Annotated in this window: 40 protein-coding genes (1 of these 40 running past the window's edge); 9 read left to right on the top strand and 31 right to left on the bottom strand. The window is 43.6% G+C overall.

The features are described from left to right. Positions 1–473: the 5' portion of an acyl carrier protein gene (locus PSI23_RS05655; protein WP_273554172.1), read on the bottom strand. The gene continues 4 nt to the left of window position 1, outside the view; 473 of the gene's 477 nt are visible here — the first part of the coding sequence; it begins with the start codon at positions 471–473; its stop codon lies off the left edge, out of view. 920 nt (positions 474–1393) lie between these two features. On the opposite strand from PSI23_RS05655, the gene PSI23_RS05650 reads away from it, so the two are divergent. Further along, entirely contained in the window at positions 1394–13147 is an 11754-nt protein-coding gene (locus tag PSI23_RS05650) for a non-ribosomal peptide synthetase (protein ID WP_373567284.1), read from the top strand. Positions 13148–13246: 99 nt separating this feature from the next. On the opposite strand, the gene budC is transcribed toward PSI23_RS05650, so the two are convergent. Beyond that, complete coding sequence (gene budC, locus PSI23_RS05645) at positions 13247–14005, bottom strand: meso-2,3-butanediol dehydrogenase (protein WP_273554170.1); 759 nt, start codon at positions 14003–14005, stop codon at positions 13247–13249. Beyond that, positions 14002–14493 carry a DUF1349 domain-containing protein gene (locus tag PSI23_RS05640; RefSeq protein ID WP_273554169.1) on the bottom strand — a complete coding sequence of 164 codons (492 nt, stop codon included), beginning with the start codon at positions 14491–14493 and terminating at the stop codon, positions 14002–14004. Before PSI23_RS05640 ends, budC begins: the two co-directional genes overlap by 4 nt. Before the next feature lie 972 nt (positions 14494–15465). On the opposite strand from PSI23_RS05640, the gene PSI23_RS05635 reads away from it, so the two are divergent. After that, on the top strand, positions 15466–16392 hold the full coding sequence (locus PSI23_RS05635) for a hypothetical protein (protein WP_273554168.1): 927 nt from the start codon (positions 15466–15468) through the stop codon (positions 16390–16392). 79 nt (positions 16393–16471) lie between these two features. Here PSI23_RS05635 and PSI23_RS05630 read toward each other — a convergent pair whose 3' ends face one another. The 13 genes from PSI23_RS05630 to flgB form a co-directional block, all read right to left on the bottom strand. Beyond that, complete coding sequence (locus PSI23_RS05630; RefSeq protein ID WP_273554167.1) at positions 16472–21457, bottom strand: RHS repeat domain-containing protein; 4986 nt, start codon at positions 21455–21457, stop codon at positions 16472–16474. A gap of 181 nt (positions 21458–21638) precedes the next feature. Next, positions 21639–22715 (bottom strand): hypothetical protein, encoded by a 1077-nt coding sequence (locus PSI23_RS05625; protein ID WP_273554166.1) that lies wholly within the window; start codon positions 22713–22715, stop codon positions 21639–21641. A gap of 622 nt (positions 22716–23337) precedes the next feature. Continuing rightward, positions 23338–24303 carry a flagellar hook-associated protein FlgL gene (gene flgL / locus PSI23_RS05620; protein WP_273554165.1) on the bottom strand — a complete coding sequence of 322 codons (966 nt, stop codon included), beginning with the start codon at positions 24301–24303 and terminating at the stop codon, positions 23338–23340. A gap of 35 nt (positions 24304–24338) precedes the next feature. Then, on the bottom strand, positions 24339–25979 hold the full coding sequence (gene flgK, locus PSI23_RS05615) for a flagellar hook-associated protein FlgK (RefSeq protein WP_273554164.1): 1641 nt from the start codon (positions 25977–25979) through the stop codon (positions 24339–24341). Between the two features lie 139 nt (positions 25980–26118). Continuing rightward, positions 26119–27087: a flagellar assembly peptidoglycan hydrolase FlgJ gene (gene flgJ, locus PSI23_RS05610; RefSeq protein ID WP_273554220.1), complete on the bottom strand. Its 969-nt coding sequence runs from the start codon at positions 27085–27087 to the stop codon at positions 26119–26121. After that, on the bottom strand, positions 27084–28202 hold the full coding sequence (locus PSI23_RS05605; protein WP_273554163.1) for a flagellar basal body P-ring protein FlgI: 1119 nt from the start codon (positions 28200–28202) through the stop codon (positions 27084–27086). The genes flgJ and PSI23_RS05605 overlap by 4 nt, the downstream gene beginning before the upstream one ends. A gap of 15 nt (positions 28203–28217) precedes the next feature. Beyond that, complete coding sequence (locus PSI23_RS05600) at positions 28218–28997, bottom strand: flagellar basal body L-ring protein FlgH (RefSeq protein ID WP_273554162.1); 780 nt, start codon at positions 28995–28997, stop codon at positions 28218–28220. Between the two features lie 70 nt (positions 28998–29067). Next, on the bottom strand, positions 29068–29850 hold the full coding sequence (flgG, locus tag PSI23_RS05595) for a flagellar basal-body rod protein FlgG (RefSeq protein ID WP_273554161.1): 783 nt from the start codon (positions 29848–29850) through the stop codon (positions 29068–29070). A gap of 22 nt (positions 29851–29872) precedes the next feature. Further along, positions 29873–30628 carry a flagellar basal body rod protein FlgF gene (locus tag PSI23_RS05590; protein ID WP_273554160.1) on the bottom strand — a complete coding sequence of 252 codons (756 nt, stop codon included), beginning with the start codon at positions 30626–30628 and terminating at the stop codon, positions 29873–29875. 21 nt (positions 30629–30649) lie between these two features. Continuing rightward, positions 30650–31855 (bottom strand): flagellar hook protein FlgE, encoded by a 1206-nt coding sequence (gene flgE, locus PSI23_RS05585; RefSeq protein ID WP_273554159.1) that lies wholly within the window; start codon positions 31853–31855, stop codon positions 30650–30652. A gap of 15 nt (positions 31856–31870) precedes the next feature. Next, positions 31871–32566: a flagellar hook assembly protein FlgD gene (gene flgD / locus PSI23_RS05580; protein WP_273554158.1), complete on the bottom strand. Its 696-nt coding sequence runs from the start codon at positions 32564–32566 to the stop codon at positions 31871–31873. 13 nt (positions 32567–32579) lie between these two features. Next, a complete protein-coding gene (flgC, locus tag PSI23_RS05575) occupies positions 32580–32984 on the bottom strand; it encodes a flagellar basal body rod protein FlgC (RefSeq protein ID WP_273554157.1) in 405 nt (134 codons plus the stop codon). A 5-nt stretch (positions 32985–32989) separates the two neighbouring features. Further along, entirely contained in the window at positions 32990–33406 is a 417-nt protein-coding gene (gene flgB, locus PSI23_RS05570; protein ID WP_273554156.1) for a flagellar basal body rod protein FlgB, read from the bottom strand. A 313-nt stretch (positions 33407–33719) separates the two neighbouring features. Here flgB and flgA point away from each other — a divergent pair, with 313 nt between their 5' ends. From flgA to PSI23_RS05555, 3 genes are all read left to right on the top strand, one after another. Further along, positions 33720–34391, top strand: coding sequence for a flagellar basal body P-ring formation chaperone FlgA (gene flgA, locus PSI23_RS05565; RefSeq protein WP_273554155.1), 672 nt, complete (start codon positions 33720–33722; stop codon positions 34389–34391). 122 nt (positions 34392–34513) lie between these two features. Then, on the top strand, positions 34514–34813 hold the full coding sequence (gene flgM / locus PSI23_RS05560) for a flagellar biosynthesis anti-sigma factor FlgM (protein ID WP_273554154.1): 300 nt from the start codon (positions 34514–34516) through the stop codon (positions 34811–34813). Positions 34814–34839: 26 nt separating this feature from the next. Then, complete coding sequence (locus PSI23_RS05555; RefSeq protein ID WP_273554153.1) at positions 34840–35280, top strand: flagella synthesis protein FlgN; 441 nt, start codon at positions 34840–34842, stop codon at positions 35278–35280. Between the two features lie 331 nt (positions 35281–35611). Here PSI23_RS05555 and PSI23_RS05550 read toward each other — a convergent pair whose 3' ends face one another. From PSI23_RS05550 to PSI23_RS05530, 5 genes are all read right to left on the bottom strand, one after another. Continuing rightward, entirely contained in the window at positions 35612–36631 is a 1020-nt protein-coding gene (locus PSI23_RS05550) for a fimbrial protein (protein WP_273554152.1), read from the bottom strand. A 63-nt stretch (positions 36632–36694) separates the two neighbouring features. Further along, the gene (locus PSI23_RS05545) at positions 36695–39208 is read right to left on the bottom strand and encodes a fimbria/pilus outer membrane usher protein (RefSeq protein WP_273554151.1); all 2514 of its coding nucleotides are present in this window, start codon (positions 39206–39208) and stop codon (positions 36695–36697) included. A gap of 27 nt (positions 39209–39235) precedes the next feature. Beyond that, a complete protein-coding gene (locus PSI23_RS05540) occupies positions 39236–39943 on the bottom strand; it encodes a fimbrial biogenesis chaperone (protein ID WP_273554150.1) in 708 nt (235 codons plus the stop codon). Between the two features lie 104 nt (positions 39944–40047). Further along, positions 40048–40602 carry a fimbrial protein gene (locus tag PSI23_RS05535; protein ID WP_273554149.1) on the bottom strand — a complete coding sequence of 185 codons (555 nt, stop codon included), beginning with the start codon at positions 40600–40602 and terminating at the stop codon, positions 40048–40050. A 1173-nt stretch (positions 40603–41775) separates the two neighbouring features. Next, the gene (locus tag PSI23_RS05530) at positions 41776–42357 is read right to left on the bottom strand and encodes a DUF4291 domain-containing protein (protein ID WP_273554148.1); all 582 of its coding nucleotides are present in this window, start codon (positions 42355–42357) and stop codon (positions 41776–41778) included. Positions 42358–42501: 144 nt separating this feature from the next. Here PSI23_RS05530 and PSI23_RS05525 point away from each other — a divergent pair, with 144 nt between their 5' ends. Beyond that, complete coding sequence (locus PSI23_RS05525; RefSeq protein WP_273554147.1) at positions 42502–42759, top strand: zinc ABC transporter substrate-binding protein; 258 nt, start codon at positions 42502–42504, stop codon at positions 42757–42759. Between the two features lie 91 nt (positions 42760–42850). Here PSI23_RS05525 and flhA read toward each other — a convergent pair whose 3' ends face one another. Then, entirely contained in the window at positions 42851–44953 is a 2103-nt protein-coding gene (gene flhA / locus PSI23_RS05520) for a flagellar biosynthesis protein FlhA (RefSeq protein ID WP_273554146.1), read from the bottom strand. Further along, entirely contained in the window at positions 44946–46097 is a 1152-nt protein-coding gene (gene flhB / locus PSI23_RS05515; protein WP_273554145.1) for a flagellar biosynthesis protein FlhB, read from the bottom strand. Before flhB ends, flhA begins: the two co-directional genes overlap by 8 nt. A 68-nt stretch (positions 46098–46165) precedes the next feature. Here flhB and PSI23_RS05510 point away from each other — a divergent pair, with 68 nt between their 5' ends. Together PSI23_RS05510 and PSI23_RS05505 are read left to right on the top strand one after the other, a co-directional pair. Beyond that, positions 46166–46357 (top strand): hypothetical protein, encoded by a 192-nt coding sequence (locus tag PSI23_RS05510; RefSeq protein WP_273554144.1) that lies wholly within the window; start codon positions 46166–46168, stop codon positions 46355–46357. Positions 46358–46457: 100 nt separating this feature from the next. Then, complete coding sequence (locus tag PSI23_RS05505; protein WP_273554143.1) at positions 46458–47279, top strand: intradiol ring-cleavage dioxygenase; 822 nt, start codon at positions 46458–46460, stop codon at positions 47277–47279. Between the two features lie 385 nt (positions 47280–47664). On the opposite strand, the gene PSI23_RS05500 is transcribed toward PSI23_RS05505, so the two are convergent. Beyond that, complete coding sequence (locus PSI23_RS05500) at positions 47665–49041, bottom strand: alanine/glycine:cation symporter family protein (protein ID WP_273554142.1); 1377 nt, start codon at positions 49039–49041, stop codon at positions 47665–47667. A gap of 314 nt (positions 49042–49355) precedes the next feature. Between PSI23_RS05500 and PSI23_RS05495 the strand changes: the two genes are divergently transcribed. Then, positions 49356–49934: a recombinase family protein gene (locus PSI23_RS05495; RefSeq protein ID WP_273554141.1), complete on the top strand. Its 579-nt coding sequence runs from the start codon at positions 49356–49358 to the stop codon at positions 49932–49934. A gap of 4 nt (positions 49935–49938) precedes the next feature. Here the strand turns inward: PSI23_RS05495 and PSI23_RS05490 are convergent, their stop codons facing one another. The 7 genes from PSI23_RS05490 to PSI23_RS05460 all read right to left on the bottom strand — a co-directional run bounded on the left by PSI23_RS05490 (position 49939) and on the right by PSI23_RS05460 (position 57450). Further along, a complete protein-coding gene (locus tag PSI23_RS05490; RefSeq protein ID WP_273554140.1) occupies positions 49939–50763 on the bottom strand; it encodes an alpha/beta fold hydrolase in 825 nt (274 codons plus the stop codon). Between the two features lie 219 nt (positions 50764–50982). Next, positions 50983–51639, bottom strand: a complete 657-nt coding sequence (cheZ, locus tag PSI23_RS05485; protein WP_273554139.1) for a protein phosphatase CheZ — start codon at positions 51637–51639, stop codon at positions 50983–50985. Positions 51640–51648: 9 nt separating this feature from the next. Beyond that, positions 51649–52038, bottom strand: coding sequence for a chemotaxis response regulator CheY (gene cheY / locus PSI23_RS05480; protein WP_092518981.1), 390 nt, complete (start codon positions 52036–52038; stop codon positions 51649–51651). 80 nt (positions 52039–52118) lie between these two features. Further along, positions 52119–53171 (bottom strand): protein-glutamate methylesterase/protein-glutamine glutaminase, encoded by a 1053-nt coding sequence (locus tag PSI23_RS05475; protein WP_273554138.1) that lies wholly within the window; start codon positions 53169–53171, stop codon positions 52119–52121. Continuing rightward, entirely contained in the window at positions 53168–54052 is an 885-nt protein-coding gene (gene cheR / locus PSI23_RS05470; RefSeq protein WP_273554137.1) for a protein-glutamate O-methyltransferase CheR, read from the bottom strand. The genes PSI23_RS05475 and cheR overlap by 4 nt, the downstream gene beginning before the upstream one ends. A gap of 6 nt (positions 54053–54058) precedes the next feature. Continuing rightward, positions 54059–55690 (bottom strand): methyl-accepting chemotaxis protein, encoded by a 1632-nt coding sequence (locus PSI23_RS05465; RefSeq protein ID WP_273554136.1) that lies wholly within the window; start codon positions 55688–55690, stop codon positions 54059–54061. A 56-nt stretch (positions 55691–55746) separates the two neighbouring features. After that, positions 55747–57450, bottom strand: coding sequence for a methyl-accepting chemotaxis protein (locus tag PSI23_RS05460; RefSeq protein ID WP_273554135.1), 1704 nt, complete (start codon positions 57448–57450; stop codon positions 55747–55749). Positions 57451–57671 lie beyond the last annotated feature (221 nt).

Below are 57671 nucleotides of genomic sequence, written 5' to 3'. Positions count from 1 at the left end.
GATATACGTCCTGATTCATTAAGAATATCTGAGCAATATTTTTCTATTTCGCCAATAATGATTTCATCAGCACTTTTCCCATTGGATTCACAAACTTTCTGACATAATGAAGCCCAATTATGTACATTAGTTTCACCAAACACATCCCCCAAAGTATTAATAGAATTCAGCTGTACTTCTGTATAATTGTAACAACTATGAATCAGCAATCTCTTACCTTCTTGCGTTAGAACATTCTCATTCAATAACTTCGCCAGAACGCTTTCAGAAAGAATTTCATTGGCATGAGCAAAAACACTTTTTGTCGGCATTGTTATTCCGAATTTTTTGCCTAAATTAAACGATAAATCAATGACATCTAAAGAATCAGCCCCCAATTCATTAATTAATGAAGAATTTTCTTTAATGTCATTTTTTTCTATAAAAAGAATAGAGGATAACTCCTCATATACGACAGAGATATATTTATTCATACAGCCCTCATTTGCAATTAAATACGCGAAAATTAACCACACAAACAATAGCAATAAATTCTCACAGGTTCATTTATTTCTGTCAATTAATAAAGATTCATTGCAACAATAAAAATAATTATACCCAGAATTAATTACATAACACTTTATTCAATGAATACAATATACCATTTAAAGAATACCATTAGCCCAACCCAACTTTTTGTTTTTAATAGAAAACAATATTAAAAATACCACTTCAGTAAAAAATCATTAATAACAAACATCAAAACAAATTTATTTATAACTGACAATGAAGATAAATTAGAAACTCTATTCATCACACAAAATGAAAATAATTCAAGTTCTCAAAATAAAATAAAAATCAAAAAAGTCTATTCTCAAGAAATATAAAAACAATTAAACACAATAAGATAATTCCCATAAAATAATGCAAATTGATTTCTTATAAAAAGCCGTCAATATTAAAATGGATAGCATGATGGAGAGTACTATAGATAGTGCTATATTATTTTAGCTTTATTAGGATTAACCAGTGATTTAGTCTTTAATTATAGACACTGACATACGTTAAAAACCACTTCTACCCACATAGCTTATTCCCCCGCCTGCACTTAGATAGACTGCCACAAAAGCCCAACAATATGACGGCTATGACAATTATCACTGTCTTGCCCCCTGATTGACTAAAAACCTTAGTTCAACAAAAAGTATCGACATTGAAAATTATCTCAGTTAATTTAACTTTGTTATCTCTCAAATACCTACATAGACAGTATAAAAATCCAACTTTGTCATCCACAATCCGTTCATTTTTTTGCCATAGTTTTTGCCATAGATAGATCTGATTAACCAGAGTAATAATTTCCTTATCTTCTAATAAATAAACTAAATCAAACTATTACAAAGGAGATATGAATATGATATGCAGCCATAATCACTTCCAAAATACTTCCTTATCAATTGATGATGACGGTTCTCTCGTCTCTCATGCACACCCTCTTAGCTCACCTCAGCAAGCCGTCTGGTTTGATCAGGCAATTCATCCCAGTTCTTCCAACTACAATCTCTACTTTTTTATCTGCGTCGAAGGAGAGTTGAATGAAAAATTATTTACCCGTGCCTTTGAAGCCGTTGTTTATTGTCATGATGCTCTACGTTTGCGCCTTATCAACACCCATGCTTTACCCGTCCAAAAGGTTGTTAATTCTCTCCCTGTGACCGTGGATATACATGATTTTTCATCGTATTCAGATGCTGAAATCAGAGTAAAAAAATACATGAATACCGAGTTCATGCGCCCATTTCACTTGAATGAGGTGCTGTGGCGTTCCAAATTATTGCGAGTAAACAACAACTGTCAGTACTGGCAGTTTTGCTGTCATCATTTGATCATTGATGGCACTGGTCTGTTCATACTGGTTAACAAGGTTATCGATGCCTATAACCGCCTGATGAAAGGAGAAACACTGAATAACTCAGCTCACTCTTATCTGGATTTTATTGCAGATAACCTCGATTATCTTGCTTCTGAACACTACTCACACGATATGCAATTTTGGATGAGGCGTTATGATAATCTGCCTCCCCCTTTGCTCCAGCCTGTCCATTCCAATAACACTATAAGCCATAAACAAGCCAAAGACGTTGTTTTTCAGCCTATTGTTTGGTCAATAGATCAGGTGCTTTTTAAACGTATCGAAAAAACCGTTGGTGGTCAGGGATTGCCCCTCCTGCATTTCATGTATGCCGTTCTGGCTTGCTATTTCGCACGGACGGCGAATGTGAATGAGATTGTTATTGGTATTCCCGTACACAACCGCAAAAATACGCGACAAAAGCACACGATGGGAATGTTCGCATCCGTGCTCCCCATCGGCGTAACCATTTCACCGGAGGATACACTCCGTGATGTCATGCAAAAAGCCGCGACCGAAATGAGTCTTTGCTATGAGCACCAACGCTTTCCCATTGTAGATCTCAACCGACAAACACATATCCAGCAGAAAGTCGGGAATGCTCGATTATTTGATGTCACTTTATCTCTCGAGCCGTTTAAAGCTAATCTGCACATGGAAGGAGAGGGCACCAACGTTAAACTTTTTGACCTGCATTCTGGTGCCCCTTATCCTCTTTCTGTCAGAGTCAAGCAATACACAAATACCGCTCATCCTGAAGATTATTCCCCGCTTTCCATTGAGTTCTATTTTTCTCCTGATTATATGAGTATCACAGAGGTTATGGCGCTCCAGTCCCGTCTTGCTGTCTTGCTTGATTCCGCTCTTACTTCTCTGGAGATGCCATCCCTTACGAATACAAAAATAGCCAATCTGTCGATTCTGCCCGACACTGAGCGCCAGCAGATATTGGTGGATTTCAACGCTACCCAAACCGAATTCCCGCAGGATATGTTGGTTCATCAACTGTTCGAAGCACAAGTGCAACGCACACCGGATGCCATTGCCGTGGTCTTTGAAAAGCAATCGCTGAGCTACGATGAACTGAACAAACGAGCCAACCGTCTGGCACATCATCTGATTACTCTCGGTGTGCGCCCTGATGATCGGGTGGCGATTTGTATTGAACGCAGTCTGGAAATGATGATCGGTTTATTGGGTATCCTCAAGGCTGGTGGTGCTTTTGTGCCTCTCGATCCGACTTACCCGACCGAACGGCTGACGTATATGCTCAATGATTCAGCTCCCGTGGCCCTGATTACTCAGACGATGATGGTAGAAACGTGGAACAATAACCTGCCAACCATACTACTTGATACTCAAGAATGTTCTGTTTTGGGTGCAAAATCAGAAGAAAACCCCATAATTCAGGCAATGGGACTGACTTCACACCATCTGGCCTATGTCATTTACACCTCAGGCTCCACGGGACACCCCAAAGGGGTCATGATCGAACATCACAGTTTGTGTAATTTGATTACTACTCAGCAAGACACACTGGCCATCACTCCAGACAGCCGAATTTTGCAGTTTGCCTCAAACAGTTTCGATGCCTGTATTTGGGAATGTTGTATGGCACTATTGGCGGGTTCTGGCCTTTACCTTGCCAAACGAGATAATCTTCTGCCGGGAACAACGCTGTCCCACTATTTAGAGACTCATGCCATCACTCACGCGCTCTTGTCCCCTACCATCCTGGCAACAATGGATACCATTCCGGCAACACTGCAAACCTTACTCGTAGGAGGAGAAGCGTGTCCGCCTACGCTGGTCAAACGCTGGGCGCAAGGACGACAGATGATCAATGCGTATGGCCCGACGGAAGCCACTGTTTGTGCCACGATTTACCTATGCAAAAGCTGCCGGAGTGAAAGTCAGGAAGACAGTGATAATCGGGAAAACCATGCACCGCCGATTGGTCATCCCATCCCCAATACCCAAATCTATATCCTCGACATTTACGGTCAGCCCGTTCCGCTGGGGGTAGCGGGAGAAATTTATATCGCTGGCGTCAGCGTTGCCCGCGGCTACCTGAATCGTCCCGAACTCACCGCCAAATGTTTCCTCACCGATCCCTTCTCTTCTGCGCATAGCGCACGTATGTACAAAACGGGCGATCTGGGGCGTTGGCTACCCGATGGCAATATTGAATATCTCGGCCGTAATGATTTTCAGGTTAAATTACGTGGTTTCCGCATTGAGCCGGGCGAGATCGAGGCAAGACTGCGGCAATGCCACGGCGTACGTGAAGCTGTGGTGCTGCCTTGCGAAAACCTTTCCGGTGAAAGCCTTTCCCATGAAAACCTTTCGGCTCAAAAGCATCTGGTTGCCTACCTGCTGCCTGAGGCAGATGTTGAACTGGAGCCAATGGCATTGCGGCAACAGCTTTCGCAGCATCTTGCAGAATACATGATACCCAGTGCCTTTGTGACACTCAATGCCTTCCCTCTGACACCCAATGGCAAACTCGATCGTCAGGCGCTCCCTAAACCAGATCATACTGCAATCGTCACACGTAGTTACCAAGCGCCTATAGGAGAAGCAGAAACCACCCTGAGCCAAATTTGGCAAATGTTACTTGGAGTGAAATGTGTCAGCCGCTATGACCACTTTTTTGAGCTTGGCGGGCATTCGCTGATAGCCGTTAGTCTGATCGAAAAACTGCGCGATCTGGGGTGGACTCTTGACATACGAAATGTATTCACCAAGCCTGTACTGAGCGAGATGGCAAAAGCGATACTGTCGGCTCAGAAGGATACAGATCAAGGAAATATGGAGCAAGAACATGCAGTTATGTTCACAATGCCGCCCAATCTCATCCCTGACGGCTGTACTGCTATTACACCCGACATGTTGACTTTAGTTTCTCTATCCCAGCATGAAATTAATGCCATCGTCGCCACTATTCCTGATGGTGCTGCCAATATCCAGGACATCTATCCGCTCTCGCCACTACAGGAAGGAATTTTGTTCCATTATCTGTTACAGAAACAGGGAGATACTTATCTGTTACGCAATTTGCTTGCCTTCGATACCCGCGAACAGCTCGATACCTTTCTGGCTGCCTTACAACTGATCATTAACCGTCACGATATTCTGCACACTTCAATCTACTGGCAGGGACTGGCACAGCCGATGCAAGTCGTCTGGCGGCAAGCATCTTTGAACATTAATACATTTTTACCGAATAGCGAGCAGGATATTCCTTCTCAATTACTATCACACACTGATCCCCATCAGTACCGTCTTGATGTGAGTCAGGCGCCGCTATTCTCTGCCGACATTGTCTATCATCCACATCAGGGTGAGTGGTTGCTGGCTTTGTGTCTCCATCATTTAATCTGTGATCATATGACACTGGAACGTATCATTGATGAAATCGATGTATTATTACGTAGCCATACCGAAAGTGGGCATCTTGACAACCTCCCTGCTGAAAAGTTACCCCCAGTATTACCTTACCGTAACTTTGTCGCCCAATCTCTGTATGTGCCTGCTTCAGATCACGAAGCCTATTTCCGTAAAGAGTTCTCTGATATAGATGTACCAACGGCTCCTTTCGGGATACTGGATATTCACAGTGGAGATAGGCAGATATCGGAGACCAAACAACCACTTGATACCGCACTGTCCAAAGCTATCCGCACACAAGCCCGGCGTCAGGGTGTCAGCTCCAGTATATTGTTTCATGTTGCTTTGGCTCTGGTGCTGGCAAAAACCAGTGGGCGTGATGATGTGGTCTTCGGTACGGTCCTGCTGGGACGTATGCAAGGTAGTGCTGGCATCGATCAAGTTATGGGGCTGCTTATTAATACCTTGCCCATTCGGATCAGGCTTACGGGTAATAGTACACAGACAACCGTTCAAGAGACTTACCTCAGTTTGATGAGGCTACTGGAGCACGAACAGGCGACACTGACACAGGCCCAGCATTGTAGTAGCGTGATACCACCTTTGCCGCTCTTCAATACACTACTCAATTATCGTCATAGTCAATCGGATACCACCTTGGCTAAATGGAAAGGCATACGCCTGCTGATGCAAGAAGAGAGAAGTAATTATCCCATCGGTTTGTTTGTAGATGATTGGGGAGATGGATTTAGTTTGGTTGCTCAAACCGTATCAGACATAGAGCCGATTCGTCTTATCAACTATATGACCACTGCCCTGACGGGATTGGTCGAAGCGCTGGGAACCTCACCCCACCAGCCAATTCTGGATATTTCTATTTTGCCTGTCAGGGAGCGTCAACAGTTGCTGGTGGATTTCAACACAGCTCAATCTTCTCAAGACTTTTCATCCTCTCAAAATACAGCGGCAAATTTCCCGCAAAATGCGTTGATTCACCAAGTATTTGAAAAGCAAGTACAGCACAATCCCGATGCGATTGCTGTCGTCTTTGAAGAGCAATCACTGAGTTACGATGAACTGAACCAGCGAGCCAATCGTTTAGCGCATTATCTGATTGCCTTAGGTGTCTGCCCGGATGATCGGGTAGCGATTTGTTCTGAACGTAGTCCTGTCATGGTGGTGGGATTACTCGCTATCCTTAAGGCCGGCGGTGCCTATGTTCCGCTCGATCCAAGCTATCCAGCCGAACGGCTGGCCTATATACTTGAAGATGCCGCTCCGGTTGCCTTGCTTACCCAAACAACGTTACTCAAGCCGCCGACCAGCACCGTACCTATTGTAGATCTCAACAATCTTGCCTCCCTTACTGCGGACATGCCAACCAATAACCCAGCCCCCCAGACTCTTGGCCTGATCTCACGCCATTTGGCTTATGTGATGTATACCTCTGGTTCGACAGGTTTGCCCAAAGGGGTAATGAATGAGCACCGCAGTGTCGTGAATTGTTTACTCTGGGCACAGGAGACTTATCAATTAACCCCGCAGGATCGTGTTTTGCAGAAAACACCGTTCAGTTTTGATGTTTCCGTTTGGGAGCTATTCCCGTCCCTGATGTTTGGCGCTCAATTAATTTTGGCTTGCCCTGATGGACATAAAGATCCGCATTATTTATTGTCCGAGATAGAAAGGCGCAGGATTACTATCATCCACTTTGTGCCTGCCATGTTACAACAGTTTCTTAATGCTATTCCCGCCGGACGCTGCCCTTCCCTGCGCCACATTTTATGCAGTGGCGAAGCGTTTCCTTATGCCTTACAACAGAAATGTCTGTCCCATTTTGCCCACTGCCAATTGTATAATTTATATGGCCCTACTGAAGCAGCGATTCATGTCACCGCCTGGCAATGTGTATCGGATCGTTATATCGGACAAGTCCCCATAGGGAAGCCTATCGCCAATACCCAAATTTATCTTCTTGATAACCACGGAGAACCTGTTCCAATAGGTGTGACAGGTGAGCTTTACATTGGAGGAGTCGGTGTCGCCCGAGGTTATCTGAACCTTCCTGAGCTAACCGCAGAACACTTCCTTTCTGATCCTTTTTCTACAGACCCTGATGCCCGACTATACAAAAGCGGCGATCTGGCTCGCTGGTTGCCTGACGGTAATATTGAATACCTCGGTCGTAATGATTTTCAGGTCAAGATACGTGGCTTCCGTATTGAGCTCGGCGAAATCGAAGCCAGACTGGTGCAATGTCACAATGTACGCGAGGCGGTTGTGATTGCCCGTGAGGATGCTTCTTATGAAAAAACAGGGGGCGAAAAACGTCTGGTTGCTTATCTGCTCGCCGAACCGAATACAACACTGATATCGGCAGAACTGCGCCAGCAACTTGCACAACATCTTGCCGAATATATGCTGCCCAGTGCCTTTGTGACGCTTGATGCCTTCCCATTGACGCCCAATGGCAAACTCAACCGTCAGGCACTGCCAATACCAGACCAGACGGCACTGGTAACCCGCAATTATGAAGCACCCATCGGAGACATGGAAACGGGGCTGGCCGAAATTTGGCAAGAACTGCTGAAATTGGAACAAGTTGGCCGTCATGATCATTTCTTTGAACTCGGTGGTCATTCCCTGCTTACAATCCAACTTGCCGCACGAATACGCCAGAAACTGGCGCGGGAATTGCGTTTGCAGCAACTCTTTGCTCATCCTGTCCTTACCGACTTGGCTGCCAAACTTACCGACACACCTGTGACAACCCAAATCGTTATTCCTGCTACCGAGCGCAGCCAACCACTGCCACTCTCCTTCTCTCAACAACGCTTGTGGTTCCTCACCCGCCTCAATACCGAAGTCAATCTGGCTTATCAGATCCCGATAGTTATGCATCTCAGCGGGTATCTCGATCATGCTGCGTTTACGGCTGCGCTTGACCGTCTCGTCAGCCGGCATGAAAGTTTGCGTACCCGTTTTGTCCTGATTGATGAGCAACCTTACCAGCACATTGATGCCGCAGATATCGGCTTTGCCTTGACCCACCATGATCTGCGCAGTTTAGACGGAACAACTCGCATAACCCGTATTGACGAGTTGATGGAACTCGAAACACAAACTCCATTTAATTTTACTAGTGAGCCATTGATTCGGGGGCGATTGCTGCAACTGGCGAACGAAGAACACAGGCTGATCCTCACCCAGCATCATATCATCACCGATGGTTGGTCGATGGGCATATTGTTCCGCGAGTTGGGCGCACTCTATCGTGCTGCACTGGGGGGAAATGCGGCACCTTTACCGCCCCTCCCCATCCAATACGCCGACTATGCTGTCTGGCAACAAAAATGGCTGCAAGGAGAGGTTCTCACTGAACAACAGGATTTTTGGCAAAAGCAACTTCAGAACGCACCGACATTGCTGGCTCTCCCCACCGACCGCTCTCGTCCACCAGAGCAAGGTTACTCAGGCGATCTCGTGCCCGTTCGCCTGAATGCAGACTTATTGTCTGCTCTCAAAGCACTGGGACAACGTCAGGATACGACGTTATTTATGACCCTGCTGGCAGCTTGGGGGATCGTGCTTGCCCGCCTGAGCGGACAGGATGATATCGTCATCGGGACGCCCGTCGCCAACCGTTCACAGAGTGAACTTGAGGGGCTGATCGGCTTTTTCGTCAATACCCTGCCTCTACGTGTTGAATTGGAGTCAAGCAACTCAGTGGCTGATCTGCTTGCTCACGTCCGTGAACGGGCACTGGCGGCCTATGCACATCAAGATCTTCCTTTTGAACAATTAGTGGAAATCCTGCAACCTGAGCGCAGCCTGAGTTACAGCCCGATCTTTCAGGTCATGTTGGCTCTCAACAATACCGCTACCCAACCCCTTGAATTATCTGGTTTAGCTGTCTCATTGGTAGAACAGCCACATCGCAGCGCATACTTTGATCTGACGCTGTCACTGACCGAAACTATGGATGGACTCAATGGTTATCTGGAATATGCTACGGATCTATTCGACCGGACGACAGTTGAACGCATGGTGGGTTATCTCACCAGTGTGCTGACTGCCATGACAACCGATGAGACACAAACCATTGCTCGTCTGCCAATATTATCAGCTTCGGAGCGCCAGCAATTGTTGGTGGAATTCAACCCCACTCAAACAGATATCCCGCAAGATATGCTGATTCATCAACTATTCGAAGCGCAAGCGCAACGCACACCAGATGCCACTGCGGTAGTCTTTGAAGAGCAATCTTTGAGTTATCACGATTTGAACCACCGCGCCAATCAACTGGCACATAGCCTGATTGCTTTTGGTGTACGCCCTGATGATCGTGTGGCAATTCATGTTGAACGGGGTTTAGACATGATCATCGGCCTGTTCGGGATCTTAAAAGCAGGTGCCGGTTACATCCCGCTCGATCCAGAATATCCCTCCGAACGATTGGTTTATCAGTTGTCCGACTGCAAACCTGTAATACTGCTGACTCAGAAACACTTACAGACATGCTTACCCATACAAGACATCCCCATCTGGCTGTTGGACGATGAAACTCACCAAAGTCACATAAAAAAACAGCCTGTGCATAATCCGGGCAGCGAACAAATCGGACTCCAGCCACACCACTTGGCTTATATTATCTATACCTCTGGCTCAACCGGACATCCAAAGGGTGTCATGCTGGAACATCACAATGTCGTGAGCCTCATCCATGCCCAGTTTCAGGTCAGTGAACCTCAGTTGGGCGATCGCATCCTGCAATTTGTCACCGTCGCGTTTGATATTTCAGTATCGGATATTTTCCCTACTCTGGCATCGGGTGCCACTCTGGTTCTGCGCCCACCCCATATCAAGATACCAAATATCACTTTTGTCGATTTTTTGCGTGAACAAAAAGTGACTATCATAAATATACCGACCGCGTTCTGGCACCATTGGGTACAAGAAATGAGGGCAGGACGCAGCGGTTTCAGCCCCTATCTACGCACCGTTATTGTTGGGGGTGATAAAGTAGAACCCCGCTATTTAATGGACTGGTTGTCGTGCCCGGAAATACAATCCTGCCGCTGGATCAACGCCTATGGCCCCACCGAGATCACCGTTACTGCCTCAACTATGATGGTAGATAGAAACATAATGGTAGATAAAAACATGATGGTAGATAACAAACATCTTCCATCTATCACCAACAACATCCCGATTGGTCGGCCATTGTCCAATACACGTATCTATATTTTGGATGCGCTCAGTCAGCCGGTTCCTATCGGCGTAAGCGGCGAAATCTATATTGGTGGTATGGGGGTCGCCCGTGGTTATTCAAATCAACCAGAACTGACAGCAGAGAAATTTGTCGTTGATCCATTCAGCGAACACCCCAACGCTCGCATGTATAAGACCGGCGACTTGGCTCGCTGGCGATCTGACGGCAATATCGAATACCTTGGTCGCAATGATTTTCAGGTCAAGCTACGCGGCTTCCGTATCGAACTGGGAGAAATTGAAACCAGATTGATGCAATGCTACGGCGTGCGTGAGGCGATCGTACTTGCCCGCGAGGATGCTTCTTATGAAAAAACAGGGGGCGATAAGCGTCTTGTTGCTTATCTGATCGCAGAACCCAATACAGAGCTTGTGCCAGCGGAACTGCGACAACAACTCGCGCAGCATCTTGCCGAATATATGCTGCCCAGCGCATTTGTGACACTGGATGCGTTCCCACTCGCACCAAATGGCAAGCTCGACCGTCAGGCACTGCCGATGCCGGATCAAGCATCAATTGTGACCCGCGCTTATGAAGCACCGCTCGGCGACAGGGAAATAGCGCTGGCCGAGATATGGCAAATATTATTAGAGCTGGAAAAGGTGGGTCGTTATGATAATTTCTTTGAGCTGGGCGGTCATTCACTGATGGTAATCAGCCTGATCGAACGACTGCGTAACCTAGGCTGGAGTCTTGATATTCGTACAGTGTTCTCCGCTCCAACACTGGCTGAGATGGCAAAAGTAATGCAGGTAACCAAAGAGAATGCAACTACGTATACCGTACCGCCCAATCTCATCCCTGATGGCTGCACCGCCATCACTCCCGATATGCTGCCGCTGGTTTCTCTGACGCAACACGAAATTGATACTATCGCCGCGACCCTTTCTGATGGTGTTACCAATATTCAGGATATCTATCCACTCGCACCATTACAGGAAGGTATGCTGTTCCACCATCTGCTGCAAACACAAGGAGACGTTTATCTGTTGCATACCTTGTTTGCTTTCGACACCCGCGATCGCCTTGATGCTTTTCTGGCGGCCTTGCAACAGATCATTAACCGTCACGATATTCTGCGCACTGCCATTTGCTGGGAAGGCTTAACACAGCCAGTACAAGTTGTCTGGCGTCAGGCTTCCCTGCACATCAACACCTTTATGCCAGACAACGATAAAGACGTACCATCTCAGTTACTGGCGCATACAGATCCATACCGGCACCGTCTCGATGTGAGTCAGGCACCGTTATTCTCTGCCGATATCGCCTATGATCCGCATCAAGGTGAATGGTTACTGGCCTTCTGCTGCCACCATATACTTAATGACCATGTATCGCTGGGTCTTATCATTGCTGAAATCAACGAACTTTTGCACCAGAGTACCGGGCAATTGCCCCCTGCATTGCCTTATCGTCACTTTATTGCCCAGTCCTTGCATGCACCAATATCAGCCCATGAAGCCTTTTTCCGAGAGATGCTCGCCGACGTGGACACACCGACCGCCCCTTTCGGAATACTGGATGTCTACAGTGGAGATAGACCGATAACTGAAGTTATCAGGCCACTTAATGCCGCACTGTCCAGAAGTATCCGCAAACAGGCAAGCCATCAGGGAGTCAGCCCCGGAGCACTATTTCATGTCGCATGGGCACAAGTGCTGGCAAAAATAAGCGGGCGGGATGATGTTGTCTTCGGGACAGTCTTACTGGGACGTATGCAGGAAAGTGCCGATCTTGAACATATTCTTGGGCTGTTTATTAATACGCTGCCTGTGCGGTTCCAGCTTGCCGAAAATAGCGTACAGGCAACCGTGCAAGAGGCCTACCGCAGTCTGGCGCGATTACTTGAGCACGAGCAAGCTCCTCTGGCGGCGGCTCAACGCTGTAGCGGGGTCACTCCTCCCTTGCCGCTTTTCAATGCACTCCTTAACTATCGCCATAGTCAATTGAAACATAGTCAATCAAAACACAGCAAATCGAATACGACCAATACCGGATGGGAAGGTATACATCTGGTCACAGGACAGGAGAGAACTCACTATCCCCTCTATTTAGCTGTAGATAATTTGGGCAAAAGCTTTCTGTTGTCTGCCCAAGCTGTGTCAGGAATTGATCCGTCACGTCTGATAGGTTATATGACTACTGCTTTGGCAAGTCTGGTTGAAGCGCTGGAAAATCAACCTCAACGGCCAATCATGGACATAGCCATTATGTCTGCCACCGAACGCCAGCAGCTATTGGCCGATTTCAAGGCCACACAGGCCGACTACCCACAAGATCCGTTAATATTAGCCCCTGATGGTAAATACGATCACCAAGCACTACCGACATCTGAGCAACCTGCCGCTGTAGCCTCCGGCTATGAAGCTCCCATCGGTGATGTGGAAACCGTACTGGCCCAGATCTGGCAGAAATTGTTGAAACTGGAACAGGTTGGTCGCCATGACAATTTCTTCGCACTGGGAGGGCATTCTCTAATAGCAATACAATTACTGGCACGTATGCGGGAGCAAGGCATGGAGATTCCATTGGCGACACTGTTTACTCATCCTTCACTCTGTGAATTGGCTAAAGTAACAACCCAAGTTACTTAACCGCATCGAATTATTCAATCCAGTTAGTGGATTGAACGTTAGTGGGTTGAAATTGAGCGGCTCCACCATTTTGGGAGCCGCTTTTTCGCTAAAAGTTTATTAATTAAAATTAGGCTGGCCATTGGATGCGGTTACTCCGCCATCTATCGGCAGGTTCACCCCATTAATAAAACTGGCATCGTCGCTGGCCAAAAATGCAATGGCTGCTGCGACGTCGGAAGGTTGACCCGCTCTTTTTAACGGAATGCGGTTATTAAAATGTTGCAGAGTTTCATCGTCAAAACGCGCAGTCATAGGTGTCATCACTAAACTTGGGCACACCGCATTGACACGAACACCTTGTGCTCCATGATCCAGCGCCATGGCACGGGTCAAGTTAACCACGGCACCTTTTGCCGCACAATAATGAACACCTCCCCAATCGGCTCCTAACCCTGATACAGAGGCATTATTAACAATACACCCTTTACTTTCGATTAAATGTGGCAAAGCAAAATAACTACAATTAAGTACACCATTCAGATTGGTAGCCAGAACGTCATTACCTTCTTCCTGCGAAACACTCAATAAATCGCCAACCACATATATACCTGCGTTATTGACCAGAATATCTATCCGACCAAAATGCCTGATCGTCTCATCAACCATGTGTTTGGCCGACTCACGGTTTACTACATCTGTTTGAATCACCAACGCTTTATTCGATGATAATTCACTGAATACACGGCTAAGCTTATCAGTATCTCGCCCAGCCAATACAACAATGGCTCCTTCTTGTGAAAAACGCTTTGCTGTAGCTTCGCCAATGCCGCTGCCTGCGCCAGTAATAATGACAACCTTACCGTTAAATCGAATCATTTTATTGCCCTCATTGATGTCTTTTCAAAGTTCGCTATAAATCCGGATTCCCGTGGGCAAGCAGCATAGATACCAGCCCATGCTTTATTGGGTATCGAAGTATCAGTAGTCGCTATCACTTCACCAGACCAATCTGATATTCCTTGCGATGTCACTGTAGTACCAAGTTTAATCGTTCTGTCTGGCTCCAGTTCCACTGAAAACTTTATCCAATTTTTATCGGACAAACGGATCATTAATCCAGCCTGATCATAATCATGCTGAGGTGAAAAAATAACATCCGTTGAAATCACAATACTGCTACAGAAAGAAGCCAATAAAGCATGTCCATTATCCGCCGTATGACCAAAATACGTTTCTCGCCAAAAATCCGTCCCAGATGCAGGTTTTATTCTGCACAATCCCATATCAGTTTCCCAATAAAGCGGGGGATTCAGCCACTTAACCGTGCTATTTTTGGGTCGTTTCGTAAAAACATGTTTTAGCATGCCGGGATTCTCACCGTGTAATATCGAATACAATTAACGAATTTACGCTATTTTCAAGAACAGGACATAAAATCTCATCACATAATTCAATATGGGCAGGTGATGCTAAATATTTTTCTAACTTATCCTGCTATGTCTTTTTTTATGCTGGATGAATCATTAATTGATAGCAATATGAAAATCCGTCGGTGGGATTTCAATGAGACATTTTATGATGGGATAAGATGCAGCCCACTTCTCTAATAAGAGGATAATATAAAAATAATTTATATTTTTTTGCTTATTACCTCAGAACATCCTTTATATTTATCATTTAATAAACAAAAAACGTTAAATTAACTTCGATAAAACAAATTCAAAAATCATTTATTAATTAAATTTTTTAAAATATAAAAGACAATATCAAATCAACAAAAATGAAATTTTATATCAAAAAAACATTATTCACCATTAAGGTAATTTGACACAATCATTTCAGAATGAAAAACAGTCATTCCATATAAATCAAACAATTAAATACAAGTAAAAATATTGCTTGTTTAATATAAAGAAAGGATATATTAATTTATATGTGATGAATTGATTACTATATACCCCAATGGCGAGAGTAAAATAAAAACCAGTCACTCTTTCAGAACGTGCACCCTGCTTTAATAGGCATAAGATAAATATAGATAAAATACTATCTACAACTTAGCATTTACTGGATATACCTTTATTAAGATAAGTTATCAAATTTATCAGCGAGTAAATGAAAATTAAATAACAAAACATATTATATTTATCTGACTGAGAAAAAAGTTATTTAAAAATCTATTCCATAACTTATAATCAGAAAAATAACAGATTGTTTTTATTTGAATTAAGAAAAATAGATCGGATTAATTAACCATGTACACTTTATCTGACATAAATAATTTTTTGGCAAGGAGTGCGATATCTAATTAATTCATATAGTTAAAGGGGAAACTGATGATAAACAAACCGCTTCACTCTCCCGAAATAAAATATTTGTCATGGGAAGCCAATGATGCACCACTATTCATCGTTCTTGGACAATCTAATAGCTATGGTCACGGTACATTATTACCGCCAGATGAAAGAATTACCCAGGGTTTAAATAATGTATTCACTCTATCTCTGCCAGAAATCTATAGCGTCAACTTTACTACCATTAATTGGACAGGATTGACCAGTTTTGGTAATGCCAATATGGGTGCTCCCGTCGGTTTACCACGTGGAAACCAAGATCATCCTTACAATGCCGTCAATCGTTTTGCTAAATTCTGGCAAGATCATATTAATCAGGGCAATACGCTGAATTTACCCGATCTTTATGTAATTTTAATGGGTTACGGAGGTCAGGGTATGTACTTAAATAACCCTCCCGATAATCGCTGGGCACCAGAGCGCGATCCAAAAGATGTAGAATCCCTTTATTCCCGAGCGATTAGAACCTTACGCATGGCAGTTGAATCATTACGTAAGATGGGCAAAAATCCGCGCATTCTGGCGGTACATTGGAACCAATGGGAAGCAGAAATTGAGAGTTTAGCGGCGGCCAAAGCATCAGAGATGAATTTTACCCGTATCATCACTGGTATTAGTGATTCCATCGGCTCCCGTCAGATCCCATGGCGATTATATTACCCACTTTCGGTAGCGTTCGATTCTCTCAATACCAGCTATGTAGATGAAGCAATTAAAGATGTCATTGCCGCGGCCCCTAAATACCGTACGTTGATTGATGCACGGAATTCGCCAAATTACACTGGCATTGCTTCTGAATATGGCGTCTTCCTGCCCGATGAAATACATTATAATGGAAATACCCAAACTTGGTTCGCTCAACAGGAATGGGAATTAATTTTATCCGGCTATCATGGTGTTAAAATATAAATTGATACGATTTATTAAAGCATTAAGTTTCAGAACTCCCCCTTTGGGGGGATTAATGCTTATTTAAAATAATCAACCTTTAATCAATATCTGGAACAAAGTTATTATATATATCAAATGCGGACAACTGTAGCCGATCTTCCGTCATAGGTTCCCCAATGTTAGGCCACCTATCTAGCATTTCAAAATGTAGCCACCGATTTACATCATCGCTAAATCTAGTACCTCTCCATGCCTCCCCCATCGTATTTATTACCTCATCATTAAGAGACAACCCCACATTCCTATACGTATTTAGTATATGGCGAAATCTATTAATTATATGGGTACTACCATAGGGAGTGTTACTTGTTATAAATTGCCCATATAAACTTAGATAGTTCCTTTCTGTGATGTTCAGTGAAAATTGTATGCCTAACGCATTAGAGACATTATCAATCATTCTTGATTCACCATTAGGGCTAATTATTTCAAATCCCAATCTATCCAACCGACGAAGCGTGTCGTTATTTAATCCGTCAGTATCCACTCTTAAAGTATAAGCACCGCTACCTACTGGATTTTCGATTTGGCGAACCCTATTTTCATTTAATATAGACTGGAAAGTCCGGGTGTATTCAGTGTTTCTTAGCCAATTATTTGTGGCTTCAGGAACCCTCCTGCCACTCATCCCATGGCTAAAACTGGTTATCAGCCGGTTTCCCACTCGCCGCATACCGGTGACCAAGCCACCGATTGCACCAGCCCCCATGCTGACCACACCGAGTCCCATGGAAACCCAACCGAGGATCGCAGAGGCATTGGGGTCACTGTCTTCGGTGGCTGTCTTGGCCATCCCTGTGGCATCAGCGGCTAATCCCAGTCCGGCCAAGACAGCCCCTCCGATGGACAGTGACGCTCCCCCTGTGGGAATGGCCATGACGATACCAACGGCTAACCCGATAGTGCCGAAAATAATGCCCAAAATGCCCCCCAGACTCATATGTCCGCTGGGATCAGTCCGGTTTATCGGATCATTCAGGCAATAAGCATAGCTGTTGATGCCACCAGCGCCGAATGGACTCAGATTGTCCGGCGCAGTAAACCGCATCAATACGGGATTATAGGTGCGATAGCCATTGCCTAAGTGGTAAGTTCCCCATACGGGATCAAGACGCTCGCCATTGTAGGCGGGGAGGTCGGGGGCACGTTCATCTGGAGCCTGCTGTCCATACGGAGAATAACGGTAACGTGTTTCAGCACCATCTCCCTTGTGGCTCAGCAGTACGCTGCTGTGTTTATCCGTCCCCAGCAAATGCACCTCTGGACCGGTAACCGTCGCGACCGTTTCCCCGTGGGCATGTAACAGACGGGTCGCCGCCCCGCTTTCCCGCAAGATCTCGGCTACACGGGTCGCGCCCTGATAATAAAGCTCATGGGTTTTCCCGATGCCAATTTTCTTGGTATCAATGTGTTGCAGCACCAGATGGTTGGTCGCGTCATAAGCGTAATCACTTGTGGCCGCCTTTAAACGCACTGAGGTTAACCGTCCCAGCGCATCATAGGTTAAATGACGCCCTGCCTCATCCTGAACCAATCGCCCCGCCTTATCATAAGCCAATGTGATGGTGGCGGGATAACCGGGGTGGGTATGAGTTATACCGTGCAACTGACAGGGGTCTGCCTCACTGTAAGTGAACGTTGCCGTATCGCTGCTGCCATCTTTAAGTGTGGTCATACAGGTTTGGATATTACCCAGAACATCATAGGTAAAACGCTGACGGGCAATGCTAAAACCGTAGGCATCACGGGAAGGCTCCGAACCGGTGCAGTGATATTCCATCAACCAGCGGCGCGCGGGATCATACGTGTAGGTTTCCTGCCGTAACAAGCCGGCCACTTGCGAACGAGTGCTACGGGAAGTCACCTGTCCCTTGACGTTATAGCCTTGTTCCAACGTCAGCGTATCGGTTTTAGTCCGGATCTGACGACTGACCTCACGACCAAAATCATCAAAACTCAGGGTGATGGTTAATTTTTGGTTGTGTTGTTTGTCATGAACCGTCCAACTGTTTACACGACTGGCAGTATCATAGGTTAAAGCGATCTCAATATCCGTATCCCGCGTTGCAATCGGACGGCCAAATGAATCAAAGCGCGTATAACATTTTTTCCCCGTCACATCCTTGTAATCCGTCATCAGGCCAATGGGAGAATAGGTGTAGTCAACCGACCGGGCAGCGCCGGCTTGTTTGTCTTCAAAATAGTAACGGGTCTGACGCAACTGCCCCGAAGCGGTATAGCTCATCTTATGCGTAGCAATCTGCGAGGCAGCAGCCTGAGTCATTGCCCCCGTTTTGGGATCATAATTAAAGCGTTGTTCTATTCCCTCAGCCTCCACTTTCGTCAGGGCGTTCTCTAATAAAGGCTCATAGTGATGTGTCGCTGTCTGACCCAACGGATCAGTGGACTGACTGGGATAAGGACTGCCCCCCTGATAAGTATAACGGTAGGTACGTCCGCCACAGGTGGTGGAAATATTGCGCTGCAGGCTGTCAAAATCGCGTGTCCCCAATACATGACCGCCGGCCTCAATGTGTGTCAGTAAATTGCCCGCACTGAATGGGGCATAGTTTTTTCGGATCACCGTGCCATCACTGTGTTTGATGGCTGAAACCCGGCTAAACAGATCGTAAATATATTCTGTCTTTTGGCTAAGCTCATCAATGGTGGCCCGTAATCGTCCCAGACCATCATAATGGTGGATCTGTTGACTATAAAACTGCCCCTGGCTGTTATAGCGTGTAATGGTGACAGGCTGATGACGGGCATTATATACCACGGTTGTTTTGCCAAAATGCAGCCCTTCAGCCAGCCGGGTGATCTGCGCAGTCCGGGTAGCAGGATCGTAATCGTGTCGGAGACGCTCTCCAGTATCCTGTATCACAAGATATCCCTGTCCCCAGTCATCATATTCAAAACGCTGGCCGGAAGAAACCTGAGCAATCGCGCCCGTCCCCTCACCGACGGGCAGCCAGTCATGGCGGATGTGTTTCTCTACACGCCCCCCATTGTCATAGACTGTTTCGGACACCAGACGCCAGCCTTGTTTTTCCTGCCCTTTCTCCAGTTTCTCCTGCTGATAAGCACGCCCCAGCCCATCAAAGCGGGTACGCACCTGATTACCCCAAGCATCAGTTTGTGTTGTCGTCACCGCACCGGCACCTTCAATGGCATAGGCATACGTTATCTCCCGGGCATAATCGGTTCCCGCATTATTGATGCATTTCAGGATGCGCCCAAAAGTATCATAGTAATAACGTGTTGTACGGCCCAGCGCGTCCACGTCACGCCATAATTTGCCACTGACTCGCGATTGTGTGCGTTGGGTGGCTATACTGAGTTGGTCATAGCCTGTCCACTGTATGCCCTGCACCAGCTCCTCTCCCTGAAGGACATAGCTGAAAACTTGCTGGCTCGTCCATGCCTGATCCCCACCTTGTGTACCATGCACCGTTTCGTCAATCCGGTGAAGACGACCATGATGAGGAGAAGTTATTTCATTCACATAGTGAGTCTGTCTTTCATGCAGCAGTCGGCCTGCGCTGAACGTCCCCTGATAGGTGCGCACGACAACATAAGACCAGGGTGAACCGGGCCGGGCCGGCAACTGGGTATAGCGATAGATCGTCTTGTGAACAGGCGCTTCCTCATAGATCCCTTCGGGGGAACACTGACCCGGCGTGACGGTCTTGGACTTGACGAAACGCACAAAACCATGGGGATCTGGCGGACAGGCACCCGCCTCCCCACTGGCGGGATAATAAGTCCAGTCGGTACGTGTGCCATCCGGCGTAATCTGCATGGTGGGATTACCTGAGCCATCAAACTGTGTTTGATGGTTTTCCCCGTTGGCTGCCTCATTAAAGCTGACAATCGCCGATTTCGGCATCTGAAATTGCGGTGGCTGATCCTCAAAATCAACGCCAGCCTGTGCATAATACTCTGTCTTATGATGACGCTTACAATCATTTTGCTGGATTCCTTCTGAGGTCAACAGATGATAATTGTTATAGCTCCGGGTGATATGGCGCTGGGTTTTCCCCTCCTGCCAGCTTTCGGTCGAGCCATATTGGTAATCGGTAAAGATGCCATAAAGATAATCCTCATCACGGCCCCAATTTCCTACTGCCCCATAACCCAGAAAATTAAAATTGGTGTATTCATAAGTGCGTACAATATCAGGGCCATGACCGGGCGATTGTATGTGCCGAGCGACATAGGGCAATGCCGGCAGATTCGCATTGTCTGGATGCCGATGGCCGTCAGAAGTATAGTTCACACTCTCCTTCAGCCCCGTCGGGGACAAGACCTGTGTTAAAAACCGATTATCCGTGTCATAGTCCATCTCCCATTTCAACGTTTGGCCCGCCGCGCCTTTTTGGATACTGACCATATACGCATTATTAAATAATAATTGAATATCATAGGATTCAGAGGTATTTGGCCAGACCGTTATCCGTGTATAGGCGCCTAATTCATAATGGATCTTTAACAACGCTTTCTCTTCATCGGCTATTGAAGACAGGTAGGGAATAGTGCCCAAATTAAAATGCCAACTTAATTTTAAAGAGTAGCCCAGCGGGTTGACTATCTGTATCGGCACTTTAAGATCAAACGCATTTTGGGGTCCGGTCAGCACTTCAACCCGGCCGGATTTATGAATCACTCGATAAACATTTTTAGTCACATCTTTTTCAAAACGTACAACATCTTGCTTGTACTGCCTTAAAAAGACAGTCTCTGCGGTTTCATCCACGTTATAGCGTTCACCAGTCGAAAGCATTAAAAGCCGGTTCTGGGCATCATACTGAGTCAACCCAATAGAAAAACCTATGCCAAAGCCAATATCATTCGTATTCAACGGGCTATAAGACAACATAATTGCCTGCTCCGGCCCGAGGTAATTATTACCGATAAGATATGCAACCGGCATCAAATAATTAAACAGGCCGGTCCGGGGATCAACGTTACCTCTCGCGGCACTTTGAAAATTATGGGCATGAGAAAAAAAGTTACTATTCATCGTCTATTTCCTTCATCTTTATTTCATGGAAATATTAGGATATCTATATATTGCCTTATATAAATAGAATTAATTAATCGAATCCGCCTATAATAAAAAATCCACCGCACCATTCAGCATAAATACACCATGGCAAGAATTAAAACAATTTTTTATTTAAATCACTTTTTATTCTAACGCATCACTCCTTTATATCCTCAATATGAATATTTCCTTTTTCAATTTCATTTTTATTATTGTGCCTCAACAAAAACCTCCCTCTATTTCCATATTGATCATAGATAAAAATCTCTATATCGCCCCAGGTATCCTGTAGCTTAGGAAAAGATGAACTACTCACATATAATACAGTAAAGCAAATGGCATTAGGCTTTTGTCTAATCATGATCCCTAACTCAAAATTTATAGGCAACTCTATCCACGTAGTATTCCCGACAGAGATCCACTTTTTTTCACCTAAGGGCCAAAGAAAGTGTATATAATATGAATTATACCCGAAGTCATTATGATATAATTGATAAGCACCAACATCTGGCATATCATCAGATTGTAATTTCGCAACATATCGTTTTCCATAGTTGTCTTTTACATTGAGCGATACATATGTATTGTACTGCAACCAATTTCCTCCTAACTTTTTTCTAATTGATTGATCACCAAGATTATTAAAAATAAGCTTACGTTCTATTTCTAAGCTAGACTTTGTATAAATTATTTCACATATTGCTTTTAACTGAACGCAATCATTATAACTTTCTCCGTATGCTGTAGAATATTTCCGATCCGGGGCTTGTACCAATGCCCCAATTTGTTTAACTTGATTTACCTCATTAGCTGAACAGTATACATAAAAGGTAAACCTCTTAAGTCCCTGAATTGGATTTACACTGCTCGCCTCAATAAGCGTTGAAGGATTTGGAACTGTAAAACTTGGGGTTGCAGTAAATTCATTTGGCATATTTCTATATGACCATTTAAAATCACTTTTTTCTTGTGCATTCCGAATAAGTTTTTCCCCTGTATTGTAATCAATAAGAAAAACATTCTCTGTAAGATCATCTAAGAGTTCCTCACTAATATCTGTTATAATATTACCTTGCGCATTTTTTAACTGAAAGTAGACATCTACCACTGCCATATTTCTTCCATTAGCAAATATTAGGATTTCATTATTCAGACTATTACGGCGTAATTTTATCTTTAACTGTGAGATACCATGCCATTTGTTATTTTTATCATAAAATCGAATATCACTCATAATAAATTCCTTTATATTAAATGTTATCAAACAAAACATTCACAAAGAAAATACTCTCAAACCCTCTTGGAATACAAAGAAAAATTTATAATAAATTATGATTTAACAATCAAGATATTTTTATATTATAAATAATATCTTATATATGTATTCCAATAGAAGGTCCTGATAATACCAAATTACTAAAATACGGAGATTTCATTATTAAGTTTAGAAGAAAAATAACACACATCAATTAATAAAACAAAAAAATAAACAGATAAAAATAAACAGTAAATTCAGATAATAAGCTCAGTCCCCATTTTTCTTATAATAACCCTACCGGCTTCCGTCAGGTTCAATTCCCGGCTATCCAATTGCCTGACAGCCCATTTCCGTGGAACGTTTTCAAAGTATCAGCCATAACAATAAATATCTTTCTCTCTCTTACTGGCGCGACAGAGATGTAAACTGACAGAATATTTTAATCATGTTTCCCGCATAATGATGGAAGATATGCTTGGAAACGGATAAGTAATGAGGTGTGCACAAAAATGGAAGCAAAAAATAGGCCCTTGCCTTCCCAATTCAATGGGGGAAAAACAAGGGCCTACAATGAAAAACGCTATATACCGAATTTTGGTTAGCGATGCATCTCAAACAAAGACATGCCTTTTAAGTCGGTAAACGCTATGAAGGAAGCCTGCAAAGCAGCTTGTTGCTGGCGGTAATCGGAAATAGTGGATACCAAATCGGCATCAACTAATTCTCCTTTACGCACTTTATTCAATATACTACGTTCACTACCAAGCGCATCTAACTTATCCAGCTCATCAAGCTGTAAACCCAACACGGCTTGCACGGAATTGAAGTTTTCCAGACTATTGCGAATACCACGGTTAGCTTTATCCATCAATACCTTGGCTTCGTTTTTTTCGTCCTCACTCGCCGTGCTGTACGAGACTTTCAGTGCCTTGATCGCCATATCAATGGAAGCGAAAATATCTGATTCACTGTTAGTTTTGCCACCAGGTTCTTTGATCGGTTTGCTGGGCTGGGATAAAAAGACCTGCTGGCCGGTATGAGCGATAATCATCGAACGGTTATCATCTACTTTCTGCGTGATTTGTTCATGACCACCGACATAGCTCACTTTTCCACTGCTATCTGCGACGAAAGGCGGTACATCCGTCTTGTAGCCAGCAAAAATATAACGATTATTCCCATCGGTTTTATTACTTAAATTCAGCAATTCTTGTTTAAGACCTTCCAACTGCAGTGCATAGGATGCACGATCTTGATCACTAGGCTTATCTGCGGCCGCCACCCATGCACTCAAAACACTGGTGGTAGCTGTTACAACATTGTCGGTAATATTCAACTGTGCTGACATGGTATTTTTGGCAAAGTTGCGAGCTGTGGCAAACTGCTGGTTTTTCGACTCAGATTGAGAAATCATGATGCTCTGCGAAGCCGCCAGAGGATCATCGGATGGATTAATTACCCGACGACTACTCGACAGTTGCTCACCCGATTTCATAAATTTTGATTGGGCGCCAAAGATCCCATTCATTTTCTGAGTATATAATTGATTTGTACTTACACGCACAATATCATTTCCTTTTGTCTTCAGCCAAACGGTGATTAACGAATATTCAAAATCGCATCGAACAATGTTGTTGCAGTTTGGATCACGCGGGCATTTGCCAGATAGTACTGCTGCAAGCGTTGCAATTCGCCGTATTCTTCATCCATATTGACACCAGAAATGGATTGGCGAGTTGAATTTATCTTATCAACGATGTTCCCCTGTGTTTCGACATGTCCTTGAATTTTATTTGCAGAGGTGCCCACAGTACTGACCAGTGATGCGTACGCTCCTGCAAAGGAGGATTTGTCATCAATCAAACGCTTATCCTGCAATTCAAGAAATTTCTTCACATTGCGGTTATCGTTTTGGCCGGCATTTTTGACACTGGCAGTCGCCAATTTGGAAGAATCTTTTAGATTCACTTCCAAAGTTGCCACGACATTGCTGACCGTTTTCAGGGTATAAGCATCGTGTTCCTCTGCCTTGGCAGAATCGAGCTTGACTTTCAGACCATCAAACTCCAGCGTATCCCCGCCTTTTTTCACCGGGATCATCGCTCTGTCAGAAACACGCTGAACTTTCCAATCTCCGCCTTCAAATTTGAGGGTATAGTCACTGGCTTTTACTTTGGTGGTATCGGTATATTCCACCGTAATCTCAGCCGTGCCTTTGTTGTTGCTATTGGAAATGACGCCAGGTTTAGTGAAATTAAAGAAATCAACACCTTTCTCGTTGTGCAGGTCAAAACCGCCATTCTGCACCTGATTGAATTGATCCGCCATCACCAAAGCCAGTTGGTTTAATTTATTGTGGGTTGAATCCACCTCTTCTTTGCGCACTTGTAATGCACCGCCCAATGCACCTTGGGAGATAAAGCGTTCATCAATTTCTTTAGTGCCGGCTGTGCCATTGTTGTAGCCCAGCGTGATACGGCCACTGTCAGTGCTGGATGGGATCGCTTCCATCTGATAGGACTTATTGCCCGATACCAGCATCATACCACCACCGAATGAGACGTTATAAGTGTCACCATCCTGCTTAACGACGTTGACTTTCACCAATTGATTTAATTGGTTAACCGCTTCATCACGCCTATCCAGCAACGCCAGCGGTTCGCCCCTGCCTGTACCGCGCATACGCGTAATTTCATTGTTCAGCTTGGCAATTTCTTCCGCGTATTGATTGATCCCTTTAACATTTTGTTCAATTTGGGAATTAATGCTGTCATCTATCTGGCACAGAAAGCCATCAGCTTCTTTGAATCGGCTAACTAAGCTTTCCACTTTACCTAACACCGTCGTTCTGGCAGCGCTGTCTTCCGCATTGCTTTCAACAGATCCCAAACTCTTAAAGACATCTTCGATAGAATTGGACAGGTTGGTGTCTCTATCTGCCAATAGATCATTGATTTTAGTGATCTGTTCGTTCTGCGCCTTCAATCCGGTGTATTTAGTTTGTTCCTCATTATATTGCTGGTTGATGAACTCACTGTATTCACGGTTAATGGTGCTGACAACCACTCCGTTGCCGACAAACCCCGCTGGCGACATGGTTCCATTATTTTGCGTCATCACGGTAGTCTGTCGATTATAGTCCGCGTTTTTGGAGTTTGCAATGTTATTACCCACTACACTCATTGCCACCTGCGCGGCATTAATACCACTCATGGCAGTATTCATTAGACTATTGGACATGTGTAGATCCTTTTACGTTTTCTTTAAACCTTCATCGATCGATGGGAGGTCATTCACTGTTACAGTTATCGGCAAAGCTCCCTGTTCCTTGAACAAAAATACTCTTGATTTCGATACCCACCACTTAAAATCAGATTGATTAAAATAAGTTATCTAAATCATAGGCATAGGCTTTTGCCATCTGATTGCCGGTATTTTTTAACTGCTGGATCAGTGATATTAATTTTTTGGCATAACCAGGATCGGTAGCGTATCCCGCATCCTGCAAGGAGTACGCCCCCTGCTCCGCCGTCGTTGATTGCGCTACTTTGGCGTAACGGGGATTTTCCGTCAGCAATTTGACGTAATCTGTTATCGCCTCCACGTAAGAACCATACACACGGAAGTTATCCTGCATTTTCTTCGGCTCACCATCAATGTATTCCGTCGTCATAATATGGGTGACAGGCCCTTTCCAGTGTTTCCCCGCTTTGATACCAAACAAGTTATGGCTCGGTTTGCCTTCTGCGGTCAGAATTTCCCGTTGTCCCCAACCGGATTCCAGTGCGGCCTGCGCAATAATCAATAAATGCGGAATGCCGCTTTGCTGGCTTGCCAACTGTGCCGGTACGGAAAGCATGGAAACAAAGCTGGCGCTTTGCATTGGTAATGGCTTCGACTTAATGTCCCCATTGGAGAAAGATGAAGATGCGTCTTCAGGCATAGTCCGGCGCATGAATTGCTCCAATGCCTGCTTCGGCAATGTTTGCAGGATTTCATTGTCCAGCGGCATCGGCATGGTGCCTGCCAATTCACTAGGCATATTACTAGCGTCAGAGAATTGCTTGACGATCATATCGGCAAACCCCAATCCCTTTTGGGAAAGGTCTTGGGCAATTTGCTGATCGTACATCGAAGTATAAAAACGCGTCTGGTCACTGCTCAACATACCACCCTGTGGCAACGAGGAACGCATACTTTTCAGCATCATCTGAACAAAGACGCCTTCCAGTTGTTGGGCTACTTGCCGTAGCCCTTGTTGTGGTTCCTGTGACAGTTTAGCTTTCAATGAATGCAGCGAATTAACATCGTATGCAGCATTGGACATCGTCAGAAAATCATTCATCAGATAATCTCCAACTTCGCACGCAGACAGCCTGCACTCTCCATCGCCTGCAAAATCGACATTAAATCCGTTGGCGTTGCACCGAGTGCATTCAACGCACGTACAACTTGAGTCAGATTCGCACTGGCATTGACTTTTTGCAATGCACCACCCTGTTCCTGAATGCCAATACCTGTATTACGAGTCACGACGGTATTTCCTCCTGCCAATGGTGTATCAGGCTGACTGACCGCAGTTTGACGTTCAACAGTTACCGAGAGACTACCGTGTGCAATCGCGCAGCTATCCAGTGTGACATTGCGGTTCATGACTACCGACCCTGTACGGGAGTTGAAAATCACTTTGGCATCGCCAGCATTAACACGAATATTTACATTCTGAACTTGAGACAGAAACTTAACCTGCTCGCTGTTTTCGATTGGCAGACGCAACTGAACGGTACGGGAATCCAGTGGTGTTGCTGTTCCTGTGCCTTTCAGACGGTTGATCGCATCACTAATCTGCTGTGCCAAGCTGAAATCATCATCATTCAATTGCAGGTTTAACGTGCTTTTCTGACCGAATTGGGTCGGTAATTCACGTTCAATCACCGCACCATTTGAAATACGTCCACCTGCAAGCTGATTGATTTTAATGCTGTTTCCACCCGCACTTGCACCAACTCCTCCCACAAGGATATTCCCCTGAGCCAATGCGTAGATCTGATTATCCACCCCTTTCAACGGGGTCATCAGCAATGTACCACCACGCAGACTCTTGGCATTACCCAATGAGGAAACCACAACGTCAATGTTGTGCCCTGAACGTGCGAAAGGTGGCAGCTTTGCTGTCACCATTACGGCAGCTACGTTCTTAAGCTGCATATTCGTACCGGGTGGTACGGTAATGCCCAACTGTGACAGCATATTGCTCAGGCTTTGGGTGGTAAAAGGCGTCTGCATGGTTTGGTCACCCGTTCCATCCAGCCCAACCACCAGACCATAACCAATCAGTGCGTTATCCCTGATTCCTTCAATGGTCGTCAAGTCGCGAATACGCTCCGCAAAAACACTGGTAGACGCAAACATACCGGACAACACCAACAAAAGCGTAAAAAGGCTGGCGACTAATTTTCTCATCCTGACCATCCTCTTTTAAAACGGTGAGATATTCATAAAGAAACGTTGCAACCAACCCATATGCTGCGATTCGTTGATATAGCCATCACCAACATACTCAATACGGGCATCTGCAACTTGGTTGGAACTCACTGTATTGTTGCCAGTAATCGTGCGCGGGTTAACAACGCCAGAGAAACGAATAAATTCCGTTCCCTGATTGATAGCAATCTGTTTTTCCCCTACCACATGCAGGTTGCCGTTTGCCAGCAGCTTATTCACGGTCACGGTTATCGTACCCTTGAATGTATTGTTGGCATTCGCACCACCCTTACCGCCAAACTCACTATTGCCTTCCATGCCCAAATCGGTTTTCTCACCACCTATCAATCCCTGCAAGAAACGAGGGGTCAAGGCAGCCGCGAAACCGGTTTTTCCATTACGGCTGGCATTGGCTGAAGAGTTTTTGCTCGCACTGACGTTCTCTTGCAAGATAATGGTCAGCGTATCACCGATATTACGTGGACGACGGTCTTCAAACAGTGGTTGGTAACCGTAATAGACTGGTTGGACAACTTGAAAAATTGAACCATTTGGCGTGGGAGCAGGCGCTTCGGCGGGGTTTGCGGTTGTCTGCCCTTTCACCAGCGGTTTGTGCGGCATATAAGCACAGCCCCCTAATGTCAGTGCCGATAATGCTAGTACCGCCACAGATATGCTGATACGCCACTTATTTCTCTGGTTTTTCCGTAAACCAGTGGAGCCATAAGCTACATGGTTTTTAGCATGGCTTTCGGCAACGGGCATTGTATCCATCTTCTATGCTCTTAAGTTTATCGTAGATAATAGTGGAGGAATGTTGTCCCCCCCACCATTAATGATTAGGTTATAGCTGGGTCAGTTTTTGCAGCATCTGATCAGATGTCGATACTGCTTTACTGTTGATTTCATAGGCTCGCTGAACCTGAATCATATTGACCAGTTCTTCCGCCACATTGACGTTAGACGTTTCAACATAACCTTGATAGAGCAACCCAGCACCATTGATACCCGGTGCATTTTCTACCGGAATACCAGAACTGTTGGTTTCCAGATACAGGTTCTCACCGATGCTTTCCAAACCACTTTCATTGATAAACGTGGTCAGCGTCAGTTGTCCAACCTGCTGAGGCGCGTTTTGTCCCTGCACGTTTACGCTGACGATACCATCACGGGCAATGCTCATTTTGGTGGCATTATCCGGAATGATGATCGCAGGCACGACCTGAAAGCCGCCGGCTGTCACTAACTGACCATTTTGATCCACTTGGAATGATCCATCGCGGGTATAGCCCGTTGTGCCATCAGGCATCTGGATTTGGAAGAAGCCCTGTCCCTTGATTGCCACGTCTTTGCTGTTACTGGTCTGTGCCAAATTGCCCTGATTGTGCAGGCGTTCAGTTGCTACCGGACGCACACCAGTACCAATTTGTAAGCCGGATGGCAGGTTAGTCTGTTCAGACGACATCGCACCCGGTTGACGTTCTGTTTGATAGAGCAGATCTTCAAAGACCGCGCGCTGGCGTTTAAAACCATTGGTGCTGACGTTTGCCAGGTTGTTGGCAATAACATCCATATTTGTTTGCTGAGCATCCAGCCCAGTCTTGGCAATCCATAAAGATCGGATCATGAATTTATCCTCTGTTCCCGATTCAGCTCATGGCGAGAATTTGATTAGCCCGCTGTGCATTTTCATCGGAACTGTGTATGACTTTCATCTGCATCTCAAAGCGACGCGCGTTGGCGATCATGTTCACCATGCTTTCCACTGGATTGACATTACTGCCTTCCAGCACACCCGGCATGATTTTCACTGCCGTACTGGCCGCCAGTTCATTGCCCTGCTGTTCCCGCGCTTGTGGCGTTAAGTGGAACAAACCATCATCGCCCCGCACCACTTGGTTGGCTTCCGGTTTAACGATTTTAAGTTTGCCAATCTGCCCCAACAATGTTGGTGGATCGCTGGCAATCAGGGCTGAGATGGCACCATCGGCGGCAATAGTCAGTTCAGCCTGTGGCGGAACATCAATCGGCCCGTTTTCGCCCATCAACATGCGCCCCTGCACCATCAGTTGTCCTTCGGGTGAAATCTGGATACTGCCGTTGCGGGTATAGGCTTCCGTTCCATCTTCGAGCTGGATAGCCAGAAAGCCGCCTTGTCCGACAGCCACATCCAACGGGCGGGAGGTATAATTCATTGGTCCCTGACGGCTATCCATGCCAGGGGTAGAAGCAACGGTCAATGTACGTGTTGGCAGGGTTTCACCTTCAATCGGTACGGCACGTAGCGCTGCAAGCTGAGCCTTGAAGCCCGGCGTTGATGCATTGGCCAGATTGTTGGCAGTAACAGCCTGATGATCCAGCGTTTGGCGTGCTGCTCCCATAGCGGTATAAATGACATGATCCATAAAGCTATCCGCCTGAGCTTATTAACGCATGCTGACCAGCGTTTGCAGAATTTGGTCCTGCGTCTTGATGGTCTGGGCATTGGATTGATAGTTACGCTGGGCGACGATCATATTGACCAGCTCTTGGCTCAGATCTACGTTAGAGGCTTCCAGCGCACCACTGATCAGCTTACCGAAGTTACCCGAACCTGCGACACCTACAACCGGGCTGCCAGATGAACCGGATTCTACCCAAACGTTATTGCCTTGCGCAGCCAAACCTTCAGGGTTAGCAAAATTTGCCAGTACCACCTGACCTAATACTTGTCTCTGGTTGTTGGAATATTTACCGTAAATTTTGCCGTCATTCTCCACAATGTAATCAGAGAAACTACCTGCGGCATAGCCATCTTGTATTGGATTGGAGACACCTGTCCCAACGTTTTGTTGTTTACTACCAGAAAAATCGATGGTGATTGGCGCAGCAATTGAACCATTCAGAGGTTTTACCTCGAATGTGAATGCATTATTGTTGCCGACCATTTGACCATTGCCGTCAAATTCCACATCACCCAATTTATCAGGGGTAGAACCCGCTACAGAAATATCCTTAGCCTGAAATTCCCATTTATTATTGTCTCTTTTCACGAAGAATATGTTGAGATCATGTTGATTACCCAGACTGTCATAAACTTGCAGAGATGTGCTGTAGTTAAAGCTGTCTTTATTATCTGGATCAAAGGCGTTTTTCGTCTGATCAATCGCTGGGAGTGTTGAATCCAGGGTAACTTTCAACTCAGCTTTTGTGGTTGCTTTCGCATTCAATATATCCTGTGGAATCGAAAGCGGCTCTACCGCTCCGCCTTGCTGAATTTCTCCGTTTACCGCAGGATAACCCGTCAGCTTCATGCCCTGCATATTGATCAGATTACGCTCTTCATCCGTTTTGAACTGACCGTTACGGGAATAGAAAATATCACCGTTGGAATCCTGCATGCGGAAAAAACCGCCCTGTGTAATTGCCATATCCAACTGGCGATTAGTTTTATTGGTTGAGCCATCTTTAAAGTTCTGCAACATGCCAGAAACCTTAACACCCAAGCCCACTTCTGAGCCGCTGAAAACATCCGCAAAGGCAGCAGAGCTAGATTTAAAGCCAAATGTTGCTGAGTTTGCGATGTTATTACCAATAACATCCAGATTACTCGCTGCAGTATTCAAACCACTAACCGCTTGTGAAAAAGACATATGTCCTCCGTTTAATTAAAGAATCTGACGAACTTTATCCATGGTTACCGTACCCGCCAGCCCTAAATCTAATTTAGTGCCATCCTCACTCCGCGTAACGCCTAAAACTTGAGCAGACGTTAACGGATGTGTCACCAACGCGTCATCTTGATAGCTTGCGGAAACGGTGAAGTTATACGCACCGTCTGGCACTTCCTTGCCATCTGCGTCTTTGCCATCCCATAAAAATTTATGAACACCAGCATTTACATTGCCAATATCCATTTCCCGAACAACTACGCCATCTTTGCCTTTTATTATGACTTTGACATTATCGGCAGGTCGGGTCAGCTCAACACCATATCGACTGATGTCGATGCCTTTTTCTTCACTGAAACCGACTAAAATCTTATCGCCAGGAATCATGACATCACGACCAATCAGCGATGTTGTTTGCATTGCTTGATGGTTGTCCATCTGCCCGACAATCGTTCCCAGTGTTTTATTGAGTTTTTCAATACCTTCAACGGTACTGATCTGTGCAATCTGAGCGGTTATCTCATTGTTTTGCATTGGATTGGTTGGATCTTGGTTTTTGAGCTGAGCGACTAATAAGTTCAAGAAATTATCTTTAATATCGTCGCTGCTTTGTGGTTTTATTTTACTCGCGGGAGCAAGCTCACCTACCGTAGAATTATCCAATGAATCATTGATTGAAGTGGTCACTGCCATAATGAAATTCCTGTTACTGACCCAGAGTCAACGTTTTCAACATAATGGACTTAGTGGTGTTCAACACTTCAACATTCGCCTGATAGCTGCGGGAAGCAGAAATGGTGTTGACCATTTCCCCGACCACATCCACATTTGGCATACGCACATAACCTTTTTCATCGGCCAGCGGATGACCCGGCTGGTATTCAAGACGGAAAGGCGTGGGATCATCCACCACTTCGCTGACGCGAACACCGCCAATTTCCTGCCCTGCTGGTGCAGCAACACGGAAAACCACTTGCTTGGCACGATAGGGCTCGCCATCCGGCCCCACAACACTATCGGCATTCGCCATATTGCTGGCGCTGACGTTCAGTCTCTGGGACTGAGCGGTGAGCGCAGAGCTGGCAATATCAAAAACACTGAGTAGAGACATTCCCGTTATCCTTGTGACTGTAGAACTGACATCATGCTTTTAATTTGTGCATTCATCATGGTGAGTTCAGCTTGATATTTCAGGCTGTTATCCGCGAAATTGCTACGTTCTATATCCATGTCAACGGTATTTCCATCCATGGCTGTCTGGAATGGCACCCGATACAGCAGATCCATCTCCAAACCTTTTTCGTATTGACCGGGAATATGTCGATCGGAAGTCAGAGTTAGCTCAATTCCATTTCCCGATACATGACCATGTGCCATCACCTTTTCCAGTTGATCAGCAAAATCGATATCACGCGCCTGATAGCCAGGTGTATCTGCATTGGCAATATTGGCAGACAACATTTCCTGCCGCTGGCTACGGAGTGCCAGCGCTTCTTGTCGAAATTGAAAAGCGGCATCTAATTTATCGAGCATATTCCTCCCTTGGGTCTGTTCTGTAGGGGTAGCCCCCAATAATGCATCAAGAGCTTATCGCCCTCTTTTCAGCATTCACGCAGCCACTTTATTAACGGCACAGCTAGCGGCTCGGCACATGAAATCTGCTGGGTATAAGCTCCAAGCAGCTAACAGAATAAACGCAGAAGAAAAAGGTGATTCGAAGAATAGAAACAAATTGAATTGCTATTTATCCCATTAACGAATAATCAATCGCGTTACACTATTAACATCCAACAGGCACTGAATATTTTTTGAAATCATGGTTCGCTAATGAGGTTAAGGTGGTGAAATGCCTGCGTTAAAATTTATCGGGTTATTTACTTTTTTTCTTAATCTATTTTTTGGCAGTTCTTTGGCTTGGGGGAATAACTTACCGCAATTGATAACTGACTATTTCAGGCAGATACATCACACACCGGGCCATAAAGTCTCAGTGGAAATCAAAACGCCTGAACAACAATGGCCGACTTGTGAACTTCCTGAAATACAACCGTCAATTGGCAACAAAAATTGGGGTAACCTTTCCATCCCTGTAACTTGTGGTCAGCAACGTCGTTTTCTTCAGGCGTACATTAATGTTACTGGCCCTTATTTGGTTTCTAAGCGAGCCATTAACCGCAATGCCGTCCTGACAGAAAAAGATTTTCAAGTAAAAACGGGGTCTTTAGATAAACTGCCAAACAACATAATCCGTAACAGAAAGGCCATACAAAATGGTATTGCGATCCGCAACATACCTGCCGGACAATTCATCACACGCAACATGATTCGGCGTCCATGGGCGATTAAAGCTGGACAGAATGTGGTCGTCACCGTAGATGGACATCATTTTCAGGTGCGTTACGAAGGAAAAGCGATTAACAACGCCGCAAGTTTTGATAATATTCGTGTCCGCCTGAACTCCGGACAGGTTATTACGGGTAAAGCTCAAGAAAATGGCAGTGTAAAAATGGTGTTATAAATGGCTAAAGTTTTATTTCTGCAAGCCGATATAATCAGCAGACCATGATTTACAGGCATGCCAGCGGTATATCGCCTGCTACCTAAGACAAATAAATAATGCCTGATTAAAGGATTACAATTATGAGTATTGAACGCACTCAACCTCTACTGGCCATGGCTGCTTTACAGCAGCGCAATGCCAATGAAGGTGCTCAAAGCGCTCGCAGAACTGTGGCGGTCGCCGAAAAAAGCGCCGATACACAAGTCAAGCTGAGCGAAGCGCAGAAAAAGCTCGTCCAACCAAGTAGCCAGGATATTAATATCCAGAAAGTGCAACAATTGAAAGAAGCCATTGCAAAGGGAACACTGACGATGGACAGCGGTAAAATTGCTGATGCCCTATTCAGGGAGGCCCTTGAAAACATGGAATATGATAAATAAACCATCAAAATCTTAAAGAGCCGTAAATGAAAGAACTTCAACTCTTGCTTGAACAGCAGAGCGCACACTTAAATTCGCTTTCGCAAACTATGGCAGAAGAACAGCGCATACTGAGCGAAGGTTTTATTGAGGCAAATCATTTACATCATGTGACGGAACAAAAAACATTTTTGCTTTCGGCACTTGATCACGCTGAGCGAAAACGCCAGCAATTAAATGAAACGCTGAAAATAAATGTACCCTATGCTGACTATGAAAGATTGGCAGTATTATGGAGTCAAATTAGTCAAACTATTGAACGCATTCGTGATTTAAATTCGCATAATGGATTTTTGCTGGATCAACATATTGAGTTGAACAGTAAGGCAATTGCTTTTCTGAAAAGTCACCACAGCCCTTCTCTTTATGGTGCAGACGGCCAAGCCCGTCACAATTCAGCACTGTCAGGCCACAAGATCAGCGTTTGATTATTCGTTTACTGCTTAAGCAGTAATCTTTACAGACCTCTTGGTTCATTAGTAATAATAAGGGGTCTGTTTCTGTATATTTATATTATTCCCCATTACAAAAAAGATAATAATTCTCATTACACTTTTAGTATCACATTGTGAATTTATTCACAAAATCATAGATAAAAATAAATTCTCATAGCGATTATATTTCATTACTGAAAATAATAATTATAGATAAATAATTTTTATTCCTCTTCTAACAATATAGGCGACTATATTATGATTAACTTATTAGAAGAATTAGAATGTAATGAATTTCAATTTCAATGTTAAATTAAGATCGATATTACTCATAGCTCATGGTAAATGTCGCTGTCGCATTAACTGCCCCTTCCTTAACGTTGCCATACCGATAATAACGCGCTTTTAAAGGAATATTGACAGGTCCTTCTGTTATTGTTTCGATATACTCAATTTTTTTACCAAGAGGAATGGGAGTTGACTTATTACCATCCAAAATTTGAATACCAACACCACTAGCCGCATTGACATTAGGATTAAGTTTGATAATCCCCTTTTGGAAGTCATAAGCTCCTTGAGAACCTGCCAGCAAAAGCATATTAACTTTAATACGTGCGTCGCAATTTAAAGGTATATCAAATGCTTTTTCCGCTGCGGTGGAACCCACTTTAGGTAACTGCATACTTGTTATCGACTCCAATGTGACAGGAATTGGGTTGTTATTAAAGGTACAAGATCGTGATTTAACAACTATACTGCCAGTACTGAATTGTCCTACTTCAATAGATTTACCTAAACCACTTCCACCAAGATTTCGTAAATTTACAGTCGCTATTGCCACAGGCTGGGAAGGATATTGGCCAGGTTTTACTTGACCGATACGGTAAAATACAAGGGCAATTCCAACTTTAATTGGCTCTTTATTATCTCGAAAAGCAATAGTTGTAAGCTTCACACTATTACCCTCTTTTTTTATATATTTTCTCTCACTAGGATTACCCGTTAAACCTCTAATTGCATACCCAATGCCACTGTCACCCAACAAAAAAACGCTTTTTCCTCCGATAGATTGTGACAATATTCCCGTTGCTTTGATACCAAGAACTACCTCAGTCTTGTCCAGAGACTTACCTTGACAAGTAATCATAGGACTTGCATCCAACCTTAATCTATCATCCGATTTTTCCAGTTCTTGGCCTACAGCCACATTTACAGGAACTGATATCTCATATGAATCCAATGTTTGAGGAGGTGCTGTACAAGAGACATCAGCATAAGCATATCCCGCGCAGGGGGAAAAAAATATTGGTACAAACAGTAACCATGAAGAAATAGATATATTCATCAACAACCTTTATTTATAAATTATCATTATGTCGCACTTCTTAAAAAATATAATGATTTACCTTTATGGATGACAATCAGCTTTTATTGAAACCACCATTACTTTACTTTTTGGCAAAAGAAAACGAATTTTACATTGTTCAAACTGACCACTCCCCCATTTCACAGATAATTGTCCTTGTTCTGGAATACCTCCGAAATAAACTTCCCCATCATTACCAACAATGCTTTGATTTGTAGCAAAGGAATGGGATGTATTTTCTTCATTCAAGGTAGCTATTGCACCAAAAGGAATAGGTTTGCCCTGATGAGTCAAATTAAACAACACTCGGCGGCCGATCCGTGTTTGGAAGTCAGCCACGACCACTGCGCCCTGAGTTGGAATAACAGACTGGATATTAGACTCAATTTCGACTCCCTCCCCAAAAGAATCCGGTGACAAAGCAACACGATTACGGTGATAAGGGCTGGCATAAGGTAATACTGCATGGCCCTGTCCATCAGTTTCAACACCGCTATAGCCAGTGACTTTAACGCCAGCAGCCCCAGACGCTTTGACCAGAACAATGGTTTCACCCAGCGGTTGCGACAAAGTCAAGCCATGACGATGGGCAACGATACCCCCTCTGAGAGCATAGTTAACCTGCTGTGAGTCATCACCGTAGTGATATCCGCCAGACAACACACCATAACAAGATTTATAGTTAAAGTTTATATTACCGCTAGTGCCCTGGCCGTTATTACTGTGACTCTGTTGCAGAGAGTAATTCAATTTATCGAAGGCCATTCCACTCAAACCAACCGATTGGTTGGTATCACCCCGACGATTATGACTGATACTATAAGTCGCCCAGCTACTTGTCTGCCAGCGATCGAGAGGAATCTGTACATTGAATGCCAGTTGATTATCGGCCATTGAGTTACCTGAACTCATATTTTGGGTGTAATTCAGCGAGTAATGGATATTGGAATAATTTACGCTGTACCCGACATTCAAACTGCGGGTAGTGCCTCTGCTTCCCCAATCATTCTGCAAGTAACCGGAAAAATAGAGGCTGCCATAATCCGACAAACTTTGGCTCAGTGTGAACTGAAATTTATGTTTATTGAGATATGACGGCTCATTATACGTCGCTCTGTTATTAACATTCTGAAAATCATAAAAATATGGTGAAGGGTAATAATAACTGGTCAGAGACAGATTAGTGCCAGTCTGTTCGAAGTCTTTAGCATACTGTGCCCGATAGACCCAACCTCGTTGTTGACCTTTATTGATAATATCAGCCTGTGATTGCGTGATATCAAATGCCAAAGATCCCCAATGACCAAAACTGTATCCTACGCCAACTGCATATGACTGATAATTTGGAGACAATAGCACACCGCCATACATAGTTGTTGCATATGGCAGGCCATAATAAACTTCACTCTGCATAAAGATTGGTTGATCGGCATCTGCGTGCGAATTGCGGTATTCACCCACCGTAAAGCTGTATTTGAATTGCCCTTCCCTTAACATAACGGGAATTGATGAAAATGGTTGAATAAAGTGACGTTCACGACCATCAGCTTCCCGAATGACCACATTCAGATTTCCCCCAGAAGATATAGGATAAAGATCCTCAATCACAAAAGCCCCAGGTGGAACATTGGTCTGATAAATAATGTACCCGTTTTGACGGATAGTGATCTGAGCATGACTTTCTGCTATTCCCCTCACTACCGGAGCAAAGCCCCGCTGGCTATCTGCTAACATGTTATCATCCGACGTCAGAGTGACACCTCGAAAGGCAAATCCACTAAACAGCTCTCCCCGTGTATTAGTCTCACCAATCACGAGCTGGCTTTTTAGAGAATGAATATCACGTTGCAAAGATGTACTCAGATTTTCCCAATGTGCTTTATCGCCACTATTTTTGCCAAAGTTTCGATAATAGGTGGAATAATTCCGTAAGCGCCAGCTTCCCCAATTCAATCCACTACGTAAATTCATATAGAAATTATTTGTACCAGAGCCGCTTTTATCCCGAGTGTCAACACCACTGAGGTCATAACTAGCCCATAATGCTGATTCCCCTTGCTGCCAAAGCGATGAATCAATTGCACCACGGGCTGCTGTTGTCATTTCTGCCTGAGGAATAGCGATCAGCAAAGTTTGTTGGCCCAGTTGTAATGATGCACTGGCATAAGGAATAAAATCAGATAAATCAGAAAATTGATATTCTGCATTTAAACCAGCAAAAACAGATATATTGACTCCCCAGTCAACCAATTGCTGAACCGATAAGATGGGTTGAAGCTTTTTTTCGGCTCCCACCACAAATTGGATATCCTGTGTACCTTTATCCTGATCATTGACACGGATAGCAACCCTGTATGTTCCTGGCGCACTGCCCCCTTTTTCTGCAAAATAACTTAAATCGGGTGGCGGGGCAGACGGATCATGGATTTCCAGCGCATTGGTGTCAAAATATTCATTGGCATACCCAACGGTAGGCAAGCCCCCTGTTGCTATCACTAACAATATCATCACCAACAATGCTAGCCGTTTAAAGACAATAAGAATAATCAAACTCATGACACCAAATATCTTCTAACTGATAGGTTATTGTATGGATGATAATGTTTGGTATTGAGGCTCAGTGATGCCACCATAATCATTGATGGCTCTCCAAGTAACGGTATTGCCAGAACCTATGGGTAACACCCATTGCTGATGGCTAAACGGTGCTACCATGCCAGCTTCCGGTACTGAACTGTTCCCGAGCTTAATGTCATAAAAAGAGATATAAAAAGGCGTTGGATTCTGCACCACCAATTGTCCTGCTTTCTGGGAAAAAGTGAGTTGTTGATAGGCATTAGCAGCGAGTTGCTCTGTCAATTCCTCCGGACGATAAAAAAGTTTTATCCGATTTTTCAGCGATATCAATAAGAGATTTGTTTTATTTTCGTTCAGAGCAGGGATGGCCTTAACATTAAGCCAAAAGATAGATTCACGATCCAGTGGTAATGTGTTATTCGTCAAAATAATTCGCAGACGGTTTTCTTGCTCACTATCTAAACGGAATAAAGGGGGGGTTACTAAAAATGGCGCTTTGCGACCAGAAGATTCAGCCGTTGGAGTAAACATATCTACCCAAGACTGAATCAGATAAACATTTTCTTTATTGTCATTGATGACGGAAATGGTTACTTCACGTTGCGAGGCTTCATAGATCACCCGAGTATTACTGAGTGATATCCCAGCGTGGACGGGAGCGGCAAGAAAAACAGGCAGAGAAAATAACAACCCGATCAAAAAATATTTTGACATAAAGATATCCATCCCTACATAAATTAAAAATAAGGGATATTCCCACCAAAAACAGTGGAAATATCACAGATGCAATAAAAAAATGAAAATGTAAGGAATTGGAATTAGTCGTACTCTATTGTAAAATTCGCGTTAGCCCGCACTGGACCAGGTCTAATATCAGATTTATCTTTTGTCGCTACATATTTAGCAATAAATTTTAATTCCTTAGTGGTCTCTTTAGAAGTTAAAGTAGCAACTTCCACAGGTGAACCTCCTATTTCGATTTGCGATCCCGCAGATTTATTATAAATGCCAATACCAACACCAACTGCGGGAGAACTCGATGCACTATTCCTCAGCACCTTTGGATTACCTGTGTCTGACGCACCAGTAAATTTGATTTTTACTGGAGAATTACCTGATGGATTAACACTACACTTATTCAGCGTAATTTGAAAATCTCTATCACCTTTAGTGTCACCCTTATTTGTAAAATCTCCTACACCGACATCAGGCATAGTGACATTACCAGAATCATTTGCTACCGCAGAAGAACATGTTCCTTTAGTCACTTTACCAGTAAAGGTAATATTGCCAGTATTACTAATAGCAAATGCAGAAACAATCATAGACCCCCAAATCGCCACGATAACAGCCGATTTCATTAATAACTTCATTCTTTATTCCATTTATATTACGTGTGTAAAACTCATCGAAATAAAAATATCTTTCGATTGAAAATCGATAAAACATCAATAAATTAATATCAACAAATTTAATGCATTCTATTTAATAAATATAATCCTTTACATTAGAACTCCTTAATAAATACACTTTCAATGATCGAAATAGAATTGGGAGATGCATTTATCTCTATACATATCTTATCTAAATATCAGCTCGATAATTTCTATTCTTTTCCCAACAACTCATAAGGCTATATATACGGTTATATATGTATAAAACCACAAAAGCATTTTTTGCTTAAATGCCATTCATTGTGTTATGAAAATGTTATCTGAAAACTACGGAGAAGAATATCCGTATCTGGAAAAAACATAAGCATAGCCTCCATGCCAGATATTATTAGATAAGTTTGACTTATATCAACGTATACTATGAACTAAAATAATAAAATCTCTATTATCAAGGGGGAGCAAGATACACTAACTCATATTGCCATTAAAATTGTTATTAACTATTTATTAGCAATAATTAATAGGCAAAAGCTATTAAAAATCTCATTTCGATCGTTATATACTGTCAATAACTCAAGATGCTTAATTTTTAGTTCATATAATGAGCGCTAAACTAGTTTGAAAATTCATCTGGACGTCACTCAAAGAGAGTTCTCGAGTTTATGCACAACACCATTCTAGAGGCCTTAAACTTCCAAAAATTACCTTATTAATTATTAGCATAAAATAGCCATAATTTCAGTTAGGATATACTCTATAATAATTATCATGAGGTATCATTACTTTACTGATAAGCTGAGATTCTAATTATAGAAAAACACTTTTCATCATATATTCATATAATGAATGATTAAAAAATCATATAATCAATCCAACTCCAATGCAGTAATTACTCCATTTTTATGAGAACCGAAAAATGAAAATATTGATTACACAAAATCGTTAATAAAAAATTTATTTACAATTTAATTTTTAGTTAAAAACACTCATATAATATTCTTTCCATTTTCATCCAAATAAACTGCAATCTTATATCTATCAAGATAATGCTCTGAATTAAATAATAAATTATCACTATAATATTCTGACTAGAAAATTAGAGTTCATGATTAGTGGTGTTACAGCGTTGTTGACTACGCTGTAACTTACAATTTATTGATTGTTTCCTAAGTATACTCTCTCTTCTGACAACAATGATTTAGCTTTATCCAGATTATTATCTTTCACTAATTTATGAATTTCATGTGCTAGCTCAGTAACATCAGTAATCTTAACAATCCAGTGGTTGACATAGCTCTCTACCGCTTTGTTGCGTAAACCAATTTGTATTGTTCTCTGTTCTAATTTATTCAATGAAATATCCCGTTCTGGATCCCATTGAATCACTACATCATTCCTTTGTACTTTCTCTTTCCAAGTTTCTTTTGAATCGAAAAATTTAGAATCAAAATGGCTGATCACTCCTTGCTGGATAATTTCTTTAAATCCTTCATGTGTCAGGTCAATTGCCAGAATACGTTTTTGCCCATCATCTTTTTTTGCCCAACCAGATCGGTACATCATCCATAGAAAGGAGGGCTTGATCCATGTCATACGAGTCATGCTAAAAGGTGGAGAAACAAAAGTGCCATTTTCAATGGCGCTATCGGCAATTGAATCGGAAAAAGCCTGATACACTCTGATATATTCATCAGTGTAATTTGCTTTAATTGGGTTATTTTTATGTAAAAACATATTATCCTTATTTATTATCTTTAATCAAAAAAATCTATAATAATTAGAAAAAATAAAAATATGTATTAGAGTTACGCAACTATAAAATATACCTTCTCTGAATGAAAGATGATTTTTATACTTAGGATAGGATCATAAATCGTATTGATATATATTGAGACATTGAGCTTTGCACTTCCTTATATCAGAAATGTGCAAGCACTTGGTCTAATTAGGAAAGAAACAGAAATTTGCAATAAAAATATTCATTTTTTAAATAATCAGGCTAGATATTATTTAGAAAATGCTAATGATAAGATGTGCTCTAATTATCACTTCCATAAAGAACGAATTAAAATGCTCTTTAAATTGGTTCCAGACGAAATGAAACAAAAGCTGCAATGGCAAGGGCCTAAAGATTAATTATACGTTATCATTCCATAATAAAGGTGATCACCGCAGCGATCACCTTATATCCATTATTCTTACTCGTCAAAATACTTAGTTGCTAATACTACCTCGCACCACCAATCGTTGCCGTCATTCTGATCTGACGATTATCGGTGATTTCAAGGCTAGACAGCACAACCAGCCGAGGCAGTATACGACGCAAGAAACGAGATAACAGTGGACGCAATGCGTGATTGACCAATAATACAGGTGGCGCACCCAGCATTTCCTGACGTTCCAATGCCTCTGCTGCCTGACGTTCTAGACTTTCCGCCAATCCCGGTTCCAATCCACCACCATTTTGCAATGCTTGAAGCAGCAATCTTTCCAATCCTGCATCCAAACCAATGACTTTGATCTCATCCGCTCCCGGGAACCATTGCTGAGCAATCGCCCTGCCAAGTGCGATTCGAATCATGGCAGTCAATTCATAAGGATCTTTCTGTACCGGAGCATGTTCTGCCAGTGTTTCAATAATGGTACGCATATCGCGAATCGGTACTTGCTCCGCCATCAAATTTTGCAGGACTTTATGCAAAGTTGTCAGGCTAACAACATCAGGAATGAAGTCTTCCGTCAGTTTCGGCATTTCCTGACTAACGCGCTCAAACAATTGCTGCGCCTCCTGTCTTCCAAACAATTCACTGGAATGCTGTGATAGCAAATGGTTTAAGTGAGTAGCAACAACGGTACTGGCCGCCACGACGGTATATCCCTGCACCTGCGCCTGTTCTCTTAAGCTATCATCAATCCAGACAGCAGCCAGACCAAAAGCCGGATCTGTCGTCAAATCACCTTGCAATTCACCCACGGCACCGCCCGGATTAATCGCCAACCAACGTCCCGGATGTGCTTCCCCACGACCAATTTCGACCCCTTTCATCATGATGCGATAACTGGCTGGGGCCAATTCAAGGTTGTCACGAATATGCACGACAGGTGGCAGATATCCCACTTCTTGCGCAAATTTTTTGCGGATGCCACTAATACGACCAAGCAATTCGCCATTTTGACGGAAGTCCACCATCGGGATCAGGCGATAACCTACTTCCATTCCCAACGGATCTTCCAGTTGCACATCAGACCATGATGCTTCCGTAGTTTGTTGCTGTTCCTCCACCGCTTTCATTTCTTCATGTTGTACAACAAAAGGATCTTTGTCTTTGCGCAATAGGAAATAACCCACGCCCGCCAACGCAACCGTAAATAACAAAAAGACGAAGTTAGGCATTCCCGGCACTAAACCAAGCAGACCGAGTACCCCAGCACTTAACATCATTACTTTTGGGTTATTGAAAAGCTGGGTCACCATTTGCTGACCAACATCTTCATCAGTCGCTACACGGGTTACAATCACACCTGCCGCCGTAGAGATGATTAATGCAGGCAACTGAGCAACCAATCCATCACCGATAGTCAGCAAAGTATAAGCTTCTGCTGCATCACCCAGAGTCAAACCATGTTGAGCAACACCGACGATCAATCCACCAACGATGTTGATTACAAGTATCATCAATCCGGCTATGGCATCACCGCGCACGAATTTACTCGCACCGTCCATTGAGCCATAAAAATCCGCTTCCTGCGTGACTTCTGTACGACGCTTTTTAGCTTCATCTTCACCGATCAATCCGGCATTCAAATCAGCATCAATTGCCATCTGTTTGCCGGGCATTCCATCAAGTACAAAGCGGGCGCCTACTTCGGCAATACGCCCCGCACCTTTGGTAATGACCATAAAGTTAATCAGGATCAAGATCACAAAGACCACGATACCAATAGCAAAATTACCGCCAACTAAAAAGTGACCAAAGGCTTCCACTACCTGTCCTGCTGCTGCTGAACCAGTATGCCCTTCCATCAGGATTATTCGCGTGGAAGCAACGTTCAGTGACAAACGCAGTAAGGTTGAGAACAGCAAGATAGTTGGGAATGCCGCAAAATCCAGTGTTCGACGGGTAAACATCGCCACCAGCAAAACCATGATGGAAAGTGCGATGTTAAAAGTGAAAAGTAGATCGAGCAAAAATGGTGGCAGCGGTAGCACCATCATCGACAAGATCATAAGGATCAGAACAGGCCCTGCAAGCATTTGCCACTGGGAGCCTTTTATATTCCCCGGTAAACGATTTCCCGATAAACGTAGTAATGAGGCCAGATTAGCCATGACGATTATTTTCTCCAGCAAAATCCAGTGCTGGCGGCACTGGCAGATTTTCAGGTGTTTTCGGTTTTAGGCCACCTTCCTGTTTCCAACGTTTCAATTGGTAAACCCAGGCAAGCACTTCTGCAACGGCTGCATAGAGCGCCGCAGGAATAAAGCCCCCGACTTCGGCATGGCGAAATAATGCCCTCGCCAAAGGAGGAGCTTCCAATAACGGAATACGATTTTCCGCACCAATTTCTTTAATGCGCAAGGCAATAAGCCCTGCCCCTTTTGCCAATACTTTGGGCGCGCCCATTTTTTTGCTGTCATATTGCAAGGCAACTGAGTAATGGGTTGGGTTGGTAACAATGACATCAGCCTTGGGCACATCCGCCATCATGCGTTTACGTGCAGCCGCACGTTGTTGCTGACGTATCCGCGCCTTTACATGTGGGTCCCCTTCTTGTTCCTTGAATTCATCCTTGATCTCCTGACGGGTCATTCTCAATTTTTTCAGATGGCTGCGGATTTGATAAAGCACATCAAACGCAACCATCGGTATCAACATAAATAAGACAATATAGCCAGCAAAAATCAGCATCATCATGGCATCGCTCAATGCCATCAACAGAGGTTGAGCGCTCAGGTTCAACATGGTAGGCCAGTTCATCCAGATAAACAGGGCTGCACCCCCTCCCACCAGCGACGCTTTTAAGATAGCTTTGAACAGCTCCGCCAGCGCATTCATGGAGAAGATTTTCTTCAGGCCAGAAATAGGATTTAGTTTAGTCAAGTCAAATTTTATGGATTTTGAGCTGAATATTAGTCCTCCCATCAAGATGGGCGCACTAAGGGCAATCAATACCAATCCCACAAATACGGGCAACAATGCCCAAACGGCCTGCTTCAGTAATCGACCGACTTGCTGCACCATCTGTTTGTCATTGCTGACCATGTTATGGTCAAAATTAAATCCTTCGAATACCATTAATGAAAGTTCATGGGTGATCGACTGCCCGCTCATCCAGAGTAGGCTTACACCTCCGGCTAACATCAGGATGGAAGTGAGTTCCTTGGAACGCGCAATTTGCCCATCTTTACGGGCTTTTTCCCGTTTATGAGGCGTGGGTTCTTCAGTCTTTTCGAGATCGCTATCTTCAGCCACAGCTTTCCTTGGTGAGCATTCGTGATTATATGCAGAAAATTTGCCTTTGGAAAAAGACAGATAAAATTATGCTAAGCATGACAAAAGCCAAGAAATTCAATGGCAGGAACACGGCGGACTTTGCGGGGGTATTTGGGGCATTATGGCTACTGCCCAACAAAACACCAGAGATTGGATTAAGTATCCCAGTCGTAATTGAGGATCATCATAATAATAGCATTCCTCCTCGTCATCTCATTCATGTAATGATATACGTTTAAACTAGAAGCTACACTTATCTGAATCCGCAGATTAAACTATGGCTTACCCATTTACTATACGACAAATCATATTATTAAATAACATATAAGGAGCCACTTTATGAAAAATGAAAGAAGACTTTTTCTGAAACAGGCGAGTGTTACTGGTGCAGTATTTTCATTATTACCTCTGATTCCAGCAGGAGTTCTCGCCTCTTCACAGAGTCAACCAAAGCAAGAGGATGGTATTGATATAGGCGTTTGCGAGATGGCCCCAGAAGAAATGTCCGGTCCATATTTTATAAATAACAAACTGCTGAGAAGGAATATAACAGAGGATGAGCCAGGAATACCTCTTTTATTGACAATGAAAATAATTGATTCTGTAACCTGTAAACCTTTAGATGATATCCTTATTGATATATGGCATTGTAATGCAATGGGAAAGTATTCAGGTTGGAAATACATAAACCCAGACCTCGAGGCTCCGTCTGATAATATAGGAACAATTTCAAGAACTGATGAAAGCACATTTCTTCGTGGAGTACAAAGGACAGACAAAGAAGGCATAGTCAGATTCACCACAATTTTCCCTGGATTTTATGCTGGAAGAGCTATACATATCCATTTATCAGCAAGGAATGCGAATGTACAAAAAAGACAGGAAGATAAATTCTATTTTGTAGGTCAACTATATTTCCCTGAGAATATATCTAAAGAAATAATGATTAATGATATGTATTCTCCAAGAGATATTAATAGGCTTAAAAATGAAAATGATTCCGTCTTTTCTGGAGTTAAAAATAGAGCTGCAATTTTGACAGTAAAAAAAATAGGTGATAATCCATTGGATGGATTACATGGAAAGATAGTTTTATCTATTAATAAAGACAATGTATCCAAGAAAATAACCCCTAAAGACTTGGCTAAATACACGGTGTAGGTGAATCTAATTTAGAAAAAAACCTCCATAACCGGGGTTTGAAATCCAACAGGATGAAAATATATTCTAAGCGGTATCGAAAAAGAGACCTTGTGCTCTCAAAATAGTAAAAATTCGATATTTAGAAGCGCTTTTGAGGCCGAAAAACAGAATCTCATATATATTAGCTCAAACCTGATCTGGTGAGATGGACGTCCCACATGGCGTCAATTGTACCAAAATGAAATAGCCATATTCATTTTATGGGAGCGTCCATCATGTGTAATAAAACTCTCGGCATTGGATTAGCTAAATCTGTTTTTCAACTCTGTTTGCTTGACGGTAATTCTGAGATGGCTGTAGCCAGCCATCTCACTATTTTTATTCATTCCATATCAATCGTTTTTCAATCTGTTTTAACTGGCGACTTAATATCAATACTATCGGCATTAACATCACGGATATGGTCTTTCGTCAAACGATAGACAACCGGACTGAGCAACGCAATCGCTATCAGGTTAGGGATCGCCATCATGGCATTAAGGGTATCTGCCAGTAACCAGACAAAAGCCAACGACTGAGTGGCACCAATCGGCAGCGCAATAATCCAGGCAATGCGGAAAGGCACTACCGCTTTTGGCCCCAATAAATATTGGATGCATTTCTCACCGTAGAAACTCCATCCCAAAATAGTTGTGAAAGCGAAAATCGCCAAAGCAACGGCAACAATATAGTTACCTCCCGGGATCACTGATGAGAAGGAAGCCGCAGTCAGTGTTGCGCCTGTTTCGCCTGTCAGCCAGCCACCCGTAATAACAATAGTTAAGCCCGTTACAGAACAAACGATTATCGTATCAATAAAGGTTCCCAGCATGGCAATCAGCCCCTGACGAATGGGGTTTTGAGTTTTTGCTGCCGCGTGAGCGATAGGCGCACTGCCCATACCCGCCTCGTTAGAGAATACGCCACGAGCGATACCAAAGCGGATTGCCGCCCAAACTGCTGCACCAGCAAATCCCCCCTGTGCCGCAACAGGAGTGAAAGCTGATTTGATGATTAAAGCAAACGCATCGGGAATAGCTGTAACATTGAGTGCCAAAACGATAGCTCCCGCACCAAAGTAACCGACGGTCATAATAGGCACTAGTTTACCTGCAACATCAGAAATGCGTTTAATGCCACCAATCAGCACTGCTCCAACTAAAACGACCAGAATTCCCGCAGTTATGGTTTTTTCAATACCAAAGTTACTTTGTAGTACGTCAGCGACGGAGTTAGCCTGTACTGTATTGCCAATACCAAAACCCGCAATACTGCCGAAGAAAGCGAAGAGTGTTCCCAGCCAAACCCATTTTTTCCCCAAGCCATTTTTGATGTAATACATCGGGCCGCCAACATAATTACCGTTTTTATCAGTCTCTCGGAAACGCACCGCCAATACCGCTTCTGAATATTTTGTCGCCATGCCCACTAATGCGGTCATCCACATCCAGAACAGCGCTCCCGGCCCACCCATCACAATAGCTGTCGCTACACCGGCTATATTTCCTGTTCCTATCGTTGCTGACAAGGCAGTCATTAATGCATTGAAAGGTGAGATTTGCCCTTCACCCCGTTGTTCATTTTTTTGAAAGAGTAATTTGAACCCCGTCCCCAATTTACGGATTGGCAAGAAGGACAGGAGAATTTGCATGAAGATACCAACACCCAGAAGCCCAACTAGCATGGGAACTCCCCATACTATTTCGTTTATTGCACCTAACCATTGTGTAATCAGTTCCATATACACCCTCGGCAGTTTATATAACAAATTGGCAACAAAATTATTTCAATTAAATAAAGAGCATTTTGGGAAAATAAGCGAGGACTAATTAGCGATTATTGGTAAGAAAAATTTGATACTGTGAGTTAAATCACTCGTTCTAGTTACTTTTCATCAATCTTATTGATAACAATCCCTTAACATCACTTGTTATGATATTAACCTTCTCTAACTAAACTTTTATCTCTCCTTTTGAAAAATTAAAGGTTTTTTATAACGAATAAATGGGTATTATTTCCGAATAAATAGTTTCTTAGATAACTAAAGGATTTTCAGTGGCAAGAATTGGTTACATCAGAGTGTCAACAAATGATCAAAATAGTGACTTACAAAGAAATGCCTTAGTCAATATCAACTGCGAGTTGATTTTCGAAGACAAAATCAGTGGAAAAACAGCTAATCGCCCAGGGCTCAAACGCGCTTTAAAGCATCTTAAATCCGGTGATACGCTGGTGGTTTGGAAATTGGATCGACTAGGGCGCAGTGTTAAAAATCTAGTGACGCTCATTTCAGAGCTGCATGAACGTGGAATTCATTTTCAAAGCCTGACTGATAGCATTGATACCAGCACAGCAATGGGGCGATTTTTCTTTCATGTAATGAGTGCATTGGCAGAAATGGAACGCGAACTGATTGTAGAAAGAACTAATGCAGGTCTGGCAGCAGCGCGGGAACAGGGGCGAATTGGCGGTCGGCCAGTGGTATTTACCGAGGAAGATCGACAACAAGCAGCCAGATTGCTGAATAAAGGCCATACCCGGAAACAGTTGTCGATTATTTACAATGTGTCGTTATCAACGATTTATAAGCATTTACCGGTAGGAAAAGTGGTTAATTTTCCACTCCATCATTAATAATTTAATGAGAAGACATTGATGTTGAAAAAGTGAAATTTTTGATTAAGTCAATCCATTCTTTTGGCTTCTCAATTTGCACTGCATGACCACTATTAATTTCTTTATATATGCTGTTTTTCACATTTTTATAAACTTCACGTACCAAATAAGATGGAATTAACGTATCTCTACTTAATCCAATAATCAGCGTGTCTTTATCTATTTGATTAAGATAATTTTTTATATTTATGGTTAATCCTAAAGCAATACGTTTTTCTATCTCTTTCTCTGCTGGTTGAGAGCAGATTCGCTGTATAGTTTCATGTCCCAGAGATGAGAGAAATTCTGCACTTAGGGCATGTGATAAACCAAAAGCCATCGCTGATGCTTTATCATTCATCTCCAAATGCAACCAAGTATTAAATATTAATTGATGGCGAGGATCATTATTTGTCGCCCATGGTGCTGTCAGTATTAATTTATTGATGAGAGTTGGATACTTGGCTGCCACAACAGCCGCAACCACTGCCCCCAGAGAAACGCCGACTAAATCAACAGGAATGCTACTACTATCTTCTATTACAGCAGCAATTTGTTCCGCCAAATGCTCAATAGTCACCGTTCCTGATGGTAATTCAGAATTTCCACATCCTGCATAATCAGGGATTATAACGGTTCGGTCACCGCCAAAAGCTGTTTTTATCTCTCCAAAGCTGCTGTTGCCACTGCTATTTGTGCCATGCAGGAAGACGACTGGATTTTTGTTACTCTGCTGATTTTCTTGAAATTCCTTATGGTAAGAAATAAATGAATTTTTCAACTTAATGACCTTATCAATCGACTTCACAGCGTTCCCCTTTGCATGATTTAGATTAGTTTATAAACATACACTAATCTAAATGGATAACTCTGTGATCTAAGCTTATTTCCGATATATTCAAGAATAATGAGTATAAAAAGTGATGGGGAAAATAATGACGGAGCAGACGTTTGGGCCAGCCATCTGGCTCACCCAAACGCACTCAAAATATAAAAACTCTGTTCTTTAAAGCACTCGCACTCGTTATCAAAAACCTAAACTATCCAATAAATCATCAACCTGTGCTTGATTGGCAATAATGCCAGCACTACTCTGGTTAACCTGAGGGCCGTTAAGAAGACTGTCGTTCTCTTTTTTCGCCTTAGCCATCTGGTCAGAGGGCATATTTTCCATCAATACCATGACCAACTGTTTTTCCAGTTCCTGAATAACTTCCATCATCCGCTTGATTACCTGCCCAGTGAGATCCTGAAAGTCCTGCGCCATCATGATCTCAAGCAATTGGGCATTGGTAAATGAGACATGGTCAGGAACGAGATTCAGGTAGTTTCTCGTGTCTGTTACCAATGAACGGGCATTGCTCAAATCCAAATTGCTCGGGTTTGCAAACCACTCATCCCAGCGTTGGGTCAAGTCTTTTGCAGACACCTCCAATTCATTCTGATGGGGCTGTGCTACTTCAACACAGTTCAGCACCCTTTCAGCCGCCTGTGCCGTCATTTGGACAACGTAATTTAATCGCTCCCTCGCATCCGGGATCGCCTCAGCCGCTTGAGCGATAGTTTGATCCAATCCCAGTTCACGTAAACTATCACGCAGCATTCTCGTTAACTGCCCAATACGACTAATTATTTCGCTGGTTGGGATCGCCGCATCTCTCGGCATGACTGGATTTTCACTCATTTTGTCTCCTTAGAGCCCCAGTTTTTCAAATATTTTACTGAGTTTCTCTTCCAAAATGGCCGCAGTAAACGGTTTCACAACATAACCGCTGGCTCCGGCCTGTGCTGCTGCAATAATGTTCTCTTTTTTCGCCTCTGCCGTTACCATCAAAACAGGTAAAGCAGCCAGTTTTTCTTCACTGCGAATCGTTTTCAGCAATTCGAGGCCATCAATATTTGGCATATTCCAGTCAGAAATAACGAAATCAAATTCGGTAGTGCGAAGTTTAGTCAACGCTTCTGCTCCATCCTGTGCTTCATCTACGTTGTTGAAGCCCAATTCTTTCAGTAGATTACGCACAATTCGACGCATAGTTGAAAAGTCATCGACTACCAGAAATCTCAGATCCTTACTTGCCATAAAAACTCCTTGGAATTTCACTTATCCGGCAGCACAGCGCTGCAAAAATTAACATCAAATACAACAATTAAATACAACAATTAAATACGAATCGATTGCCCCACGCTGATTTTGGCCAGCATAGTTTTACTGATTTTTTGAATATCCATGACTTCATCTACCGCCCCCAACTGGATCGCTGCGCGTGGCATGCCAAATACCACACAGCTTTTTTCGCTCTGAGCCAACGTATAAGCCCCTGCTTGCTTCATTTCCAGCAAACCCGCAGCACCATCACTGCCCATGCCGGTTAAAATAACGCCTACGGCATTACGCCCTGCATGTTTGGCAACGGAACGGAATAAAACATCAACAGAAGGACGATGACGATTCACTGGCAGCGCATTAGTTATCATGATTTGATAATTGGCACCGCTGCGGCAAAGCTCCATATGACGATCCCCTGGAGCAATGTAAGCATGTCCCGGCAGGACTCGTTCTCCATCCTCAGCTTCTTTTACTGTAATCTGGCTCAGTTTATTAAGCCTTGCGGCAAAAGAGTGAGTGAAACCCGGGGGCATATGTTGAGTGATCAGTAAAGCCGGACTGGTGACTGGCAAGGGTTGCAGCAGATTTTTGATTGCCTCTGTTCCCCCTGTTGATGCCCCTACTGCTATCAGTTTTTCACTGGATAATAGCGGCTTGAAAGTCAAGGGGGCGGCATTCACTGATTCAGGCGCCGCAATACTGACTTTGGCTTGGGCTGCGGCACGGATTTTTTCGGCAATCAGTTCGCTATAAGCCAACATGCCTTCACGGATACCCAGTTGTGGCTTAGTCACAAAATCCACAGCGCCCAGTTCTAGTGCCTTTAATGTGATTTCCGAACCTTTTGCTGTCAGAGAAGACACCATCACGACAGGCATAGGGCGTAATCGCATTAATTTTTCCAAAAAATCAATTCCATCCATGCGCGGCATCTCAACATCCAATGTTAATACCTGCGGGCTGTGTTTTTTGATTAAATCGCGGGCAACAAATGGATCTGGCGCACAATCCACGACCTCCATGTCGGGGTGGCTATTGATGATTTCCCGCATGATTTGACGCATCAGCGCCGAATCATCCACACAAAGAACAGTTATTTTATTCATGACCCCCTCCTTGCCCGACCTACACCGTAAACAGTCTGTCCTTGCAAGTAGAATTCTCGGCTGATTTGAGTGACGTTTTCGGAATGCCCTGCAAAAAGCAAACCATCCGGTTTTAAGAAATTGACAAAACGACGCAAGATCCTTTCCTGTGTCTTTTTATCAAAATAAATCATGACATTACGGCAGAATATTGCATCAAACTTGCCTTCGAGCGCCCAATCAGAATCCAGTAGATTCAAGTGCTGAAAATTCACCAATTCAGCCAGTAAAGGGCGAATCCGAGCATATCCTTCAAAAAGACCAACTCCTTTGAAAAAATATTTTTTCTTTTGGCTTTCACTCAGATACTGTAATTCTTCCAGTCGATAAACACCCTGCCGGGCTTTTTCCAGCACACTGGTATCAATATCGCTGCCAATGATTTTTATCCGATTTGACCGATGCCCCAGTGCATCACACAAGGTCATTGCAATAGAATACGGCTCCTCTCCCGTTGAAGCGGCGGCGCTCCAAACGCGGTATGTTCCTCCATTTTTCCTGCTGGCATGTGCCGCCAGAATGGGAAAATGATGGGCTTCCCTGAAAAATGCCGTAAGATTGGTAGTCAATGCATTGATGAACAGCTCCCACTCTTTACTGTGGCTATCTTGTTCCAGAATTGACAGGTATTGACCAAAATCATTAAACCCCAATATACGAAGCCGCCTGACTAAGCGGTTATATACCATCTCACGTTTATTTTTTGCCAGTACAATGCCAGCCTGTTGATAGATAAACTGGCAGATGCGCTCAAATTGCGCATCCGACAAAGCATGCCGCTGAAGCATAAAGTTCAGCGGTGCGCTAGCATCAGTATCTGAAGCTATTAAATTAGATTTCATCTGACCTCAGCGTACTTGGCTTACAACATACTCATCGGTCATGTTTGATGCAGAAGGTGTTTGATAATCGTGCTCATTTCCCAAACCTCTAGGCAATTCGAATTGAGCGACAGTTTTCACCAATATGTCTGCCTTATCTTCAAGGGCAGAAGCCGCAGCCGCTGACTGTTCCACCAATGCGGCATTTTGCTGTGTGACTTGATCCATTTGACTGACGGCTTGGGCAACTTGATGAATACCACGGCTTTGCTCATCAGAGGCAGAAGCAATTTCGGCCATTAAATCAGTTACTTGATTCACCGATCTAACCAACTCATTCATAGTCTGTCCCGCATTGTTAACCAGTTCTGAACCTTGGTTAACACGATTGACAGATTCGTCAATTAAGGTTTTGATTTCTTTCGCTGCTTCAGCACTACGCTGTGCCAAGTCACGAACTTCACCAGCTACGACAGAGAAGCCACGCCCCTGTTCACCAGCACGGGCTGCTTCAACGGCTGCATTCAGTGCCAGAATATTGGTCTGGAAGGCGATGCCATCAATAACACTGATAATGGCGCTGATTTTCTTCGAACTCTTGGTGATTTCATCCATAGTTGCCACAACACTTGTGGTCAGTTCACCACCTTTTGAAGCAGTCTGGGAAGCAGATACCGCCAGTTCACTGGCTTGGCGCGCATTTTCTGCATTTTGTTTAACAGTAACGGTTAATTCTTCCATACTGGCAGCCGTTTCTTCCAGTGATGCCGCCTGTTGTTCTGTACGTGAAGATAAGTCTGTATTGCCCTGTGTGATCTCCTGAATGCCAGAATACATCTGGTTGGTATTCTCACGCACAGAGGCAATGGATTTGATTAATGAGGTCTGCATGTCACGCAGTTTTCGGAAAATATCACCAATTTCATCATTGGTGGTCACAGCAACTTCTTTATCCAAACGACCTTCGGCCACATCCTGAAAGCAAGCTCTCATATTCGAAAACGGTCTAAGCAGGTTACGTCTCAGCCACCAATGAGCCGCTGCTGAAACAATAAATACCATCAAGATAGCGCCAAAGAACATGGCAATGGATACTTTGTAATAAAACGCACCATCAGAAACCGCTTCTCTAATGTTAGAGCCGAGGTGCTGCATATAATTGTTATATGCAACTTCCATTGCACGCTGGTAATCTTCTGTAGATTGATCAAGGAAAGCCTGAAAATTACCTTCATAGAGATAAGTTTTTAGCTCTTTCAATGCGTTGATATATTCTTGGTAAGAACGTTCAACCGCAGACAATAAAACTACGCTATTGTCAGTTTTTTCCATCTGGGGTAATGAACTGAATTTGGCAAAATTCCTGTCTGCCTCATTCAGTGCGCTTTTGAGCAATGCTTCCATTGCATCTATTTGAGACTGTGGCTGTCCCACTTTCTGAGCAATTGCGATTTTGTTCAAAGTATTACGCGCTTGTAACAATGCCGCCCAACTCAAGCCAAGGGTATCTCTCCGTTGAGTGCCCAGATCAATTTTTTCAATATATGACTGGTCCGTATGAATTATTCCCAGAGATAAACCACTCGAAATAATTTGCATAACACAAAACATCATCAGTAATAGATACAAACTGGTTGATATGCGAAGCTTGCCTAACATGTAATCACCTCGTTTAACGGCTGCATAATGCAGCCGTGATTATCGCTATTATTTTTTTAGAATGTTTCCCAATTAGATGGGTCTTCCACGCCACTACTTTTTTTCAGTACGGGAGTATTCGTTTTATTAGCTGGAGGAGTTGACGATTTTCTCGTCAATAAAACTTCATGTTTTCTATTTTCAGGCTGCATCCTTTCTGCCTGCTCCGGCAACTGGAACAACGCGACAGCTTTGGTCAATATTTTGGCCTGCTCTTCCAATGCCGCAGCAGCGGCCGCAGACTGCTCAACCAATGACGCGTTTTGTTGGGTAACTCTATCCATTTCAGAAATAGCAACGCCAACTTGGGTAATTCCTCTACTTTGTTCATCAGAAGCCGACGCAATTTCTCCCATGATGTCAGTCACGCGAGTTACAGAATCGACAATCTTATTCATGGTTTCACCAGCACTACCTACCAACTCGGAGCCTGTATCAGTGCGGTTTACAGAATCTTCAATCAGCGCCTTGATTTCTTTGGCCGCCTCTGCACTGCGCTGCGCCAGATTGCGCACTTCACCGGCAACCACGGCAAAACCACGTCCATGCTCACCAGCACGGGCAGCTTCTACAGCAGCATTAAGTGCAAGAATGTTGGTTTGGAAAGCAATGGCATCAATCACACCGGTGATATCGGAAATTTTGCGAGAGCTGTCTGCAATCTCATGCATGGTCTGAACGACATTGGACACCACTTTACCTCCCTGACGGGCGATCTCAGAGGCATTGTCAGCTAAATTACTGGCTTGACGAGCATTGTCAGCATTTTGTTTTACTGTTGCAGTCAACTGTTCCATGCTGGCAGCGGTTTCTTCCAGAGAAGCCACTTGCTGTTCAGTACGAGAAGAAAGATCGTTGTTACCCGCAGCAATTTCACTAGTACCGGTATAAATAGTTTCGGTGCTTTGATGGACACTTCTGACCGTATTGATCAGTTCCATCTGCATATGCATGAGACCAACAGCTAACATGCCCATTTCATTATTACCAGATACGGTGATCGTCTGGGTTAAGTCCCCTTTTGAGAAGGCCTTAATATTATCCAGCAATTGGTTCAATGGATCGATCAATGCTTTGCGTAAGCCAATCCAGCTGATTATCATGGCCACAACCAGCAAAATCATCACAAAAATCAACGAAACGATGACATTGCTGTAAGCCTTGTCAGCTTCCTGTGACACCTGATCATAAAATTTTGCGCTCTGGGACAGATAAAAGTTAAATTCCTCATTAAAAGCGTTCTGATAATCAGTCGTTTTCTGGAGAAAAAACTCTTCAAACCTTTCATGCGCCAGCATGTTATCTAACTCTTTAAGTGCATTGAGATAATCATGATGAGTCTGTTTTAAACGTTGAAGATGTTCTTGATCATGGAAAGACAATTTTTCAGTCTGATCATATTGCTCGAAATGCCGTTCGGCACGGGCAATATTAGCTTTGGCTTCTGCCAGAGCTTCTTCAACTTTATAACTACCTTCAACACCGCGGCCTTTCATTACATACATAATACCAACACGGTTCAGGTTATTACGGGCTTGCAACAGGTTAACCCAGCTTTCATCCAGATAGATTTGCTGCTGTCGCATTTTATCTATTAAATCAAAAGATTCTATATCATTCTTCAACCCTTTGAAGAACAATCCCCCGGAGATAAGTTGCAAAGCACCAAACAATATGATGACTGAGATGAGTCCCGTCACTATCTTCATTCGGTTAAACATGACTTCCCTTTTGTAATAAATTGCTATGCCAGTGTTATCGGCACGCTTAAAGGGAACTTTACGCGTAATTCTAAAAATTGATTTTTTACAGCATTTTTTTGATCTAAAACAATAAGTATCCCCCGGCATAGCCGGGGGTTTTTCATCTGCGCCTATAAGGCTCTCTTACCAGCCGCGCCCTAACAGGCGCATCGCAATCTGACATTTGCATTCTATTGATT

The sequence above is a fragment of the Xenorhabdus yunnanensis genome (genome assembly GCF_028598805.1).
In the GTDB taxonomy this organism is placed as follows: domain Bacteria; phylum Pseudomonadota; class Gammaproteobacteria; order Enterobacterales; family Enterobacteriaceae; genus Xenorhabdus; species Xenorhabdus yunnanensis.
Note: the sequence above shows the minus strand (reverse complement) of the source record. Positions and strands in the feature narration are given on the sequence as shown.

Excerpts from the sequence above, each read along its gene's own strand:
- flgB (WP_273554156.1), bottom strand. The coding sequence starts at position 33,406 with ATGCTCGATAAATTAGATGCCGCTTTTCAATTTCGACAAGAAGCGCTG.
- PSI23_RS05555 (WP_273554153.1), top strand. The coding sequence starts at position 34,840 with ATGAAAGAACTTCAACTCTTGCTTGAACAGCAGAGCGCACACTTAAAT.
- PSI23_RS05550 (WP_273554152.1), bottom strand. The coding sequence starts at position 36,631 with ATGAATATATCTATTTCTTCATGGTTACTGTTTGTACCAATATTTTTT.
- PSI23_RS05475 (WP_273554138.1), bottom strand. The coding sequence starts at position 53,171 with ATGAATAAAATAACTGTTCTTTGTGTGGATGATTCGGCGCTGATGCGT.
- PSI23_RS05635 (WP_273554168.1), top strand. The coding sequence starts at position 15,466 with ATGATAAACAAACCGCTTCACTCTCCCGAAATAAAATATTTGTCATGG.
- flgG (WP_273554161.1), bottom strand. The coding sequence starts at position 29,850 with ATGATCCGATCTTTATGGATTGCCAAGACTGGGCTGGATGCTCAGCAA.
- flgC (WP_273554157.1), bottom strand. The coding sequence starts at position 32,984 with ATGTCTCTACTCAGTGTTTTTGATATTGCCAGCTCTGCGCTCACCGCT.
- flhA (WP_273554146.1), bottom strand. The coding sequence starts at position 44,953 with ATGGCTAATCTGGCCTCATTACTACGTTTATCGGGAAATCGTTTACCG.
- PSI23_RS05590 (WP_273554160.1), bottom strand. The coding sequence starts at position 30,628 with ATGGATCATGTCATTTATACCGCTATGGGAGCAGCACGCCAAACGCTG.
- PSI23_RS05605 (WP_273554163.1), bottom strand. The coding sequence starts at position 28,202 with ATGAGAAAATTAGTCGCCAGCCTTTTTACGCTTTTGTTGGTGTTGTCC.
- flgA (WP_273554155.1), top strand. The coding sequence starts at position 33,720 with ATGCCTGCGTTAAAATTTATCGGGTTATTTACTTTTTTTCTTAATCTA.
- PSI23_RS05545 (WP_273554151.1), bottom strand. The coding sequence starts at position 39,208 with ATGAGTTTGATTATTCTTATTGTCTTTAAACGGCTAGCATTGTTGGTG.
- PSI23_RS05460 (WP_273554135.1), bottom strand. The coding sequence starts at position 57,450 with ATGTTTAACCGAATGAAGATAGTGACGGGACTCATCTCAGTCATCATA.
- cheZ (WP_273554139.1), bottom strand. The coding sequence starts at position 51,639 with ATGAGTGAAAATCCAGTCATGCCGAGAGATGCGGCGATCCCAACCAGC.
- budC (WP_273554170.1), bottom strand. The coding sequence starts at position 14,005 with ATGATTCGATTTAACGGTAAGGTTGTCATTATTACTGGCGCAGGCAGC.
- PSI23_RS05500 (WP_273554142.1), bottom strand. The coding sequence starts at position 49,041 with ATGGAACTGATTACACAATGGTTAGGTGCAATAAACGAAATAGTATGG.
- cheY (WP_092518981.1), bottom strand. The coding sequence starts at position 52,038 with ATGGCAAGTAAGGATCTGAGATTTCTGGTAGTCGATGACTTTTCAACT.
- flgK (WP_273554164.1), bottom strand. The coding sequence starts at position 25,979 with ATGTCCAATAGTCTAATGAATACTGCCATGAGTGGTATTAATGCCGCG.
- PSI23_RS05510 (WP_273554144.1), top strand. The coding sequence starts at position 46,166 with ATGCTAAGCATGACAAAAGCCAAGAAATTCAATGGCAGGAACACGGCG.
- PSI23_RS05625 (WP_273554166.1), bottom strand. The coding sequence starts at position 22,715 with ATGAGTGATATTCGATTTTATGATAAAAATAACAAATGGCATGGTATC.
- PSI23_RS05650 (WP_373567284.1), top strand. The coding sequence starts at position 1,394 with ATGATATGCAGCCATAATCACTTCCAAAATACTTCCTTATCAATTGAT.
- cheR (WP_273554137.1), bottom strand. The coding sequence starts at position 54,052 with ATGAAATCTAATTTAATAGCTTCAGATACTGATGCTAGCGCACCGCTG.
- PSI23_RS05465 (WP_273554136.1), bottom strand. The coding sequence starts at position 55,690 with ATGTTAGGCAAGCTTCGCATATCAACCAGTTTGTATCTATTACTGATG.
- flgM (WP_273554154.1), top strand. The coding sequence starts at position 34,514 with ATGAGTATTGAACGCACTCAACCTCTACTGGCCATGGCTGCTTTACAG.
- PSI23_RS05535 (WP_273554149.1), bottom strand. The coding sequence starts at position 40,602 with ATGAAGTTATTAATGAAATCGGCTGTTATCGTGGCGATTTGGGGGTCT.
- PSI23_RS05540 (WP_273554150.1), bottom strand. The coding sequence starts at position 39,943 with ATGTCAAAATATTTTTTGATCGGGTTGTTATTTTCTCTGCCTGTTTTT.
- PSI23_RS05640 (WP_273554169.1), bottom strand. The coding sequence starts at position 14,493 with ATGCTAAAACATGTTTTTACGAAACGACCCAAAAATAGCACGGTTAAG.
- PSI23_RS05505 (WP_273554143.1), top strand. The coding sequence starts at position 46,458 with ATGAAAAATGAAAGAAGACTTTTTCTGAAACAGGCGAGTGTTACTGGT.
- PSI23_RS05600 (WP_273554162.1), bottom strand. The coding sequence starts at position 28,997 with ATGGATACAATGCCCGTTGCCGAAAGCCATGCTAAAAACCATGTAGCT.
- flgE (WP_273554159.1), bottom strand. The coding sequence starts at position 31,855 with ATGTCTTTTTCACAAGCGGTTAGTGGTTTGAATACTGCAGCGAGTAAT.
- PSI23_RS05630 (WP_273554167.1), bottom strand. The coding sequence starts at position 21,457 with ATGAATAGTAACTTTTTTTCTCATGCCCATAATTTTCAAAGTGCCGCG.
- flgD (WP_273554158.1), bottom strand. The coding sequence starts at position 32,566 with ATGGCAGTGACCACTTCAATCAATGATTCATTGGATAATTCTACGGTA.
- PSI23_RS05530 (WP_273554148.1), bottom strand. The coding sequence starts at position 42,357 with ATGTTTTTACATAAAAATAACCCAATTAAAGCAAATTACACTGATGAA.